The following is a 44,415-nucleotide window of genomic DNA, read 5'->3' on the forward strand; positions in this document are numbered from 1 at the left end:
TCTTGCTCGCGTCCACTATGTGACTCAGAGACAGCAACCAGGGGTTTTCGCCTGTGGTTGTGTGTTTCATGGGGTTACGGCGGTCATGGCGGAAGGGAAACACCCGGTTACATTCCGAACCCGGAAGTTAAGCCTTCCAGCGCCGATGGTACTGCACCGGGGACGGTGTGGGAGAGTAGGACGCCGCCGGACAAAACTTGATATATGTGTTTGTTGTTCGTTGGTAGGGGCCGTCCACGGTGTGGGCGGCCCTTCCTGCGTTCATCGGGCCATCCACGATGTGGGTGGCTTTTTCGCGTTCACGGGGCGATTCGCCGTGGGAGAAGGGGCTCATGGCGAGGGGTCGAGGGGTGTGGGGGGTGCGTAACGTGGGTGATATGCAGGGGGTGGGGCGTGACTGGGATGGGCGGGATGAGCTGTGGGGATGCTGGGTTTGACAACCGAGTCCGGTCCGTTATTCAAGCGCTTGGTTAAATCGCGCGTCGGTACTGGTGTGACGCGCTACTCTTCCCGATACTCAGGGGCAGATCTCCGCTAAGTGTGGCTGACTGGCGCTAAGGGTGTGGTGTCGTTGTCCGGCAGGCATCGTAATCCGGATCCCCTCGGTTATGACGCCTGGGGAGATGACCCCTCCTCCAGACGGGAACGTATCAAGCGTTCCGTCCGGCTGAGGAGCCGCTCGGTCAGGGCCATGGGCGTGGTCGCGAACGCTCGCAGGCGCGCCGTGACGGCCGTCGCGCTGGGCGCGGTCCTGCTGGTCGCGCTCGCCGGCGCGTCGTACGCGCTGATCACCAGGTCGGCCTGCGCCGAACGCCCGGAGCTCCGGGTGATGGCCTCACCGGATCTCGGCCCGGCGCTGGTACGGATCGCCCGCCAGTACACCCAGGACGGTGGTTGCGCCGCGGTCCAGGTGAGCACCAGGAGCTCCGCGGAGGCGGCGGACGAACTCGGCGTGCGCAAGGACGTCGCGGACGTGTGGATCCCCGAAGCGTCGGTTTGGACCGATCTCGCGCGGGTGGAGGGCGCGGACAGGACGTCGCTGCCGCCGGGCACCTCCATCGCCCGCTCCCCCGTCATCATGGCCGTGACCCAGGAGACGGCCACCAAACTCGACGCCCACGAGCCGTCCTGGACACTCCTGGTCCCGACAGCGAAGACCAAGAAGCGGCTGCCCAAGGCGTTCACCACGTTGCTCTCGCCGGGCAGGTTCGCCTCGGGCCTGGCGGCGCTCAACGTGCTGAACACCGTCGTCGCGGACCGCCCGGACATGCTGAAGATCGTGCAGGGCATCACGGTGAACCTGAGACGGTCGGTCGTCCCCACAGAGGACGCGCTGTTCGCCCTGGTCGACAAGGCGAGCGGTGGCGGGGACCCCGTCATCGTGGCCAGCGAGCAGTCCATCTGGCGGTACAACGCCGCGCACGTCGACCGCCGGGCGGTCGGGCTCTACCCCACCGAGGGGACGATCGCCCTCGACTACCCGTACGTGTCGATGTCGAAGGACCCGGCCAAGCGCAGGGCGGCGGAGGCGTTCCGCAGGTCGGTGACCTCCGCGCCGGGCCGCGCGCTCCTCCAGGCCGCGGGCTTCCGCGATCCGTCCGGGGCCGCGGGGCCCGCGATGGACTCCAAGCACGGGGTGCGGATGCAGCCCCCGAAGGACATCCCCTCGCCGGACACCCGGACGACGCTGCGCGGCCTGCTGTCGATGAGGCTGCTCCTCGCCGACACCCGTGCCCTGCTCCTGCTGGACGTCAGCGGGTCCATGGCCGAGAAGGTCCCGGGGTCGAAGGACACCCGCATGCGGGCGACGGCGGAGTTCGCCGAGGAGGGCGTCCGTACGCTGCCCAAGGGAAGCGACGTCGGCCTGTGGGTCTTCTCGACCGAGCTGGACGGGGACAAGGACTACAAGGAGGTCGTGCCGGTCGGCCCGATGGACGAGCGCGGCCCTGAGGTCATCAAGGAGCTCGGCAAGCTGCCCGGTCACACCAAGGGCGACACGGGGCTGTACGACTCGGTGCTGGCGGCGTTCCGGTCGGCGTCGCAGCACCAGGTCAAGGGCATGCTCAGCTCGGTGGTCGTGTTCACCGACGGCGGGAACGACGACCCGCACGGCATATCCCTGAGCAACCTCCTCGCCACGCTGCAGAAGGAGTTCGACCCCGCCCGGCCGGTCACGATCACGCTGATCGGGTACGGGCAGGGCGCCGACGCCAAGGAGCTCCGGCAGATCGCCGGGGTCACCAACGGGGTGGCCATGGTCGCCCAGACGTTCGACCAGGCCCGGCAGATCTTCATGCAGGTCATCGCCAACCGCGTCTGCGTCGTCCGCGAGAGGTGCGCGTCCCAGCAGGGCTGACCTCCCTCGGGACCGGTCGCGAGCGCGGCGGGTCAGGGTGCCGGTCGGGAGGCCGCGCGGATCAGGGGTTCGATGCGGTAGGGGACCTGGGTGGACAGGGCGATGGTCGTGTCGGTCCGCTGGACCGCCGGCGACGCCAGCACCCTGGCGATGATCTCCTGAAGGTCCGCGGTGCTGCGCGCGACGACCCGGCACAGCAGGTCGGCCTGGCCGCTCGTGCCGTACACCTCGATGATCTCCGGGACCGACTCCAGCGCCCGCACGGCCTCGGTCAGCCTGCCCTGGGAGATCTGCAGGGACACGAAGGCGAGGATCGGGTACCCCATCTCGGCCGGGACGATCGTCGGCCCGAAGTCGTCGATCACACCGCGCGCGATGAGCTTGTCGACGCGCGCCTGGACGGTGCCCCGGGCGACGCCGAGCATCCGTGCCAGTTCGGTGAGGCCGATGCGCGGGTGGGCCCGCATGGTGACCAGGAGCCGGCTGTCCAAGGGGTCGACGGGACCGTGGGCCGTAGGCATGGCCGAAGACTACGGGTGCGCCGCCGTCCGGCGCAGGGAACCCCGGCGCCCACAGGGGTCATGGTCACGCGGCATTGCCGGGTGCGGCAGGGGGTCGCCCGGTGGCATAGGGGTGGCGGGACTGTACGGAACGACCAGCGCGTCAACGGAAGGGATGGGGGTATTTGGCAGTTCCGTCCACGAAAACTGGTCGCTCTTGCCAGGAGAGGCCGGTATTGCTGATAGTTCTGTCATGTTCGAGGAAGCTCAGTACTTCGCTCCGGTGGCGACCCGGGGAGACGGTTCCATCGTGGTCGAGCTGGCCGCGAACCACCCCGGGGTGGCCGACCGCGTCTACCGCGAGCGCCGCAACGCGATCGCGGCCCTGGCACTGAACCACACCGCCGGTGAGCCGGTCCCCGAGGCCGCCTACACCGAGCAGGAACACCAGGTGTGGGCTCTGGTGACGCGTGAGCTGACGGCCAAGCACCGCCGGTACGCGGCGAGTGAGTACCTCGCGGGAACCGAGCGACTGGGCCTGCCCGCCGACCGCGTCCCGCAGCTCCAGGAGGTCGGTGACCTGCTGGAGCCGCTGACCAGGTTCCGCTACCTCCCGGCCGCCGGTCTGGTGCCCCTGCGTGAGTTCTACGGCGTTCTGGCGGACGGCCTGTTCCACTCGACGCAGTACATCCGCCACCATTCCGTGCCGTTCTACACGCCGGAGCCCGACGTGATCCACGAGGTCATCGGGCACGCCAACGCGCTGGCGTCCGACCGGTTCGCCCGGCTGTACCGGCTGGCCGGCGCCGCCGCCCGGCGGGTGGAGACCAGCGAGGCGCTGGAGTTCATCTCCAAGGTCTTCTGGTTCACCATGGAGTTCGGCGTGCTCGTGGAGGACGGCGAGGACCGCGCGTACGGCGCGGGCATCCTGTCGTCCTACGGGGAGATCGAGGAGTTCCGCGGGATGCGCATCCTCCCGCTGGACCTGGCCGTGATGGGCACCACCAAGTACGACATCACCCGCTACCAGGACGTGCTCTTCCGCGCGGAGTCGTTCGCCCACCTGGAGGACGTCGTCGGCGGCTTCTGGGCGACCTGCGACGACGAGTCCATCTCCCGGATCGTCACCGGCGGCGCGAGGACGAAGACCGCGGTCTGAACACGCGGCTCCTGCCGGGAGTCCGCAGAGGGCTCGTGGAGTCGACGGCGGCGTCAGCTCGGGGTGACGAGGCGGTAGCCGACGCCGCGTACGGTCTGGATCAGCCGGTCGTCGACGTCGCCGAGCCGGGCGCGCAGGCGTTTGACGTGGACGGCGATGGTGTTGGTCGACATGCCCTGCGCGGCGTGCCACACGTGCCGCATGATCTGCTCGCGCGTCACCGTGCGGTCGGCGTTGCGCATCAGGTAGTGCAGCAGCTCGAACTCGCGGAGCGGCAGGTGGACGGGTGCCCCCGCGACCCGCACCTGGTACGCCCCCGCGTCGAGTTCGACGCCGCCCACGGCGAGCACGCCGCGCGAGCCCGCCGACCCCGGGAACGCCGCCTGGACGAGCGGCAGCAGCTCCGGTACGCGGTACGGCCTGGCCACGCACGCCGTGGCCCCGGCGGCCAGCGCCTGCACGGCCTGCTCGGCGTGTCCGTCGCCGACGCCGAGCAGCACCGGTACGGCGCGCGCCAGGCGGAGCGCGCGGATGAAGTCCACCGGCCCGATGACGGGCAGGGACGCGCTGACGAGGACGACGTCGGGCCGCAGGGCGCCGGCCTGGAGGAGCGCCTGCGCGCCGTCGGAGACGCCCGCGACGAAGACGCCTTCGCGCTCCAGCGCCGCCGACAGCTCCCGGACCATGTCGGCGTCTGGATCGGCGACCAGCAGCATGGGCGCCGGCCGAGTGTCCCCGTCCACTTCAGGTGCCGTCTGCTGCTGGGTCACACCATCTCCTTAGAAACCGGATAGGCCGGGAATCGTCGGCACCGATCAGGAGCCGATCATCCGAAGCGCCCGGTGATGTAGTCCTCGGTCGCCTTCTGCGTGGGGTTGGTGAAGATCTTGGGCGTGTCGTCCATCTCGACGAGCTTGCCCGGCTGGCCCTGCCCGGCCAGGTTGAAGAAGGCCGTACGGTCGCTGACCCGCGCGGCCTGCTGCATGTTGTGGGTCACGATCACGATCGTGTAGTCGTTCTTCAGCTTGGAGATCAGGTCCTCGATGGCCAGCGTCGAGATCGGGTCGAGGGCCGAGCAGGGCTCGTCCATGAGCAGGACCGCGGGGCTGACGGCGATGGCCCTGGCGATGCACAGGCGCTGCTGCTGCCCGCCGGACAGGCCCGCGCCCGGCTTGGTCAGCCGGTCCTTGACCTCGTTCCAGAGGTTGGCGTCCTTGAGCGAGCTCTCGACGACGCCCTCGGCCTCGGACTTGGAGATCCGGCCGTTGAGACGCAGCCCGGCGGCGACGTTGTCGAAGATCGACATCGTCGGGAACGGGTTCGGCCGCTGGAAGACCATGCCGACGGTGCGGCGTACCGACACCGGGTCGACGTCGGACCCGTAGAGGTCCTGGTCCTCCAGCATGATCTTGCCCTCGACGCGGGCGCCGGGGATGACCTCGTGCATGCGGTTCAGCGTGCGCAGGAACGTCGACTTGCCGCATCCGGACGGACCGATGAAGGCGGTGACCGAGCGGGGCTCGATCGTCATCGTGATGCCTTCGATCGCCTTGTGCGATCCGTAGTACGCGTCGAGGTCGGCGATCTCGATCTGCTTGGCCATTGTCGAAAACCCCTTATCGGCCCTTGGCGGGCGAACGCCACCACGAGATGAGGCGTGCCACCAGGTTGAGCAGCATGACGATCAGGATGAGGGTGAGCGCTCCGGCCCACGCCCGGTCGACCGCGGTCACGTTCGGCCGCTGCGCCTGGTCGAAGACGTACAGCGGCAGGCCCATCTGCGGTCCCTTGAACGGGTCCGTGTTGATGGAGTCGGTGATGAACACCGTCAGCAGCAGCGGGGCAGTCTCACCGGCCACGCGGGCGATGGCCAGCATGACGCCGGTGACGATGCCGGTGAGCGCCGTCGGGAGCACGATGCGGGTGATCGTCTTCCACTTCGGCACGCCGAGCGCGTACGAGGCCTCGCGGAGCTCGTTCGGCACCAGGCGGAGCATCTCCTCGGCGGACCGCACCACGGTGGGCATCATCAGGATCGAGAGCGCCAGGGCGCCCGCGATGCCGGAGTAGCCGAGGCCGAGCACGAGCACCCAGAACGCGAGCACGAACAGGCCGGCGACCACCGAGGGGATGCCGGTCATGACGTCCACGAAGAAGCTGATGGAGCGGGAGAGCCGGCGGCCCTGGCCGTACTCGACCAGGTAGATCGCGGTGAGCAGGCCGACGGGCACCGAGATGAGCGTGGCCACCCCGACCTGCTCCAGCGTGCCGAGGATGGCGTGGTACGCGCCGCCGCCGGCGTCGCGGGCGCCGATGTTGCGCATGGAGTGCGTCAGGAACTCGGTGTCGAAGCGGGCGGCGCCGTTCTTCACCACCAGCCACAGCACCGAGATCAGCGGTACGACGGCGACGGCGAAGGCGAGCCAGACCAGGCCCTGGACGACGCGGTTCTTCAGGCGCCGGTTGAAGGAGACCGGCACAATGACGCTGGGGGACAAGGTCATGCGGCGGCCCTCGAGTACTCCTTGCGGCGGGAGATGATCAGCCGGGCCGCCATGTTGACGACCAGCGTGATCACGAACAGCACGAGGCCGGACGCGATCAGCGCGCCCTGCCCGATCGGGGTCGCCTCACCGAACCCGTTGGCGATGTTCGCCGCGATGCTGTTGCCGTTGGCCGACAGCACCTGGAACGTGATCGTGAAGGTCGCGGGGAAGATGAGCGCGACCGCGATCGTCTCGCCCATGGCCCGCCCGAGGCCGAGCATGGCCGCGCTGATGACCCCGGGACGCCCGAACGGGAGCACCGCCATCCGGATCATCTCCCAGCGCGTGGCGCCGAGGGCGAGCGAGGCCTCTTCCAGCATCGTGGGGGCCTGGAGGAACACCTCACGGGAGATCGCCGCGATGATCGGGAGGATCATGATGGCGAGGACGATCGAGCCGGTGAGGATCGACTTCCCGTACACCGCGTCGCCCGCGAACAGCGGGATCCACCCGAAGTAGGTGTTGAGGAACGTCGAGGGGCCCTTCATGAACGGGATGAGGAAGATCACACCCCACAGGCCGTACACGACGCTGGGGACGGCCGCCAGCAGGTCGATGACGTAGCCGAGGACGCCGGCGAGCCGGCGCGGCGCGTAGTGCGAGATGAAGAGCGCGACCCCGATGGCCACCGGCAGCGCCATGATCAGCGCCAGGAAGGAGCTGATCACCGTGCCGAACGCCAGCGCGGCGATGCCGAAGACCGGCTTCGTCGCGTTCGGGGTCCAGATCTTCTCGGTGAGGAAGTGTGAGGTGTTGGCCTGGAGGGCGGGAACGGCCTTCACGATGAGGAAGACCGCGATTGCCGCCATGATCGCGAGCAGCAGGATGCCGGCGCCGGTCGTCGCGAAGCGGAAGGGGCCCTCACCGCGGCTGCGCCGGAAGGCGGACCGGCCCATGGCCGGCCCGCCCTCGCGTGTACGAAGTGGCGTGGCCATTGAGTTAGGCGATCGCCTCGACGGCCGTGCGCACCTTGGCGACCAGCGAGGCCGGCAGGGGCGCGTAGCCGAGCTGGGTCAGCGCCGACTGGCCGGCGTCGCTGGCGGTGTAGGTGAGGAAGGACTTCACGAGCTTGGAGTCCTCGGCGGAGAGCCCCTTCTCACAGGTGATCTCGTAGGTGACCAGGACGATCGGGTACGCGCCCGCCGCCTTGGTGGTGTAATCGATCGACAGCTTCAGGTCGTTGCCGGTGCCCTTGACCTCGGCGGCCTCGACGGTCTTGCCGGCGCTCTCGGGCGTCAGCTCGACGAACTCGCCGGCGCCGTTGGCGACCTTGGCCTTGCTCAGGCCCGAGTTCTCGGCGAAGGAGAGCTCGACGTAGCTGATGCCGCCCTCAGCGCCCTTGACGGCCTGCGCGATGCCGTCGGAGCCCTTGGCGCCCTGGCCCTTGGCCTCGGCGGGGAACGCCTTGGCGGGCTCGTACGGCCAGCCGGCCGTGGCCTTGAGGAACTTGGTGAAGTTGTCACTGGTGCCCGACTCGTCCGAGCGGTGGAACGCCTGGATGGGGGTCGAGGGCAGCTTGGCGTCAGGGTTGTCCTTCTTGATGGCCGCGTCGTCCCACTTGGTGATCTTGCTGCTGAAGATGTCACCGATGGTCTGCGGGGAGAGCTGCAGGTTGTCCACGCCCGCGAGGTTGTAGACGACCGCGACAGGACCGATCACCATGGGGAGGTTGATGGCCTTGCCGGTCTTGCAACGCGCGTCGGCCTTGGCCGGCTCGCCGGCGTCGTCCTTGAGCGCGGAGTCGGATCCGGCGAACGCGATGGTGCCCTGGATGAACGACTGGACACCCGCTCCGGAACCGCTGGGCTGGTAGTTGATGCTCACACCAGGGTTCGACGTCTGGAACGACTTCTTCCACTCGGCGATCGCGTTGGCCTGGGCCGAGGAGCCGGCGGCGTTGATCGTGCCGCTGAGGCCGCCGTCACCCGCGTTGCTCGCGGCGGGAGCCGACGCGGTGTCGGTGCCGCCGTTGTTGTTATCAGTGCCGCACGCTGCGAGCGAAAGCACGCCGGCGATAGCGGCCGCGGCAAGCCGGCCTGCATACTTCACGGTTCTTGTCCTCCCACGTTGGTCTCTCAACGGTTGAGACGCTAGGCAGCCAAGGTGACCGAATCCCCGGTTAAAGGTGAACGAGGAATGAACGGCCTCGGTCGCTCTCGTTTTGAACGGTCCAAGTGACTTTGCGCGCTCATGGGCCGGCGTCCGGGCGGAACGTGACTGTGCCCTCGCGGGGAGTCACGCGGGCCGGGATGTGCCGTAGCGTCGATGCCACCACGGGCGAGGAGGATCGGCGTGCTTCCAGGATGCGGTAACTGCAGTTGCTACCTCGATGACCGGGTCATCTCCCGGCCGCCGGACGAGCGTTGACGTCCGGAGCCGCGAGGCACTGAAGGGCGCCGGGCCGACGGCCCGGCGCCCTTCGCACCGCTCGGGGCTCCGGCACGGCCCCGCGCTTTTCGCATGTCCCGCGGCGGTGGGTCAGTCGCCGAGGCGCTTGAGCACCTCGGGGTGCAGCAGGGGGTTGGCGCAGACGATGCTGCCGCCGTCCACGTCCGGCGTCCCCGACAGGTCGCTCCATACCCCGCCCGCTTCCTCGACGATGACGGTGAGCGCGGCCATGTCCCAGGCGGAGAGCTCGGGTTCCGCGGAGATGTCGACCGCGCCCTCGGCCACCATCACGTGCGACCAGAAGTCGCCGTACGCGCGGGTGCGCCAGACGGTACGGGTCAGGTCGATGAACGCGTCCAGGCGGCCGCGCTCCTCCCAGCCGCCGAAGCTGGAGTAGGAGAACGAGGCGTCCCGCAGCCGGCTGACCGAGGAGACGTTGCAGCGGGTGGCCTTCGTCAGGCTGCGCCCGGTCCACGCGCCGCCGTCGCGGGCCGCCCACCAGCGGCGGCCGAGCGCGGGGGCAGAGACCACGCCGACCACGACCCGGTCGTGCTCCATGAGCGCGATGAGCGTGGCCCACACGGGGACGCCCCGCACGTAGTTCTTGGTGCCGTCGATCGGGTCGACGACCCAGCAGCGCGAGCCGTACCCGCTGGTCCTGCCGGTCTCCTCGCCCACGACCGCGTCGCGGGGCCGGGCGCGCCGCAGCGTGCCGCGGATCGCGTCCTCGACCGCGCGGTCGGCGTCGCTCACCGGCGTGAGGTCAGGTTTGGTGTCGACCCGCAGGTCGACGGCCTTGAACCGGCGCATGGTCAGGTCGTCGGCGCTGTCGGCCATCATGTGCGCCAGGCGCAGGTCGTCGCTATAGCCCGTCACAGGCACAGACGCTACCGTGCCGGCGCCGTTTTCAGCATGCCCTGGATCATGCCCGTTCAGTCGTCGTCGGGGGCGCCGTCGCGGCTGGCGAGCAGGCGGCGCAGGGACGCCAGGCTCAGCGGGTCGGCGTGCCCCTCGGCAACCCATTTGTCGAGCGAGCACTCCTCGCCGCGGTGGCTGCACCCCTTCGGGCAGTGGACGGTGCCCTCGGACAGCGCGGGGAAGGCGGCCAGCACGTTGTCGATCGAGACGTGCCCGAGCCCGAAGCTGCGCACCCCCGGCGTGTCGATGATCCAGCCGCCGCCGGGCAGCTCAAGGGCCACCGCCGAGCTGGAGGTGTGCCGGCCACGGCCGGTCACGGCGTTCACGTGGGAGACCGCGCGCCCGGCGTCCGGCACCAGCGCGTTGACGAGCGTGGACTTGCCGACCCCTGAATGGCCGACGAGCACGCTCAGCCGGTCGGTCAGCCTCGACCGCACCTCGTCCAGCTCGCCGCCCTTGCGCACCACCAGGTAGGGCACGCCGAGCGGTTCGTAGCGGGCGACCAGGTCGTCGGGGGCGGCGAGGTCGGCCTTGGTGAGGCACAGCAGCGGCTCGATGTCGGCGTCGAAGGCGGCGACCAGCATGCGGTCGATCATCCTCGGCCTCGGCGGCGGGTCGGCGAGCGCGGTGACGATCACGAGCTGGTCGGCGTTGGCGACGATGGGGCGCTCCACCTCGTCGGTGTCGTCGGCGCTGCGCCGCAGCATCGAGATGCGCGGTTCCAGGCGCACGATGCGCGACAGCGTGTCGGTGCGGCCCGAGGTGTCGCCGACCAGGCTGACCCGGTCGCCCACCACGATGCCCTTGCGGCCGAGCTCGCGGGCCCGCATCGCCATCACCGGCCGCGCCTCCTCCTGGCGCTGCCTGCGCTCCTTGCGCTCGCGGGCGCTCAGGCCGTCCTCCCCGTCCTCGCCCGGCACCTCGGCGATCGGGTCGCCCACCAGGCAGGTGTACCGGCCGCGGTCGACCGCCACGACGAACGCCGCGACGGCGTCGTCGTGCGCGGGGCGGCGCCGCGTCCTCGGCCGGGAACCCTTCCCCGGCCTGACGCGTACGTCCTCCTCGTCGTACTCGCGCTTTCTCAGCTGCCCTCTCCCAGCATCCGCGCCCACATGCGGGCGAACTCGGGAAGGGTCTTGGCGGTGGTCGAGATGTCCTCCACCTGGATCCCCGGGACGACCAGGCCGATCACCGCGCCGGCCGTGGCCATCCGGTGGTCGGCGTAGCTGTGCCAGGTGCCGGCGCCGAGCGGGCGCGGCCTGATCACCAGGCCGTCGGCGGTCTCGGTCACGTCCCCGCCGAGCCGGTTGATCTCGGTGGCCAGCGCGGCGAGCCGGTCGGTCTCGTGCCCCCGGAGGTGCGCGACGCCGCGCAGCGTGCTCGGCGAGCGCGCGAGGGCCGCGAGCGCGGCGATGGTCGGCGTCAGCTCGCCCACGTCGTGCAGGTCGGCGTCGACGCCCTCGATGTGCCCGCCGCCGGTGACCCGCAGGTCGCCGGAGACGCGCGTGACGCCGGCGCCCATGCGCGGCAGCAGCTCGCGCAGCGCGTCGCCGCCCTGGGTGGTCTCCTCCGGCCAGCCGGGGATCGTGACGGTGCCCCCGGTCACCAGGGCGGCCGCCAGGAACGGGGCGGCGTTGGACAGGTCGGGCTCGACGGTGAGGTCGCCGGCCGCGATCGGGCCGGGCTCGACCCGCCAGACGTCCGGCTCGGAGTCGTCGACGCGGACCCCGGCGGCGCGGAGCATGCGGACGGTCATCTCGATGTGCGGCATGGACGGCACCGACGGCCCGCTGTGGCGCACGGTCACGCCCTTGTCGTAGCGCGGCGCGGCCAGCAGCAGCCCGGAGACGAGCTGGGAGGAGGCGGAGGCGTCCAGGGTGACCTCGCCGCCCGACAGCGGCCCCCGGATCGTGAACGGCAGCGCGTCGCCGGTGACCTCGGCGCCGAGGGCGCGCAGCGCCGCGAGGATCGGACCCATCGGGCGCGTGCGGGCGTGCGGGTCGCCGTCGAAGGCGACCTCGCGGGTGGCGAGCGCGGCCATCGGGGGGACGAACCGCATGACCGTGCCGGCCAGGCCGACGTCGATCGACACGCCCCCGCGCACCGGCCCTGGCACGATGTGCCAGTCGTGGCCGGACACGGTCTCCTCCGAGGAGGTCAGCGTGGCCCCGAGCGACCTCAGGGCGGCGGCCATCAGGTCGGTGTCCCGGCTGCGCAGCGCCAGCCGTACCGTGCCGGGGCCGTCGGCGAGCGCGGCGAGCAGGAGGGCGCGGTTGGTCACCGACTTGGACCCGGGAAGGCGGACGGCCGCCTCGACGGGCGCGGTCGCCTCGGGCGCGGGCCACAGGGGAACGGGCATGGGTCCGAGCCTACCGGGAGCCTCACCCGCGCAGGAGGTGACGCTCGCGCGTGATCCGGAAGGCGGGGAAGGCCGTCCGCCCGGTGGGCCGGGTGCCTTGTCCGGAGCGATGCCGGGCGCTTGTTTCCGGGGCCGGGCCGCGTGCCTTGTCCGGAGCGGTGCCGGGGACTTGTTCCCGGGGCCGGGCCGCATGCTTCGCGGGTGTGGGGCAGGCTATGGGCATGTGCGGGAGATACGCGTCGACGCGGAAGCGCCAGGAGTTGCTGGAGGAGTTCCAGGTCGGGCTGGACGAGACGCCTGAGGAGCTCCCCGCGGACTACAACGTCGCGCCCACGAAGCTCGTCTACGCCGTGCTGACCCGTCCGGGGGAGACGGAGAAGGGCGCGGGCAAGGCGGATCCGGTCAGGCGGCTCAGGGTGCTCAAGTGGGGGCTGGTGCCGAGCTGGGCCAAGGACCCCTCCATCGGCTCCAGGATGATCAACGCCCGGATGGAGACGCTGGGCGAGAAGCCGGCGTTCCGCAGGGCCTTCGCGCACCGCAGGTGCCTGCTTCCCGCCGACGGCTACTACGAGTGGCAGAAGACCGAGGGCAAGAACAAGCAGCCCTATTTCATTCACCCCTCCGACGGCGGGGTGATGGCGATGGCGGGGCTCTACGAATACTGGAAGGACCCCTCGCGCGGGGATGACGACCCGCTCAAGTGGCTGGTCACCTGCACGGTCATCACGACCACGGCCGAGGACGATCTAGGGCGCGTCCATGACCGGATGCCGGTGATCATCGAACGCGACAGGTGGGCCGACTGGCTCGACCCGGGGCGCACTGATCCGGACGCGGTGCGCGAGCTGTTCTCCACCACCAGGCCGGGCGGGCTGGCCCTCTATCCGGTGTCGAGCGAGGTCAACAGCGTACGGAACAACGGGCCCCGGCTCGTCGAGCCGGAGGAGCCGGAGTCGGCCCTCTTCTGAGAATCCGAGGAATGCTCGCCTTTATTGGTTCTTCGCGGGGTTCCCGGACTGGGAGTCGGCGAAATTGGATAAATGCCATGAATCGGTCAGGATTGTCAAAAGGCCGAGCCATGGCGGTGTAAAGTCCCGGCCGAATGGGCATCCGGTGAGGAAAGCGATGCCTCCCCAGGGAGAGCCACCGCCAAAAGGTTTCTGAGAGCCAGGCGGGATTTCCGGGGGATCCCGGCCCAGGCCGTGCCCGATTTCTTCCCGGAGGTGCGGATCCGTGGACGACGCGACCGCTCGGGTCCAACTGGAGAGCATGCTGGCCGAACTCGATCGGTCGATCACGGTGCTGCGGGGTGATCCCGTCGCCGTGGGCGACAGGTCCGCGGCCGACGCGGGATCCGACCTCACCGACGCCGACCGCGCGCAGGCGATGATCGAGGTGGCCACGCGCCAGCGCACGGCCGTCGTGGACGCGCTCAAGCGGCTCGACGCCGGCGAGTACGGCAGGTGCGTGGACTGCGGGAAGCCGGTTCCCGAGGGCCGCCTCGTGGCGCGGCCCGAGGCCTCACGCTGCGTCCACTGCCAGGGCGTGCGCGAGCGCCGCCGCTGAGGGGACGGCGACCCGCCGCCGCTGACGGACGGCGAGCGCCACCGCTGACGGGACGGCCGCCCGCCCCGGTCAGTCCGGCCTGCGGGCGCTGGCGACCAGGTGGATGCCCACGGTGTCGTCGTCGTCAGGGTGCGCGTCCAGCTCGGTGCGGACCAGCCAGTTCAGCGCCCGAGTGTCGGCGGCCAGGACGTGGTCCACGGTCGAGGGGGACAGCACCGTGCGCGGCCGTACCCACTCCACCTCCAGACCGGCGTCGGTCAGCAGCTCGCGGAGCTGCACGCTGGTGAAACAGCGGGTGATGCTGCCGTCAGGCCACGGCACCAGCATCACCTCGCCGGTCCCGGTCTGGCACAGGTGGGCCCAGTAGTTCTGCTCGGCCATGATCGCCATGCCGAGCACCAGAGAGTCGACGCAGGCGAGCACGCGCCCGCCGGGCTTCAGTACGCGGACGACGTCCTCCATCGTCGACTCGGCCATCAGCTCCAGCGACAGCACGCGCTCCTCGGCCACCACGGCGTCGACGGAGGCGTCGGGCAGGAAGCCGAGATCGTCGGCGCGCACCCTGCGGATCCTGTTGGAGGCGTCACGCAGCCAGGGATCGGCCGGGCGCCGGAAGTCGATCACCTCGATGATGTGGTGCCCGGCGCCGGCCGCCTGGACCGGCCAGCGCCCGCGCCCGCCCGACAGATCGAGCAGCAGGCAGGGCCGCTCAGGGAGCCAACGGCGAAGCTGCTCGGCCACGACGGCGTGGTAGAAGGTCCAGTACGGCCCGAGTGCGCCTGAGCCGTTCAGTTCGTTGGCTGGGATGGGCAGCACGAGTGGCTCCTGGACGGTCGGGGCTCCGGGGAATCGCTACCAGCCGGTACGTATCTTTTTCCCCGTACCGGGTCGTTCGTCACCTTCTAGTTACCGGGAACAGATGCTATGCCTCGCGTGTTGCAGACGCGTGTAAACACGCGAGGAGGTTCCGTCCCATGCTCATGACCGAGGTCGGTGATCGGGCGGTCGTACACAAGCCGGTATTCTCGGCGGTGTACGGCGCGTATAAGGGGGTGGGTCCGGTCTCCAAGACAGCAGAGGAGACTCTGGAGCAACGCAGCGAGCGGTTCGAACGGGACGCCATGCCGTACCTCGACCAGCTCTATTCAGCCGCGCTCCGGATGACCAGGAACCCCGCGGACGCGGAGGACCTGCTCCAGGACACCTTCGCCAAGGCCTTCGGCTCGTTCCACCAGTTCCAGGAGGGGACGAACCTTAAGGCCTGGCTCTACCGCATCCTGACCAACACCTTCATCAACAGCTATCGCAAGAAGCAGCGTGAGCCCAAGCAGTCCGGCACCGAGGAGATCGAGGACTGGCAGCTCGCGCGCGCCGAGTCCCACACCTCGGCCGGTCTGAAGTCGGCGGAGGTCGAGGCGCTCGAACATCTGCCCGACAGCGATATCAAGGACGCGCTGGCCGCGCTGCCGGAGGATTTCCGGATGGCGGTCTATCTGGCCGATGTCGAGGGGTTCCCTTACAAGGAGATCGCCGACATCATGGGCACCCCGATAGGGACCGTGATGTCCCGCCTGCACCGGGGGCGCCGCCAACTGCGGACGCAACTGGAGGACTACGCACGCGGACGCGGGCTTGTGCGATCGGAGGACCCGTCGTGATCGAGCGCGACGAGATTGATCGATCATCGATGGTCGCGGGTGAGCGCGGGCTCGGCGCCGGCGCCCTGGTGAGGTGTTGGGCATGAGCTGTGGGAAGCCGCACGACACCGACTGCGGGGAAGTGCTGGACAAGGTCTACACCTTCCTCGACGGCGAGCTGGACGAGCGCTGGCGCTCCGACATCAGGCAGCACCTCGACGAGTGCGGGCCCTGCCTTGAGGAGTACGGCCTGGAGAAGGTCGTCAAGCAGCTCGTCGCCAAGCACTGCGGGTGCGACACCGTGCCCGAGGACCTGCGGTCCAAGGTCCTGCTGCGCATCGAGGCCGTCCGCGCCGAGATCGCGGCCGAACGCCCCACCGGATGATCGTCCTGCGCCGGCCGGATGAGCGGTGTTTCTCGGACTAGGATGCCGGGATGCGGCTACTTGTGACCGGCGGTGCCGGGTTCATCGGATCGACCCTCGTGGACCGGCTGCTCTCCGACGGGCACGAGGTCGCCGTGGTGGACGACATGTCATCGGGCGAGCGCGGCAACCTCGCCGCCGCCCTCGCGAACCCGCTGTTCCGGCTGTGCGAGATGGACATCAGGGATCCCGCGCTGAGCGGCCTGATGGCCGAGTGGCGGCCCGAGGTCGTCTGCCATCTCGCGGCCCAGATCAGCGTGCGCGCCAGCGTGGCCGACCCGGTGTTCGACGCCCGGCTCAACGTCGAGGGCACGGTCAACGTGCTGGAGGCAGCGCGGGTGGCCGGCGCGCGCAAGGTCCTGTACGCCTCGTCCGTCGCGGTGTACGGCCGGCCGGCCACGATCCCGGTCCCCGGCGACGCGGCGACCGACGCCCGCTCGCCGTACGCCGCCTCCAAGCTCAGCGGTGAGACCTACCTGTCGATGTTCCGGGCGCTGCACGGCCTTGACTACACCACCCTGGTCCTGTCGAACGTCTACGGCCCGCGCCAGTCGCCGGTCGGCGAGGCGGGGGTCGTCTCGATCTTCACCGACGCGTTGCTGCGCGGGGCGCCGACCGTCGTCTACGGCGACGGCTCCCAGACCCGCGACTACATCTTCGTGGACGACGTCGTGGACGGGTTCGTCCGCGCCTGCGGGCCGAGGGGCGGCGGCGGCCGGTTCAACCTCGGCACCGGCGTGCAGACCACCGACCGTGAGCTGCACACCCTGATCGCCGGCGCCGCCGGGGCGGCCGACGAGCCGAGGTCGGAACCGGCCCGGCTGGGCGACCTGCCCGCCATGGCGGTCGACCCCGTCCCGGCGCTCGACGGCCTCGGCTGGCACCCCAGGACCGACCTTCTGACCGGTCTCAAGGCCACGGTCGAATGGGCGAGAACGCGTTAGCTGCGGGTAGTGGTTTGATTACGCTTTGGATGCGATTCTTCGACTTCCCTCACGGGTCACCTCGGTTTCTGTAGCCTGAATCCGGATTCGATGGGGAGGCGACGCATGGTGAAGGCAATGGCCACACGCACGGTGGCGGCCATGAGGGCCAATGGTCCGATCTGGGCCGTCGGCCTGCTCGCACTGGCGGCTCTCCTGGGGGCCATGGTCGACGTGCCCTCGGGGATCACCTGGACCTGAGCGTGAGCCCGTGACTGCCCGAGGCGGCGCCAGTGCGTGAACTCCCCTGGCCGGCGAAGGCCTATCTCATTGTGATCATCGGGGTGGCCGCGGCACTGATCGGGAGGGGCCTGATCGCCCCCGAGCACCTCAGCGAGCGCGAGTGGCCGACCCTGCTCGTCCTGGCGCTGCTGTTCCTGGTCTGCGAGTCGGTGCCCACGCTGCTCAACGTGGAGCAGGCGGCGATGTCGGTCAGCTTCTCCGCCGCCCTCGCCGCGGTGGTGCTGGTGGGCGACGTGGGCGCGGCCATGGTCGGCGCGACCGCCGTGCTGAGCGTGCGGCCCGGCCTGGCGCTGCACAAACGGCTGTTCAACGGCGCCCAGTTCGCCATCTGCGGTTACGCGGCCGGGTGGGCGTTCGAGCGGCTCGGCGGCCACCAGGACGTGCCCAGTGTGGAGCGTTTCACCGACCTGATCGGCCCCTTCATGGGCGCCGCCGCGGTGTTCGTGCCGCTCAACTTCGTGCTGTTCGCCGTCATGCTGTCGCTGGCCGGGCAACTGCGCGCCGACGAGGTCCCGCTGCGCGGGCTCGTCCAGTTCTTCGTGTCCTACCTCGGGTACGCCACGTTCGGGCTGCTGATCGCCGGGCTGTGGGCCACGGTGCAGTCGATCTCGGCGGTGCTGGTGCTGCTGCCGCTGTTCATCGCGCGATGGGCGTTCGGGCAGTACCTGGCCCAGCAGCGCTCCTACGACGCGACCATCGCGGCCCTGTGCCAGGCGGTGGAGACCAAGGACTACTACACCCGGGGGCACTGCACCCGTGTCTCCAGCGCCTCGACGATGATCGCCCAGGAGATCGGCATGGGTCCCGAGCGCATGCGCGCCATCGGGTACGCGGGGATGCTCCACGACGTCGGCAAGCTCGGCGTCCCCACCAAGGTCCTGCAGAAGGAGGGCCGGCTGACCGAGGAGGAGCTCGCCGCGATCCAGCTCCACCCGATGCGCGGGCTGGAGATCGTGCGGGGCATCGACTTCCTCGACGAGGCCTTCGCCGGCATCATGCACCACCACGAGCGCCAGGACGGCAAGGGCTACCCCATGGGGCTGGCCGGCGCCGAGATCCCCGAGTTCGCCCGCATCATCGCGGTGGCCGACGCCTTCGACTCCATGACCTCCGACCGCGCCTACCGCAAGGCCAAGTCGATCGAGGAGGCCGTGGCCGAGCTGCGCAAGCAGTCCGGCACGCAGTTCGACCCCGTCATGGTCGGCGCCTTCATCCGTGCCGTCGACCGGCGGGGCTGGGATCCCCCCGGCAAGGTCTCCGCCCCCGAAGCCGACGAGGTCGTAGAGACCATGGCCAAGGACCACGACGACCCCACCACGCCGATCGAAGTGGTGTCCGAGCGGTGACCATCGCCACGCGCCCCCTGCAGGGACTCGACTCCGGCCAGCTCCTGCTCATCTGCGCGGCCGGCATGGTGACCGTCGCCGGGGTCGCCCACACCGCCGCCGTCGGGCTGTCGGACCCCGAGATCGCCATCGCCTTCGGCGTGCTCGTCGCGGCCGGCGAGCTGGCCCGGCTCACCATGCCGGGCAACCGTGAGGTCGCCCCCATCGGCGCCGCCGCCGCGCTCGGGTACACCCTGCTGCTCGACGTCGGAGGCGTGCCGACGCGGCACTCCGCGCTCCAGGTGGTCGCCGTGATGTCGGCCGGCATGACCATCGGCGCGCTGCCGCACCTCGCCGTCGGCAGGCCGCCGCAACTCGACGGCCTCGCGCGGCGGCTGCTGTCCGGAGCCCTGCTCGCCTTCGCCTACCGGCCGCTGGCCCCGGCGCTGTACGCCACCACCAGCCGGCCCGGCGGCACCTGGTGGGTGGTGCTGGGCGTGATGGCCGTGCTCATCCTCGCCATGCTGACCGCCGACGTGATCATCGCCGCCGTGCTCAGGGCCGAACAGATGCGCTCGGCCTTCCGGGTGACCCTCCGCGACGAGCTGCGCATGGCCGCGCCGCTCGGCGCCGCCGTCGCCGCCTCCGGCACCCTGCTGGCCCTGGCCTCCCACAGCATGCACCTCACCGCCCTGGTGGTGTTCGCGGCCCCGCTGCTCGTCACCCAGGTCGCGTTCCGCAAGTACGCGGGGATCCGCGCCACCTACCTCCAGACCGTACGGGCGCTCGCCCGGGTGACCGAGGTCGGCGGGTACGTCGAACCCGGGCACTCCCGCAGGGTTAGCCGCCTGTCCCTGGCGGTCGGCAGGGAGCTCGGCATGGCCGAGCCCGAGCTGCTGGAGCTGGAGTACGCCGCGCTGATGCACGACATCGGCCAGCTGTCCCTGCGCGACCCGATCCCCGGCGGCGCCACCGTGCTCACCGACCCCGAGCAGGCGCGCAGCATCGCCGAGCTCGGGGCGGAGGTCATCAAGAAGACGGGCGTGCTGGACCGGGTGGCCGAGATCGTGCGCAGGCAGGGCGACGGGTTCACCGGGCCCGACATGCCACCGCTGGCCAGCCGCATCATCAAGGCCGCCAACGCCTACGACGACCTGGTGGGCAGCTCGACCGACCGCGACCGGCAGGCGGCGGCCCTGGAGCGGCTGCGGCTCGACGGCGGAGACGAGTACGACCCGGCCGTGGTGGAGTCGATGTCCAAGGTCATCGACCGGACCCCGCCGGCCCACCGTCTCTGAATCGCCTTCCGTCCCGCGTGACCGGCCGTCCCGCGAGCTTGTCGTGCCCGCGCGGGTGCGTGGCGCGGCGACCGGGGAACGCTTTCCCTGTGGCGCCCGGTTGTGGACTTCCTACATACGGGACACAGGCGTTCGGTGGTTTCGCGAGAAGGGTGCGGCCCCGGGCCGGGCCATAAGGTGGTGAACCGTCGAAGGGAGTCTGGCCGGTGTTCGAGAGTGTTCTGGTGGCCAACCGCGGGGAGATAGCGCGGCGGATCGTCCGCACGGTGAGGTCCATGGGCCTGCGTGCGATCGTGGTGCATTCCGAGGCCGACAGCGACCTCCCCTTCGTCCGGGAGGCCGACGAGGCGTTCCTGCTCGGTGGCTCGGCCCCGGCGCACAGCTATCTCGACACCGCGAGGGTGCTCGAGGCGTGCCGCCTCACCGGGGCGCAGGCCGTTCACCCCGGTTACGGGTTCCTCGCGGAGAACGCCGTCTTCGCCCAGGCCGTCATGGACGCGGGCCTGGTGTGGATCGGTCCCTCGCCCAGCGCGATCGAGCGCCTTGGCGACAAGATCAACGCCCGCAACCTCATGGAACGGGCCGGGGTGCCGGTGGCCGCGGGCACGCGTGAGCCGGTCACCGTCCTGGCGCAGGCACTGGAGGCGGCGGCCGGCATCGGGTACCCCGTCATGGTCAAGGCGGCGGCCGGCGGCGGGGGCATCGGCATGGGCGTGGCCCGCGACGAGGCCGGGCTCGCCAAGGCGTTCGAGACGGCGTCACGGGCGGCCGAGCGCTTCGGCGGCGGTGGCGGGCCCGCGATCCTGCTGGAGCGTTACATCGAGCGTGCGCGGCACGTCGAGGTGCAGATCCTCGGGCTGGCGGACGGCACCGTCCTCGCGCTGGGCGAGCGGGACTGCTCGGTCCAGCGGCGCCACCAGAAGGTCGTGGAGGAGACGCCGTCCCCGGGCATCACGCCCGAGCTGCGCGAGCGCATGCTGGCCGCGGCCGTGCGGGCCGGGGAGGCCGTCGGCTACCGCGGCGCCGGCACCGTGGAGTGCCTGGTGGACGCCGCCGCGCAGGACTTCGTGTTCCTCGAGATGAACACGCGGCTCCAGGTGGAGCATCCGGTGACCGAGCTCGTCACGGGCATCGACCTGGTCGAGCAGCAGTTGCTGATCGCGGCGGGGGAGCCGGTGTCGTTCCCGGTGGCCCCGGGCGGTCAGGCGGTCGCGCCGGTCGGGCACGCCATCGAGCTGCGGGTGTACGCCGAGGACCCCAAGCGGTTTTTCCCCGGCCCCGGGAAGATCGACGTCTGGGAGGAACCGGCTGGTCCCGGTATTCGCCTCGATTCCGGATATGTCGTAGGAAACACCGTCACGCCGTTCTACGATCCGCTGATGGCGAAGTTGTGCGTTCACGGTGCCGATCGGGCCGAGGCGCTGTCCAGGGCCCGCGCGGCCGTGGCCGCCTTCCGCGTCGAAGGACCCAAGAACAACCTGCCGTTCTGCGCCGAGCTGCTGGACGACGCCGAGTTCGTCAGCGGCGACTACGACACGGGATTGGTCACCCGCATGCGTTCGTGACGCCGAGGAGGCCGCGCACCCGTCGCCGCCGGGCATCGGCCCTGGTGCGACGATGTGCACAGCCCTCTGACACAGTCGGATCAATGATGAAGGGGAGTTCCGGTGGCAGAAGTACGCGCCGAGATGGTGGCGAACGTGTGGAAGATCGTCGCGGCCGAGGGGGACAGCGTCAACGAGGGCGACACGCTGGTCATCCTTGAGTCCATGAAGATGGAGATCCCGGTACTCGCCGAGGACGCCGGCGTCCTCAGCTCGATCAAGGTCTCCGAAGGCGACGTCATCCAGGAAGGCGACCTGATCGCCATCATCGAGTGACACCCTGACGCCCGGTGGTGTCCTCGTCGTGAGGGGATGACGCCTTGGCCGCCGCGTGCCGGTCAGGATCGGGCGAGAGGCCCGTGGCGGGTCAGCGGGCGAGGCCCGCGAGGAAGCGCTCGCGGTCGACGACGACGCGCTCGATGGTGGCGGTCGCCACGATCCGGTGCCGGTCCCTGGCGATCACCTCGAACACCAGGCGCCGCCCGTCCACCTCGACCAGCTCGGCGACCACCTCGACGTGCGACCCGACCGGGCTCGCGGCGCGGTGTTCCAAGGTGACCTTCGTGCCGACGGACGTCTGCCCGGGCGCCAGGTGGTCGCGGACCGCCTGGACGGTGGCCGCCTCGGCGATGGCCAGGAGGCGGGGCGTGCCGAGCACGGGGACGTCGCCGCTGCCCATCTTGATCGCGGTGTCCGACCGCTCGACCATGATGAGCATCTCGGCACGCAGCCCGGCATCGACCGTCATGCGCCTCACCCTATTGCGCCCCCGGCGCAGCCTTCGGGGGCGGGTTCGGTGGTTGTCGGGAATGGTGGGGAACGATGGATTACGCTCTTGGCGTGAGCCCCAACTTCGACCACCGCGGGCGTCTCGCGGGAGACGTGGACCACTCCGCGTGTCAGGCCGCCGGCTCATGGAACCGCCCCGCCACCGCACGGCTGGTGGTACAGGTGATGCTCCGGAGGTGGTCCTCCGGTGCGTCGAACACGGTGTGACGGATCGCTGACAGCCTGACGCTGATCGTACGACCACAGGGTTTTGTGACGTCGGCGTGACCTTGTCGCGATACAAATCCGCTTTGTTAAAGAGTTCTGGGGCACGTCGGGTTGGATGGATTGGGGTTAGCGGGGGAAAAATGGTGGCCCAAGGGACCACGCTGGCGGGACGTTACCGGTTGGACGTCCGCCTCGGCGCCGGTGGTATGGGCGAGGTGTGGCGAGGTGAGGACACCGTCCTGGCCCGCACCGTCGCCGTGAAAGTGCTGTTACCAGGCCGGATGGACGACCCGGGCTTCGCCGCGCGCTTCCAGGGGGAGGCCCGCGCGATGGCCACGATCAACCACCCGGGTGTCGTCGACGTCTACGACTACGGCGTCAGCGACGTGCCGGGAGACGGCCCGACCGCCTACCTCGTCATGCGCTTCGTCGACGGCGAACCGCTGGACCGGTTGCTCACCCGCCTCACCCGCATCTCGCCCGAGCCCGCCATGGAGCTCATCGCCCAGGCGGCCTCGGCCCTCCAGGCGGTGCACGACCGGGGAATCGTGCACCGCGACGTCAAGCCGGGCAACCTGCTGGTCCGTCCCGACGGCACGCTCGTGCTCACCGACTTCGGCATCGCCCGCGCCGACATGGGCCACCGCCTGACCGACGCGGGGATGGTGCTCGGCACCGCCGCGTACTGCGCGCCCGAGCAGGCCGAGGGCCAGCCGGTGACCCCCGCCGTCGACCTGTACGCCCTCGGCGTGGTCGCCTACGAGTGCCTGGCCGGGTACCGGCCGTTCGACGGCGACACCCCCGTCACCATCGCGCTGAAGCACATCCGCGAGGATCCGCCCCCGCTGCCCCCGGACGTGCCGCCGGCCGTGCGGCACCTTGTGGAGCGTGCCCTGGTGAAGGATCCGGCGCGGCGGTGGCGCAGCGCCGCCGAGATGAGCGCTGCCGCGCGCCAGACGATGCGGGACGACACCGGCGCGTCGCTCGCGGTGTCCGGCATGGCGGGCCTGACCGGTCTGACCGGCATGGTGTCGTCCGCGCGGACGACGTCGGGCGGCGGTCACCACCAGCTCGCCTCCCCCGAGACCGGGACGCACACCGCTCAGCCCTCGTGGTACGAGGGGGACGCCGTACGGCCCTCAACGCCGACGCCCCCGCCGTACATCCTGGCCACCTCCCCTTCCCAGGGGACCGGCCCTCCGCCGCTCACAGGGGCCACTCAGAGCCCGCCAGTGCCCCTCGGGCAGCGCGTGACCATGTCTCCGGGGCAGCACGCCGGGTCAAGGGGAAGCCGCAGGGCCGCCGCCAGGCGCGGCAAGACCGGCCTGATCGTCGGAGTCATCGCCGCGGGAGCCCTGCTGGGCGGTGGCGGGGCGGTGGCCTTCAACCAGATGGCCGGCAGCGGTGCCTCGGCCGAGGTCACCGAGGCGCCCCCGGTCACCCCCTCCGCCAGCCAGCCGACGCGCTCCCGTTCCACGCCGCGCACCCCCCGCTCGACCGCCCCCGCTCCGCACGCCACGACGGGCGGCTCCCGGCAGACCGCCGAGCCGTCCCCCTCGCCGACCCCGACGGACAGGACCCGGTCCCCGAGCCCGTCCCCCACGCCCACCCCGTCGCCCACGCCCACGAAGAAGCCGGCGATCAAGAAGACGGTGCCGGCGGTCATCAACCTGCCGCAGGCCCAGGCGGTGGCGCGGCTCCGGGCCGCGGGCTTCAAGACCGACGTGAACCTCAGCGGGGACCCGAGCGACGAGGGCTGCACCCGCGTGCTCGACCAGGACCCGCAGCCCAGCACGTCGTGGCCGGTCGACCACCACGTGACCATCGTGGTGGAGCAGGGCATCCCCTGCGACGATCCCGGCGACGACCCGGAATCCACCCCGACCCCGACGCAGAGCTGAACCCGGGCCCGGACCCGGCGCCGGTCAGGGCGCCGGGGCGGTGGCGGCCCCGGCGGGCCGAGGCGCCGCCGGGGCGGGCAGGTCAGATGCCCGTGGTGGTGCGGGGGTAGGCGATCTCCGGGTCGGTGGCGATGTTGACCATGTACGGCACGCCCGAGTCGAACGCGCGGCGCAGCGCGGGCCCGATCTCCTTGGGCGAGGTCACCAGCTCGCCGCCGCCGCCGAGCGCGGTCACGACCTGGTCGTACCTGCACTGCGGCTGCAGCTCGGCGGCCACGTCGTACCCGTAGAGCATCTGCATGGGGTGCTTCTCCAGGCCCCACATGCCGTTGTTGCCGCAGATCATCACGACCGGCAGCTTGTGGCGGACCAGGGTGTCCACGTCCATCAGCGAGAAGCCGGCGGCGCCGTCGCCCAGAAGGAGCGCGACCTGCGAGGAGGGCCGGGCGATGCGAGCGGCGATGGCGTACCCGAGGCCGGTGCCGAGGCAGCCGTAGGGCCCGGGGTCGAGCCAGCCGCCGGGCCTGCGCGGCTCGACGTACTTGCCGGCGTACGACACGAAGTCGCCGCCGTCGCCGATGATCACGGCGTCGTCGTCCAGGACGCGGTTGAGCTCGCCGTAGATGCGCATCGGGTGGATCGGGTCGGCGTCGGACTCCAGCAGCTCGGCGTCGTCGGCGACGGCCGCCGCGGACGCCTCCGCCAGCCGGGTGACCCAGGCGTCGTGCCCGGCGGGCGACACCCCGGCCTCGGCGCAGGCGGACCTGAGCCCCCAGAACAGCAGGGAGAGGTCTCCCGCGGTCGCGGCGGCGGTCTCGACGTGGGTGGCGAGCTGGGACGGCGCGTCGGCGAGGTGCACGACCTTGGCCAGCGGGGCGCCGTCCCTGCCGCCGAAGAAGCCGTAGCCGAGGCGGAAGTCGAGCGGGGTGCCGGCGACGATGACCAGGTCGGCCTGGGAGAACGCGATGCCCCGCGCCCGGGTGGCGAGCAGTTCGTGCCCGGCCGGCAGGATGCCGCGCCCCTGCCCGTTCGGGATGACCGGCAGCCGGTAGGCCTCGGCGAAGTCGCGGGCCACCTCCTCGGCGCGGTCCATCCACACGTCCGAGCCCAGCACCAGCACCGGGCGCTCCGCCTCGGAGATCAGCCGGGCGATCGAGGCCAGCGTCTCGGCGTCCGGCTCAAGGGGGGACGGCGTCAGCGTCTCGGCCTGGTGCGCGGGGGAGGGCGAGAAGAGATGGTCCATGTAGAAGTCGAGGAACACCGGGCCGCGGTGCGGGGCGATCGCCGTGCGGAACGCCATCTCGACATCCTGGCCGATCGAGTCGGCGCCGCCGGCGGTGAAGGCCAGCTTGGTGATCGTCTCGAACAGCGGGGGGTGGTCCATCTCCTGGAGCGCGCCCGACCCCCAGCGGGACGCCGGGGCGCGCCCGCCCATCACCACCACGGGCGACCCGTTGAAGTGGGCGGTCGCGACACCGCTGACACCGTTGGTGATGCCGGGGCCGGCGGTGAGCACCGCGAGGCCCGGTTGTCGCGTCAGCCGAGCCGTGGCCTCCGCGGCGAAGACCGCGCTTTGCTCGTGCCGCACATCGACGATGCGCATGCCCTCGTGGACGGCCCCGTCGTAGAGGGGGAAGACGTGCCCGCCCGACAAGGTGAACATGACTTCGGCACCATAGGCTCGTGAGACGGCGACCGCGATGTCACCGGCGTGCTTTGCAGACTCCATGACGTGAACTTACCTTTTCTGTCCCCGGTCAATCCTTGAGCGGGCATATGCGCTGCTCAAAGGGCGACTCTAGGGTCACAGCACCGGCTGGAGAGCCTTGATGGCCATCTTCGGGCCGTCCGGGAGCTCCAATTCGGGCCCGGTCCGGTCGGTTCACAGGCTGAGGGTCGTCCGGAACCGGGCCGGGTCGAACTCGCCGCCGAGCAGGGGCCCCAGCCCGCACCGGGCCACCTCGGCGAAGGCGGTGCGGCCGAGCGCTCCGGCGCCCTCGGGGAGCGCTCCGGCCAGCGGCCGGGCGGCCAGCGTCTCCAGGCCGGTCACCTCGCTCCGCTCGGCGGGACCGGGCCGGGCCGGCCAGGAGCCGAGCACCACGCCCGCGAGCTCAAGGCCCCGCCCGGCGAGCGCCTCCAGCGTGAGCGCGGCGTGGTTCAGCGTGCCGGGCCCGGACCCGGCCACGACCAGGACGGGGGCGCCGAGCGCGCGGGCCAGGCCGGCGATGGTGGCCCCGTCCTCGTCGTAGCGGACCAGCAGCCCTCCTGCGCCCTCGACGAGCACCAGGCGGTGGGTCTCGGCGAGCGCGCCCACGCGCTCGGCCACGGCGGTCATGGACACGGGAGGCAGGCCGCAGGCGCGGGCCGCGGCGGCCGGGGAGAGCGGGCCGGGGAAGCGCGCGCACTCGAAGGTGGTGGTCACCCCCGACAGCCGGATGATCTCGTCGAGGTCGCCGGGATCGGTCGCCGTCACGCCGGTCTGCGCGGGTTTCACCACCGCGACGGGCGCCTCGCGCCCGCGTGCCAGAGCGGCCACGGCGGCCGTGACCACGGTCGTGCCCACACCGGTGTCGGTGCCGGTGACCACCAGGATGCTCACCGGCACCACCCTAGAGGCGGGGATGCCCCTGGTCGCCGGTCTCCGGCGGTCTGCGCAGGCGCGTGACGAACTTGTACCGGTCGCCCCGGTAGAGGGACTGGGCCCACTCCACCGGGTTGCCCTCGGCGTCGAAGGCGTGCCGGGTGAGCAGCAGCATCGGCAGGCCGACGTCCACGCCGAGCACCTGGGCGTCGTACGGCGTGGCCAGCACGGTCTCGATGATCTCTTCGGCGTCGGTGAGCTGGACGTTGTAGGCGTTGTGCAGGGTCTCGTACAGCGAGGAGTGCACCTCCAGCTCCCGCCGCAGCCGTGAGAAGCGGCGGGCGGACAGGTGGGTGGTGTCGATCGACATCGGTTCGCCGTTGGCCAGGCGCAGCCGGTGGATGCGCAGCACGCGCCCGCCCGGGTTGATGCACAGGCGGCGGGCCAGGGTCTCGTCGGCGGTGATGTAGTTGATGTCGAGGATCTTGGTGTCGGGCTCCAGCCCGACGGTGCGCAGATCCCCGGTGTAGGACGTGAGCTGCAGCACCTGGGCGACCTTGGGCTGGGCGACGAACGTGCCCTTGCCCTGGATGCGCAGCAGGCGTCCCTCGACGACCAGCTCGGTGAGCGCCTGCCGCACCGTCGTGCGTGAGGTCTCGAAGCGCACGGCGAGGGCACGCTCGGGCGGCAGGGCCGCTCCGGCGGGCAGAGACTTGGTGAGTTCCAGCAGGTTCCGTTTGACGTCGTAGTACTTGGGAATGCGGGGAGAGTCTTCTGTCACACGTTCACCTTCATCTCGGCCACGGCGGTGAGCGCGCGTCCGATCACCGCGAGATCATCCGAACTCAGATTGACCTGTGCGGTCAATCTCCGACAAGACCGGCCAGATAGTGCGTACGGCGGGCGAAAGTACCCGCAGGCAGGGTTCCGGGCCTGTCCTGGCAGGTCAGGATGGTCGCTCACGATATCAAGAGCGGAAGGCGCCGCCACCCCGGCCGGCGAGGCGCCGACGATCAGGGGGTCCGCCACTTCGGACGCGCCCGGATCGGCCCCGCCTCGCGATCCGCCCTTATGCTCCATTTCAGGAATCTTCCCAGGCCGGGTGCCGTCGATTCGCCTTCGGCGGGGGTTAGCACGCATGATGCACTGGTGCCGACTCTCAGCGACCTGGTAGCCCGTCACACCACGCTCGATCCCGCCGACCTGGAGTGGATGCATTCCCTGGTCACCGACTGGCAGTTGCTCGCCGACCTGTCCTTCGCCGACCTGATCCTGTGGATCCCCCTGCGCGACGAGTCCGGCTGGGTCGCCGTGGCGCAGATGCGCCCGACGACCGGCCCCACGGTCTACCACGACGACGTCGTCGGCTCGATCGTCGCGGCCGGGGAGCGCCCGCTGATCGACACGGCCTGGAACGAGCACCGCATCTGCCGGGAGGGCGACCCCGACTGGTCCAGCGGTGTCCCGGTACGCGAGGAGACCATCCCGGTCAGGCGCGACGACCACTTCGTGGCGGTCATCCAGCGGTCGACGAACCTGTCGTCGGCGCGCACGCCGTCCCGGCTGGAGCTCACCTACCTCCAGAGCGCGTCCGACCTGGCGCAGATGGTCGCCGAGGGCCGCTTCCCCTTCCCGGAGGAGGCGCCGATCCTGGTCCGCTCGCCGAGGGTCGGCGACGGCCTGCTGCGGCTCGACCGCGCGGGACGGGTGACCTACGCCTCGCCCAACGCGCTGTCGGCCTACCGCAGGCTCGGGCTCAACGCCGACCTGGTGGGCTCGGAGCTGGGCAAGACCACCGCCGCGCTCTGCTACTCCGACGAGCCCATCAACGAGGACCTCATGCTGGTGGCGAGCGGGCGCGCGCCGAGGGAGACCGAGGTGGAGGCGGGCGCCAACGTGGTGCAGCTCCGGGCGATCCCCCTGATCGTGGGCGGCGGCCGCATCGGCGCGCTCGTCCTCATCAGGGACGTCACCGAGCTGCGTCGCCGCGAACGCGAGCTGCTGACCAAGGACGCGACCATCCGCGAGATCCACCACCGGGTGAAGAACAACCTGCAGACGGTCGCCGCGCTGCTGCGGCTCCAGGCGCGGCGGCTGCAGGTGCCCGAGGGCCGCGAGGCGCTGGAGGAGGCCGTACGCCGGGTGGGGTCGATAGCGATCGTGCACGAGACGCTGTCCCACACGCCCGAGGAGATCGTCGACTTCGACGACATCGCCGACCGCGTCATCCTGATGACGGGGGAGGTGTCGGCGGCGATGGTGATGCCGCGCCGGGTGGGGAGCTTCGGCATGCTCCCGGCGATGATCGCCACTCCGGTGGCCATGGTGCTGACCGAGCTGCTGCAGAACGCCGTCCAGCACGGGTTCGCGTACGGCAACGGGACGATACTGGTGAACGTGGCGCGCACCGAGGAGCGGCTCGACCTCATCGTGGCCGACGACGGCGGGGGGTTGCCCGAGGGGTTCGACCTGGAGGCGTCGACCAGCCTGGGCCTGCAGATCGTCCGCACGCTCGTCGTGGGGGAGCTGTCCGGCAGGCTGGCCGTCCGGCCACGTCAGGGCGGGGGGACGGAGGTCTCCATCACCATCCCGGTGCAGCCCGCCTAGCGGGCCGGACTAAGGTCGGCGGGCCTGGGAACTGCGACGCCCGGCCATCGCGCGGGGCGATGCCGGGCGTGTTCCGTACGCCGCGACGCTGGGGCGGTGCGGAAAGTGGTGGGGTTTCGGGGCTGCCGCTCGGAAACGTGTTTCCGCGCGGAGACGGGAGGCGGATCGGGGGACGCGTGCGGGGTCAGACACTCGCGCGGGCTCGGGCGCGGGCCGTGCGGCGCTTGAGTGCGCGGCGCTCGTCCTCGCTCAGACCGCCCCACACACCGGCGTCCTGACCGGACTCGATCGCCCATTTCAGGCACGGCTCACTCACGGGGCAGGCGCGGCAGACCTGCCTGGCCTCCTCGATCTGCATGAGTGCCGGTCCGGTGTTGCCGATCGGGAAGAACAGCTCGGGGTCCACGTCACGGCAGGCAGCGCGGTGGCGCCAGTCCATGCGTTCCACTCCTTCGTAGGTGGAGCCTGCGGCTCCGTCCGGTGACGGATGTTTGTGAACACTTTCACTAACCAGGGCGAACTTTTGCCCGGGGCCATTGGTTCGGGGGGCAGGAAAGCTCGCGTGATCGCCGCCGACCTTCGAGGAATCAGGGTGGGATCCTCAAACGTCCTACGTTCCGACGTCGTGTCGAGCTTTTCAGGCATGCCCAGGTCACGCAAGAGGTTTGGGAGAACGTTTTGCCGGATATGGCTGTCGGATGCATCACACTATGACGGGATGTGATGGATTAGACCAGAACTTGTAACGCGGCGGAGACCGACCGGAAAGTCACCCGCTCACGCTCACCAAGATAGTCGCCGTCGAGCTGGAAGGCCGTGGGCCGGCGGGCCCTGAGGGTGAACTCCTCCTCGTCGTGCGCATGGACGAGATGGCCCCCGCGCGGCAGGCCGACGCGCTCTCCCACGATCTGCTTGATCAGCCCGAGCATCGCGGGCAGTCCCATGCGCCGCAGGCCGAGCAGATCGAGACCGGTGTCGAACCCCGCCCACGGCGTGGGGTTGAGCGGCCGGTCGCCCGCGTAGGTCCACGGCGCGGTGTTGGAGATGATCGTCATGAAGATGCCGTCCACGGGCGGGCTGTGCGGCCGTTCGAGGCGCAGCGCCGGGCGGCGGCGGTCGGTCATGAAGTAGTGCCGCACCGCGGTGTGGATGTAGCGGCCCGGCGAGGCCTTGTATCCGGCGCCCCGCAGGCCCTCCACGGCCCGGACCACCTCGGCGTCGTACCCCAGACCCGCGCAGAAGGTGAAATATCTGCTGTTGGAGGGCCCCGACGCGCCGGGCACCCGCTCGGGCCCCTCGCCGCCGGCCATCGGATCGTCCCAGATGGCCTGCCCCAGGTTGACCGGGCGGCTCCGGCCCTCCCGGAGCGCCTCCAGCACCGCGCCGGTCGCCTCCACCGGATCGTTCGGCAGCCCGAGCGACCGGGCGAAGACGTTGGCGCTCCCACCGGGGATCACGATCAGCGCGGGCCTCGGGCCCTCGCCGCCGATCATGCCGTTGACGGCCTCGTTGATGGTGCCGTCACCGCCGAGGACGGCGATGATGTCGAAGCCCGCGTCCCGCGCGGCCCCCGCGAGCACCGTGGCGTGCCCTCGGTACCCGGTCTCCTCCACCGTCAGGTCGACGGCCGCGCCGAGAGCGCGGATCAGGACGTTCCTCGTACGGCGGTTGGTCGACGTCGCCGTGGGATTGATCAGGAGGAGTGCGCGCATGCCGCCCAGCGTATCCACCGGTCAAGCACCCGCGACGGGGGTCAAGTAGGGTGACCCGGTATGTCGAACCGTCCGGCGACCCTGACCGCCGGCGCCGCCGTTCTCACGCTCGAGGGCCTCGTCGCCGTCGTGCTCGGCGGCTACGCAGGGGTGCAGACCGTGGTCGGCTCGCCGGCCGACCTCAGCAGTTCCATCGCCGTCTCGGCGTTCGGCGTCCTGATGGGCGCCGCCCTGGTCGGGGTGGCCTGGGGAGTGCTGCGGGCGGCCCGGTGGAGCCGGGCCCCCGGCGTGGTCACGCAGATCTTCGCGCTGCCGGTCGCCGTCTCGCTGGTCCAGTCGGGCCAGACGGTGCCGGGTGTCCTGCTGGTCGCCGCCGCGCTCGCCGGTCTGGCCGCGCTGCTGGCGCCGCCGACGACGCGCGCCATGATCGAGAAGTAGCCCGGCGAGCCGGGCCCTCCCGTGAGACGTGGTCAGTCCTCCGCGGTGAGGCCCTCGCGGAGCTGGGCCAGGGTGCGGGCGAGCAGGCGCGAGACGTGCATCTGGGAGATGCCCAGCTCGGTGGCGATCTGCGACTGCGTCATGTTGCCGAAGAACCGCAGCAGCAGGATGCGCTTCTCGCGCGGCGGCAGCCGTTCGAGCAGCGGCTTCAGCGACTCGCGGTACTCGACGCCCTCCAGGGACTCGTCCACGATGCCGAGCGAGTCCGACACGGCCGGCGCGTCGTCGTCACCGGAGTCCGGGGCGTCCAGGGAGACCGTGGAATAGGCGTTGGCGGACTCCAGGCCCTCCAGCACCTCCTCCTCGGTCATCTGCAGGTGGGTCGCCAGCTCCGCGACGGTGGGGGCACGGCCCTGCCGCTGCGACAACTCGCTGATCGCCTTGGTCAGCGAGAGCTTGAGCTCCTGCAGGCGGCGCGGCACCCTGACCGCCCAGCCCTTGTCGCGGAAGTGCCGCTTGATCTCGCCCACGATGGTCGGGGTGGCGTACGTGGAGAACTCCACGCCACGCGCCAGGTCGAACCGGTCGATCGACTTGATCAGCCCGATGGTGGCGACCTGGGTGAGGTCGTCGAGCCACTCGCCTCGGTTGCGGAAGCGCCGCGCCAGGTATTCGACCAGGGGCAGGTGGAGCTCGACCAGTTCGTCGCGGATGCGCTGGCGGCGCGGGTCGTCGGCAGGAAGATCGGCCAGTTCACCGAAAAGCCCGCGGGCCCGTACCCTGTCGGGGACGGTGCTGTCACTGCCGGCCACGGCCCGGGTCCTCTCCGTCACGACAGCCTCGCAGCGCCTCGGCGCTTGTGCAGCACGATTGCCATGCGGTCGGGTGTGTCGGTCTCGGCGTCAACCTCGTCGGCCAGCGCGGTGAGCACCATCCAGGCGAAGTCGTCGCGCTTGGGCTCGGCCTGGCCGACCGTGCTGACCTCGACCCGGACGATCATCTCCTGGCCGGTCAGCTCGAACTCGGCGAGCAGGTCGGTGCCCGGCACGGCGTGGCCCAGCAGCATGGCGCACGCCTCGTCGACCGCGATGCGCAGGTCCTCGATCTCGTCCAGCGTGAAGTCCAGGCGGGCGGCCAGCCCGGCGGTGGCGGTACGGAGCACGGACAGGTAGGCACTCGCGGCGGGCAGGCGCACGCTCACCGCGTCACGAATGGCCGCGAGGCCTCCAGGAATGCCCTCAGCACGCGTCGCTGTCTCGTCGGTCACGTTCCTCCTCGCACAGAGCTGCTGATTAGCAACTTACCGCCCCGTGCCCCTTGTTGCAGGACTGGGACGCGCCGATAGTCGTGATCTTGTTGAATTGCGGCTGGTTTCCCTGACGTCCGGCGGGCCCTCCGCCGGGCGCCCCGGCCGCCATGTCACCTCCGTGGCCTGGGACAAGCCTCTGGCCTCGCGCGAGGTGCACCGCACGAGGCCAGAAAGGGGCGTCAAGGCTCAGGCGGCCTTGGTCTCCCAGAAGATCTTCGAGATCTCGTCGATCTTCCCGAGGAGGTCGTCGGCCTTCGCGACATCGACGGTGCCCTTGCCGCCGGCGGCGCCGGCGAGCTTGGTGGCGTCCCAGAAGAGCTGGTGGAGCTGGGGGTACGTCTCAAGGTGCGGGGGCTTGAAGTAGTCGGTCCACAGCACCCAGAGGTGGTGCTTGACCAGCTCGGACCGCTCCTCCTTGATGGAAAGGGCGCGTGCGCGGAACACGGGGTCGTCGTTGTCCGCGTACTTCTGCATGATCGCCTTCACGGACTCGGCCTCGATGCGAGCCTGCGCGGGGTCGTACACCCCGCAAGGGAGGTCACAGTGCGCGGAGGCGACAAGAGCCGGCCGCAACAGTCGTGCGAGCATCGGTTTCCTTCCTTGATGCTGATGACAGACAGACAGCAGTGTCCAGTGCCCAACTTACTCGCCTTGATTCGCGGAAGAGGAAGGGGATGTGGTTCATGAGGGTCCGCGTCGAGGGGGAGTCGATGCTGCCCGTCCTGCGCCCAGGGGACCGGCTCGTCGTACGCCGTGGCGCGGCGGTCCGGCCCGGTCATCTGGTGGTCGCGCGGCTGCCCGGCGAACCGGACCGGATGATCGTCAAGCGGGTGGCGTGGCGGGACGGGGACGGCTGGTGGCTGGAGAGCGAGAACCAGCGGGCGTCCGGGCGCAAGGACAGCTGGGACTTCGGCGCGCTGCCGCCCTCGCTCCTGGTGGGCCGTGTCGTCCTGCGTTACTGGCCGCTCAGGCGCGGCGTGCTGCCCCGCTGAGATCGCGGCGGCGGGCGCGGTAGGCCGCCACGTTGGCCCGGCTGGCGCACCGCTCCGAGCAGTAGCGGCGCGACCGGTTGGAGGAGGTGTCGAGGTAGCCCCGCTCGCACCGGTCCGCCTGGCAGAGCCCGAGGCGGTCGACGCCCAGCTCGGTGACCAGGGCGGTCAGCCCCATGATCGCGCCCGCGGCGTACTCGTCCGAGAGCCGGCCGCCCTCGGTGAGGTGGAGGTGCCAGCGCTGCCCGTCGTGCCGGGAGATCTGCGGGTGGACCGGGTGCCGGATCAGCAGGGCGTTGAGCCGGTCGACGGCGGACTGCTCGTCGTGGCGCGCCGCCGCCGCGAAGACGGCGATCAGCTCGTGGCGCAGGTCGCGCAGCGTCTGGAGGTCGGCGCGGGTGAGGCGCTCCGCCTGGTCCGCGCGCCCCGCCTCGACGAGGAGCCGCCGGGCGCCGTCGGGGGAGTCGAGCGCGTCGCCGCTGTTGACCAGCAGGACCGCTAGCTCGGCGTATGAGGTCAGGTCCACGTTGGGTTCCATCGCTGTAAGAGACGGATCGGGATATCGAGTATTACACGAACGGCCGGTACGGGTCGGGTGTGCACCGTCTCGGGTGGAAGTGGGGGTATCAGGGTCAGACACTTCGGGTAAGAGGTATTAAGGGGGGAGAAGTGCAGATATGTCCGGTTGAACCCTTCTGATACCCGGCCCTGGCCCACGAATCCGTGGCACCGGCGGCATCGGCAGGCGTCTCGACATGTGGCACAATCAAGCAACGGGTGACCCCCGTACCCCCCTCAAGAGACGACCGTCAACGACGACGGCCGCCGGGCGGCTACCGAAGCCTTCGGCCCTCGTTCGGCTGCGGCGTCTACCGAAGGAAGCCGTCCTTAGACACAGGGGTCGCTGTGGCAGTCACGCCGTTCACCACTTCTCTGGAAACCCTCGATCTCGATCCCGTCTTCGCGATGCACCGCGGCGGCAAACTCGAGGTCCGATCCACCGTCCCGGTCCGCGACGCCGATGACCTGTCCCTCGCCTACACGCCGGGCGTCGCCAGGGTCTGCACCGCCATCGCCGACCAGCCCGACCTCGTCAACGAGTACACCTGGGTCGCCAACCTCGTCGCGGTCGTGTCCGACGGCACCGCCGTCCTCGGCCTCGGCGACATCGGCCCGGCCGCCGCGATGCCGGTCATGGAGGGCAAGGCGCTGCTGTTCAAGCAGTTCGCCAACGTCGACGCCGTGCCCGTGTGCCTCGACTGCACCGACGTGGACGCCCTGGTCGAGACCGTCGTGCGGCTCGCGCCGTCCTTCGGCGGCATCAACCTGGAGGACATCAGCGCCCCCCGCTGCTTCGAGGTCGAGGACCGGCTGCGCGGCCTGCTCAGCATCCCGGTCTTCCACGACGACCAGCACGGCACCGCCATCGTCGTCCTCGCCGCCCTGCGGAACGCCGCGCGCCTCACCGGGCGCACCCTCGGCGACCTGCGCGCCGTGGTCGCCGGCGCGGGCGCCTCGGGCGTGGCCGTGACCAGGATCCTGGTCAACGCCGGTATCGGCGACATCGCGGTCTCCGACTCCAAGGGCATGATCTACGAGGGCCGCGAAGGGCTCAACCCCTACAAGGAGGCGCTGGCCAGGGACACCAACCGCGGCGGCTTCACCGGGTCGACCGAGGAGGCGCTGGCCGGGGCCGACGTGTTCATCGGGCTGTCCGGCTCGACCCTGTCGGAGGCGGCGGTCGCCTCCATGGCGCGCGACTCGATCGTGTTCGCCCTGTCCAACCCGACGCCCGAGATCCACCCCGAGATCGCCCGCCGGCACGCCAGGGTCGTGGCCACCGGCCGGTCCGACTTCCCGAACCAGATCAACAACGTGCTGGCCTTCCCCGGGGTGTTCCGGGGCGCCCTGGACGTCCGGGCCTCGACGATCACCGAGAACATGAAGGTCGCCGCCGCCGAGGCGCTCGCCGCCGTCGTGGGCGACGAGATCTCCGAGGACTACGTGATCCCGAGCCCGTTCAACGAGCGGGTCGCCCCCGCCGTGGTGGCCGCCGTGTCCGCCCAGGCCCGCCTGGACGGAGTGGCCCGCAGGTAGCCGGCCGCGAGTCGTGCCCGCGGGCGGGATCCGTCCGGCCCGCGGTTCCTCCCGCCGGTGGGCGCCTTCGCGCCCCGGCGGATCTCGGTGCGCGCCGATCCGCCTGAGGCTTCGGCGCGGGTCGATCCACCGGCCTCCGGCGCGCGTTCAACTGTCGTCAGGGACCGGACCGCCGAAGGGGTACGGCGCGCCCGCGGGGTCGGCCGCGGCCCGGTAACCGTCCAGAAGCTCCGGTGTGACCGGGCGCCTGCGCGGGGCCGGGCGCCGCAGAGCGGTCAGGCACCATCGGGGGAGCGACCAGACGACGCCGCCGTCCCACAGCCGCACCGCCACCCGCCGCCCCTCCGGTAGTCGCTCGCGAGGCGACAGGTGAGCCGGATCGAGGCGCACCCGCGTGATCTCCGCCCACGCGCACGTCCCGTGCGGAATGGCCGCGAACGTCGTCCGCACCCGCTCGACGGCCGACTTCTCCGAGGCCGTCACCCCGCAGGCCGTCCAGCCCGCCGGCTCGTGCCCGGTGTACACATCCCAGTCGAAAAGGCTTGCCTTTGTCATGAGGTACCGCTCCTGGGGTCAAGTCTGGAGGAATTCCCGTCCACAGTTAACTCATCGTGCTATAACAAAAACCCTCCGTTACGTGTCGGGGCAAGGGTGTGCACGAAGGGCGTATGTGTGCACAGGGGGCTTGCGGCGTGCGGACCGCCGATGACCGTCCGCGTAGTCCTCCTGAGGATAGAGCGATGCAACGCGAGCCCAACCTTCTTCTGCGGCACCTCATCGCCGAGGCCGCCTTCTCCCACAAGGGGCTGGCCCGCAGGCTCAACGAGCTCGGCGCCACGCGCGGCCTCACCGCTCTGCGGTACGACCACAGCTCGGTGCTTCGGTGGACGGCCGGGCAGCGCCCGCGCGACCCGGTGCCGGTGCTGCTGGCCGAGATCTTCGCGCTGCGGCTCGGCCGGCCGGTCACCACCGAGGACCTCGGGATGGCGGGGGGAACCACGCCGCTCGACCTCGGACAGGAGTTCACACATTCATGGCAGGAGGGTGTCGAGACCGTGACAGCACTATGGAGGGCGGACATGGAGAGACGCAGGTTCCTGCTCGACTCCGCCTTCGCCGTCGGGGCGGGCTCGGCCGGAGCCCTGCGCTGGCTGACCCTCCCCATGGAGGGCAGGCCCGAGACCAGTGGCCCGCACCGGGTCGGCGGCGCCGACATCGCCGCCATCCGCGAGGTCACCCGCTCATTCGGCGAGCTGGACAATCGATTCGGCGGGGGCCGGGTGCGGTCGGCCGTCGTGAAATATCTCGACTCGGCGGTCGCCCCGCTGCTGAAGGACGGCCTGTACGGCGAGGCCACCGGCCGCGCGCTGGCCTCGGCGGCGGCGGAGGCCACCCGCCTGGCCGGCTGGATGGCCTACGACCTGGAGCAGCACGGCCTGGCGCAACGCCACCTCATCCAGGCGCTCGGCCTGGCCCGGGAGGCGGGCGACCACGGCTTCGGCGGCGAGATCCTGGCCGGCATGGCCCACCAAGCCATATATATAGGACAACCACGGCATGCCCTTGACCTCGCCAGGGCCGCCCAGCTCTCCGCGCGTGGCGCGGAGGTCCCGTCCCTGCTGGCCGAGGCGTACGTGCTGGAGGCCCACGCGCACGCGGCGCTGTCCGACGGCGCGGCGTGCGCCCTCGCGCTCCACGAGGCCGACCTCGCCTTCGACCGCCGCCGCCCGCAGGAGGAGCCGGAGTGGATCCGCTACTTCGACGAGGCCTACCTGGCGGCCAAGTACGCGCAGTGCTTCCGCGACCTCGGCGACGGGGGGCAGGCCGTGCGGTACGCGCGCCGGTCACTCGACATGGACGGGCGCTTCGTGCGCGGCCGGATGTTCAACCTGTCCCTGCTGGCCTCGGCGCACGCGTTGTGCGGGGACGTGGAGGAGGCCTGCGAGGTGGGCACCTCGGCGCTGGACCTGGCGACGGGCCTGCAGTCGGTGCGGACCAGGTCGTACGTCGCCGACCTGCGTAAACGGCTGGAGCCGCTGAGCGGGGAACCGGCGGTGGCCGAGCTGGTGCGGCGCACCAGGGAGCTGGCCCCCGCGGCGTAGGCCTTCCAGGCGTCGGGGTAGAGGGCCGGACATGGCGCGGGGCCCGGCCGAAGCCGGGCCCCGCGATGGTGCTGGTGTGCCGGTCCTCGCGGAACGGCGTGCGATCGACTAGCGGATCGAGCCGGACCACAGGTTGGCGGCCGACTTGTAGACCGCGTAGGTCTCGCTGTCGAAGTACGCGGAGGTGCTGAAGTCGTAGCGGCCGTTGCCGTCGGAGTCGCCGATCAGGCTGGTGACACCGTTGACGTAGCCGAGACGCTTCGTGCTGCTGTACTTCGCGATCCAGGGGCCGCCGGCGGAGCCCGCGGTCATGGAGCACTTCAGGGCGATCTGCGCCTCGGCCTTGTAGGCGGCGGAGACGCCGGCGGGCTTGGTCTTGCCGTAGCACCACTTCGGCGTGACACCCGTGAACGGCTTGTCGCCGTCGGGGTGCGGGCCGGCCGGGTAGCCGAAGGCGTAGACCGGCTCGCCGATCTTCTGGTTCCACGCGAAGCCCTGGCCGCCGACGTTGTCACCGAGGCGACCGGCGTCCTTCCAGGTCCGCACGTTGATGCCGTTGTAGACCGTGACGAACGCGTAGTCGCTGTCGTAGTCCTCGTACACCGAGAAGTCGTAGTGCGTGTACGCCGACTTGCCGACGTAGATGCCCCACGGCGCCTTGCCCTGGTAGTAGCCGGGGACGAAGACCCAGTGGTCGAGGGTCTCGCGGTTGGCGTCGGTGTCGTAGACACAGTGCCCGGCGGTTGCCACCAGGTTGTGGTACTTCGACTGGACCGACGACGCCGAACACCAGTACGGCTTGCCGTGGACGCGGAAGAACACCTTGCCGATGGTCTTGGGCAGGTTGACGTTCTTCACCTTGGTGGGGGTGATCTTCTCCTGCCCGATGGGCGGGACGGTGCCGGTCTTGCCGGTGGGGGCGGCGTCGCTGCCACCGAACTTGACCTTGCCCTTCACCGAGGAGTCGTTGGTGTAGCGGGTGGCGGCCCTGAACTGCTTGCCGCCGCTCGCACTCCAGAACTTCGCGGTGTCGTTCGCCTTCGCCTTGCTGGAGGCGAGGGAGACGTTCGTCGGCTTCGGCTTGGCCGTGGCCGTGGCCGACGAGGTGAGGGCGGCGCCGATCATGCCGGTGGCGGTGATGGCGGCGCCCAGAGGGAGGATGATGCGCTTTGCTCGGGAACTCATATAACTCCTCTTGTTCTGACATGGAAACATCACTTATGTCCCATGCGTCCCAAAGGGGATGTCTTCGAGCCTATGCGATTTCTTTACTATCCCCATATGAACAGGTGGGCAAAACGGATATTTGGGCACTTGTAGGGATTTTTAGCAAGGGGAACCTCACTGTGAGGTGAGGTTGAAAAACGCGAAAAGGGCCCGGCCGAAGCCGGGCCCCTCGTCACAACGCGCTCAGACGGCGGTCATGAGGTGTTCACTTGCCGATCTTGCCGGACCACAGGTTCGAGGCCGACTTGTAGATCGCGTAGGTCTCGCCGTCGAAGTACGGCGAGGTGGCGAAGTCGAAGCGGCCGTTGGCGTCCGTGTCGCCCACCAGGCTGGTCACACCGTTGATGTAACCGAGGCGCTTGGTGCTGCTGTACTGCGCGATCCACGGTCCGCCCGAGGCGCCCGCGGTCATGGAGCACTTCAGCGCGATCTGGGCCTCGGCCTTGAACCCGGAGACCGGGCCGGCGGCCGAGGTCTTGCCGTAGCAGTACTTCGGCGTCTGGCCGGTGAAGGGGTGGTCGCCGTCGGGGTGCGGGCCGGCCGGGTAGCCGAACGCGTAGACCGTCTGGCCGATCTTCTGGTTCCAGGAGAAGCCCTGGCCGCCGACGTTGTCGCCCAGGCGGCCGACGTCCTTCCAGGTCCTGGCCTCGACACCGTTGTAGACGGTGACGAAGGCGTAGTCGCTGTCGAAGTCCTCGTAGTTGGCGAAGTCGAAGTGCGTGTACGCCGACTTGCCGACGTAGATGCCCCACGGAGCCTTGCCCTGGTAGTAGCCAGGGACGAAGACCCAGCGGTCGAGGGTGTCACGGTTGGCGTCGGTGTCGTAGACACAGTGCCCGGCCGTCGCCACCAGGTTGTGGTACTTGCCCTGGATCGAGGACCCGGAGCACCAGTAGGTCTTGCCGTCGAGACGGAAGAAGACCTTGCCGATGGTCCTGGGCAGGTTGACGTTCTTCACCTTGGTGGGGGTGATCTTCTCCTGCCCGATGGGCGGGACGGTGCCGGTCTTGCCGTCGGGGGCGGCGTCGCCGCCGCCGAGCCGGATCCTGCCCTTGACGGCGGCGTCCTCGGTGAACTTGGTGGCGGCCTTGAGGGCCTTGCCGTCACTGGCCGTCCAGAACTTCACGGTCTCCTGGGCGGCGGCCTTGGTCGTGGACAGGCCGTCCGCTGCCGGGGCAGCGGCGGCGGAAGCGGCCGCGGAGGCCGTGAGGGATGCCGCGATCATGCCGGTGGCGACGGCGACGCCACCGAGAGGGAGCATGAGGCGCTTGACTCGGGTGTTCAATGAGACTCCTTGTTCTGCCGCAGGAGGTGACTCCTGCCCCGCTCGTCCCAAAAGGGACGAGGGAAACCTATCGGGCTGATCATGAGAAATGGGCCGCAAAGCTCGACGGTGCGCCGGGCCTGTGGCCCATCTGGACGTCTCGGAGGGCGCCCAAGAAGGGGGCTGCCATCCGGCCAGGCACAGGTGGAATCGGTCCAACGGACCTCTGGCACACCAGGTGGGAGGCGTGCCGGACCTGTGCTGTGTGACGCATATCACTGTCAGCGCGAACGAGGCGGTCCTCAGCAAACAGGACCCGGCACGGATGCCGGGTCCTGCTGAGTGCTTGTGCGACTTCCTAGCGAGCTAGAACGTCAGACCGAGAACGTCAGGCCTTGGAGACCAGGTCGCCATCGGAGGTGACGATCTTGCCGGACCACAGGTTCGAGGCCGACTTGTAGATCGCGTAGGTCTCGCTGTCGAAGTACGGCGAGGTGCTGAAGTCGATACGGCCATTGGCGTCAGCGTCACCGATGAGGCTGGTCACACCGTTGATGTAGCCGAGACGCTTCGTGCTGCTGTACTTCAGGAGCCACGGGGCGCCAGAGGAGCCGGCGGTCATGGAGCACTTCAGGCCGATCTGGGCCTCCGCCTTGAACGCGGCGGCGGGCTTGGCGGCGAAGGTCTTGCCGTAGCACCACTTCGGCGTGACACCGGTGAACGGCTTGTCACCGTCGGGGTGCGGGGCCGCGGGGTAGCCGAAGATGTAGACCGGCTGGCCGACCTTCTGGTTCCAGGTGAAGCCCTGGCCGCCGACGTTGTCGCCCAGGCGACCCGCGTCCTTGTAGTACTCGATGTAGTACACGGTCTTGAAGTACTTGGTGGCCGAGGTCACTTCGACCTTGTAGGCCAGGAAGTACTTGGTGATCGTGAACGCGTGGTCCACGATCTTCTTGTAGCCAGGACCGGTGTACGCGTTGTACTCCTCCTCGCTGACGATGATGGTCTGCGTCAGCTCGGGGGCCTGCTGGAAGTTGACGCCCGAGTCGTTCTTCGGGGCCTTGTCGAACTCGTCCTTGGAGACTTCCTTGGTCGCGAGGGCCGCGTCCTTGGTGTTCCAGGGGACGATCTTCTGGGTGTCGGCCGGCTTGGTGAAGACGGGAGCCTTGGGGCCGAACTCGTCGAGGAGCTTGTTGTACTCCTCCTTGGAGATCTCGACGTCCTTGCCGTACTTGTAGCCCTGCCACTTGTCGAAGGTGTCCTTGGAGACAGCCTTCTCACCGGCGTACGAGATGCCGTTGTAGACCGTGACGAACGCGTAGTCGCTGTCGTAGTCCTCGTACACCGCGAAGTCGTAGTGGGTGTAGGCGGCCTTGCCGACGTAGATGCCCCAGGGAGCCTTGCCCTGGTAGTAGCCCGGGATGAACACCCAGTTGTCGAGCGCACCGTTCTGGATGCCCTCATCGAACACGCAGTGTCCGGCGGTGGCGACCAGGTTGTGGTACTTGCTCTGCACCGAGGACGCGGAGCACCAGTACTCCTTGTCGCCCACCGTGAAGAAGACCTTGCCGATGGTCTTCGGCAGGTTGACGTTCTTCACCTTGGTGGGGGTGATCTTCTCCTGGCCGATCGGCGGGACGGTGCCGGCCTTGCCCGACGGAGCGGCGTCGCCGCCACCGAGCTTGACCTTGCCCGAGACCGAGCTGTCGTCGGTGAGCTGCGCGGCGGCCTTCAGGTTGGCACCCGAGTTGGCCGTCCAATAGTCCGTGATCTTCTGCGCGCTGGTCGCGGAAGCCAGGGAGACGACCTTCTTGGTGGGGGCGGTCGCGGCGGAAGCCGACGAGACCAGAGTCGCACCGATCATGCTGGTGGCGGCGATTGCTCCGCCGAGGGGGAGAACGAGGCGCTTGGCACGGGTGTTCAAGGAAACTCCTTGGGCTGTCGTGGAACGCATCTTGCGGCCCATGCGTCAGTAAAGGGATAACCAGAAGATAGCGAGAAGATCTTGGTCTGTGGGGACGATTCCGGGGGAATTTTGACCTTCGCCCGGGCGTGACCCTTTCGTAACCCCCGCGCTAGGCGGACAGACCCTGTCAGATACGCGCAACCCATGGCCTTACTCGCAGATCAGGCCGGGTGCCAACCTTCTGGGTCCGATGTGGTCGAAGTGAACCGCCACGGTTCCACGAACGGCCCAGTGTGACGCAGATCACATGGAACCAATGGAGCCGATTCGGGGTGTGGCTACGTCTAAGCGCCCCGCATCGCCCGGAATCCGGGTGAACCGGTTGTCGCACCCTCTCCCTCATGATCCAGAGAGTCGCGGTGCCCTCACTCCCAGTGGACGAGCGGCGGCGAAATTTCCGCGCGATGCTCGAATTTTCTGTGCGGTCGGCACCCGAGGCGCGCGGAGAGCGGTGCCTCCTGGAGCCGCCGGCCCGGGTTCCCGTGTCCGCGCTCTCCACGGCCCGTCAGGGGCGGGCGCCTCCCGTACGCCGGGACGGCGGGAGCGTGTCGTCCGGGAGCGTGTCAGTACCCGGGAACGCGAGCAGGGCCCGGCACGAATGCCGGGCCCTGCCTTGATGCTGGGACTGCTGTGCTCTAGCTGGCTAGAACGTCAGGCCTTGGAGACGAGGTCGCCGTCCTTGGTGACGATCGAGCCGGACCAGAGGTTGGCGGCCGACTTGTAGATCGCGTAGGTCTCGGCGTCGAAGTACGGCGAGGTGCTGAAGTCGATACGGCCATTGGCGTCAGCGTCACCGATGAGGCTGGTGACACCGTTGATGTAGCCGAGACGCTTCGTGCTGCTGTACTTGAGGATCCAGGGGCCACCGGAAGAACCGGCGGTCATGGAGCACTTGAGGCCGATCTGGGCCTCCGCCTTGAACTTCGCGGCCGCGGCGGCGGCGAAGGTCTTGCCGTAGCACCACTTCGGCGTGACACCGGTGAACGGCTTGTCACCGTCGGGGTGCGGGGCCGCGGGGTAGCCGAACGCGTAGACCGGCTGGCCGACCTTCTGGTTCCAGGTGAAGCCCTGGCCACCGACGTTGTCGCCCAGGCGACCCGCGTCCTTGTAGTACTCGATGACGTAGACGAGCTTGAAGTACTTGGTCGTCGAGGACTTCTTCACCCAGTACGAAAGGTAGTAGTGGGTGATGGTGTACGCGTGGTCTTCGATCTTCTTGTAGCCGGGGCCGGTGTACGCGTTGTAGTCGGCCTCGCTGACGACGACCTTCTCGACGCGACGCGACTGGTGGAAGTTCGCGTTCCGCGGGACCGAGGCGGCCTTGTCGTACTCGTCCTTGGTGACTTCCTTGCGGGCGCGCTCGCCGTCCTTGGCACCCCAGGGCAGGATGACCTCGGTGCCGGTGGTCTCCGTGGTGACCGGGGCGTTCTCGATGCCGAACTCGTCAACCAGCTTGTCGTAAGCGGGCTTGTCGATTTCCTGCTTGTCGATGAACTTGTAGCCCTGCCACCCGTCGTAGGTCGCCTTGGAGACGGCCTTCTCGCCGGCGAAGGCGATGCCGTTGTAGACGGTGACGAACGCGTAGTCGCTGTCGTAGTCCTCGTACACCGCGAAGTCGTAGTGGGTGTAAGCGGCCTTGCCGACGTAGATGCCCCAGGGAGCCTTGCCCTGGTAGTAGCCCGGGATGAACACCCAGTTGTCGAGCGCACCGTTCTGGACACCCTCATCGAACACGCAGTGTCCGGCGGTGGCGACCAGGTTGTGGTACTTGCTCTGCACCGAGGACGCGGAGCACCAGTACTCCTTGTCGCCCACCGTGAAGAAGACCTTGCCGATGGTCTTCGGCAGGTTGACGTTCTTCACCTTGGTGGGGGTGATCTTCTCCTGGCCGATCGGCGGGACGGTGCCGGCCTTGCCCGA

The 44,415-nt window shown here is 69.9% G+C and carries 43 protein-coding genes and 1 rRNA gene; 19 read left to right on the top strand and 25 right to left on the bottom strand.

Annotated elements, in window-relative coordinates:
• The first annotated feature begins 75 nt into the window (after positions 1-75).
• Positions 76-192 (top strand): 5S ribosomal RNA (gene rrf, locus NYZ98_RS35785).
• A 505-nt stretch (positions 193-697) separates the two neighbouring features.
• Complete coding sequence (locus NYZ98_RS35790; protein ID WP_262848718.1) at positions 698-2,356, top strand: substrate-binding and VWA domain-containing protein; 1,659 nt, start codon at positions 698-700, stop codon at positions 2,354-2,356.
• 32 nt (positions 2,357-2,388) lie between these two features.
• On the opposite strand, the gene NYZ98_RS35795 is transcribed toward NYZ98_RS35790, so the two are convergent.
• A complete protein-coding gene (locus NYZ98_RS35795; protein WP_262848720.1) occupies positions 2,389-2,877 on the bottom strand; it encodes an Lrp/AsnC family transcriptional regulator in 489 nt (162 codons plus the stop codon).
• A 232-nt stretch (positions 2,878-3,109) separates the two neighbouring features.
• Here NYZ98_RS35795 and NYZ98_RS35800 point away from each other — a divergent pair, with 232 nt between their 5' ends.
• On the top strand, positions 3,110-4,015 hold the full coding sequence (locus NYZ98_RS35800; protein ID WP_262848722.1) for a phenylalanine 4-monooxygenase: 906 nt from the start codon (positions 3,110-3,112) through the stop codon (positions 4,013-4,015).
• A gap of 53 nt (positions 4,016-4,068) precedes the next feature.
• Here NYZ98_RS35800 and NYZ98_RS35805 read toward each other — a convergent pair whose 3' ends face one another.
• The 8 genes from NYZ98_RS35805 to aroA all read right to left on the bottom strand — a co-directional run bounded on the left by NYZ98_RS35805 (position 4,069) and on the right by aroA (position 12,226).
• A complete protein-coding gene (locus NYZ98_RS35805; protein ID WP_262848724.1) occupies positions 4,069-4,785 on the bottom strand; it encodes a response regulator transcription factor in 717 nt (238 codons plus the stop codon).
• Between the two features lie 56 nt (positions 4,786-4,841).
• Entirely contained in the window at positions 4,842-5,618 is a 777-nt protein-coding gene (gene pstB / locus NYZ98_RS35810; protein ID WP_262848726.1) for a phosphate ABC transporter ATP-binding protein PstB, read from the bottom strand.
• Positions 5,619-5,631: 13 nt separating this feature from the next.
• The gene (pstA, locus tag NYZ98_RS35815) at positions 5,632-6,519 is read right to left on the bottom strand and encodes a phosphate ABC transporter permease PstA (protein ID WP_262848728.1); all 888 of its coding nucleotides are present in this window, start codon (positions 6,517-6,519) and stop codon (positions 5,632-5,634) included.
• Positions 6,516-7,496 (bottom strand): phosphate ABC transporter permease subunit PstC, encoded by a 981-nt coding sequence (pstC, locus tag NYZ98_RS35820; protein WP_262848730.1) that lies wholly within the window; start codon positions 7,494-7,496, stop codon positions 6,516-6,518. The genes pstA and pstC overlap by 4 nt, the downstream gene beginning before the upstream one ends.
• A gap of 4 nt (positions 7,497-7,500) precedes the next feature.
• Positions 7,501-8,568 (bottom strand): phosphate ABC transporter substrate-binding protein PstS, encoded by a 1,068-nt coding sequence (pstS, locus tag NYZ98_RS35825; protein ID WP_262848732.1) that lies wholly within the window; start codon positions 8,566-8,568, stop codon positions 7,501-7,503.
• A 471-nt stretch (positions 8,569-9,039) separates the two neighbouring features.
• Positions 9,040-9,825, bottom strand: a complete 786-nt coding sequence (hisN, locus tag NYZ98_RS35830; protein ID WP_262848734.1) for a histidinol-phosphatase — start codon at positions 9,823-9,825, stop codon at positions 9,040-9,042.
• Between the two features lie 56 nt (positions 9,826-9,881).
• Complete coding sequence (rsgA, locus tag NYZ98_RS35835) at positions 9,882-10,979, bottom strand: ribosome small subunit-dependent GTPase A (protein ID WP_262848736.1); 1,098 nt, start codon at positions 10,977-10,979, stop codon at positions 9,882-9,884.
• Positions 10,949-12,226 carry a 3-phosphoshikimate 1-carboxyvinyltransferase gene (aroA, locus tag NYZ98_RS35840; protein WP_262848738.1) on the bottom strand — a complete coding sequence of 426 codons (1,278 nt, stop codon included), beginning with the start codon at positions 12,224-12,226 and terminating at the stop codon, positions 10,949-10,951. Before aroA ends, rsgA begins: the two co-directional genes overlap by 31 nt.
• 221 nt (positions 12,227-12,447) lie before the next feature.
• Between aroA and NYZ98_RS35845 the strand changes: the two genes are divergently transcribed.
• Positions 12,448-13,194 carry an SOS response-associated peptidase gene (locus tag NYZ98_RS35845; protein ID WP_262848740.1) on the top strand — a complete coding sequence of 249 codons (747 nt, stop codon included), beginning with the start codon at positions 12,448-12,450 and terminating at the stop codon, positions 13,192-13,194.
• A 265-nt stretch (positions 13,195-13,459) separates the two neighbouring features.
• On the top strand, positions 13,460-13,792 hold the full coding sequence (locus NYZ98_RS35850; RefSeq protein ID WP_262848742.1) for a TraR/DksA family transcriptional regulator: 333 nt from the start codon (positions 13,460-13,462) through the stop codon (positions 13,790-13,792).
• 69 nt (positions 13,793-13,861) lie between these two features.
• Here the strand turns inward: NYZ98_RS35850 and NYZ98_RS35855 are convergent, their stop codons facing one another.
• Complete coding sequence (locus NYZ98_RS35855) at positions 13,862-14,608, bottom strand: class I SAM-dependent methyltransferase (RefSeq protein WP_262848744.1); 747 nt, start codon at positions 14,606-14,608, stop codon at positions 13,862-13,864.
• Positions 14,609-14,844: 236 nt separating this feature from the next.
• On the opposite strand from NYZ98_RS35855, the gene NYZ98_RS35860 reads away from it, so the two are divergent.
• From NYZ98_RS35860 to NYZ98_RS35895, 8 genes are all read left to right on the top strand, one after another.
• Positions 14,845-15,450: a sigma-70 family RNA polymerase sigma factor gene (locus tag NYZ98_RS35860; RefSeq protein ID WP_262848810.1), complete on the top strand. Its 606-nt coding sequence runs from the start codon at positions 14,845-14,847 to the stop codon at positions 15,448-15,450.
• Positions 15,451-15,532: 82 nt separating this feature from the next.
• On the top strand, positions 15,533-15,814 hold the full coding sequence (gene rsrA / locus NYZ98_RS35865; RefSeq protein WP_262848746.1) for a mycothiol system anti-sigma-R factor: 282 nt from the start codon (positions 15,533-15,535) through the stop codon (positions 15,812-15,814).
• A 50-nt stretch (positions 15,815-15,864) separates the two neighbouring features.
• Positions 15,865-16,797 (top strand): NAD-dependent epimerase/dehydratase family protein, encoded by a 933-nt coding sequence (locus NYZ98_RS35870; protein WP_262848748.1) that lies wholly within the window; start codon positions 15,865-15,867, stop codon positions 16,795-16,797.
• Between the two features lie 117 nt (positions 16,798-16,914).
• On the top strand, positions 16,915-17,037 hold the full coding sequence (locus tag NYZ98_RS35875) for a hypothetical protein (protein WP_262848750.1): 123 nt from the start codon (positions 16,915-16,917) through the stop codon (positions 17,035-17,037).
• Between the two features lie 32 nt (positions 17,038-17,069).
• Positions 17,070-18,425 (top strand): HD-GYP domain-containing protein, encoded by a 1,356-nt coding sequence (locus NYZ98_RS35880; RefSeq protein WP_262848752.1) that lies wholly within the window; start codon positions 17,070-17,072, stop codon positions 18,423-18,425.
• Positions 18,422-19,702, top strand: coding sequence for an HD-GYP domain-containing protein (locus NYZ98_RS35885; RefSeq protein ID WP_262848754.1), 1,281 nt, complete (start codon positions 18,422-18,424; stop codon positions 19,700-19,702). Before NYZ98_RS35880 ends, NYZ98_RS35885 begins: the two co-directional genes overlap by 4 nt.
• 206 nt (positions 19,703-19,908) lie before the next feature.
• A complete protein-coding gene (locus NYZ98_RS35890) occupies positions 19,909-21,267 on the top strand; it encodes an acetyl-CoA carboxylase biotin carboxylase subunit (RefSeq protein ID WP_262848756.1) in 1,359 nt (452 codons plus the stop codon).
• 102 nt (positions 21,268-21,369) lie between these two features.
• Positions 21,370-21,582: a biotin/lipoyl-binding carrier protein gene (locus tag NYZ98_RS35895; RefSeq protein WP_262848758.1), complete on the top strand. Its 213-nt coding sequence runs from the start codon at positions 21,370-21,372 to the stop codon at positions 21,580-21,582.
• A gap of 91 nt (positions 21,583-21,673) precedes the next feature.
• On the opposite strand, the gene NYZ98_RS35900 is transcribed toward NYZ98_RS35895, so the two are convergent.
• Positions 21,674-22,054: a thioesterase family protein gene (locus tag NYZ98_RS35900; protein WP_262848760.1), complete on the bottom strand. Its 381-nt coding sequence runs from the start codon at positions 22,052-22,054 to the stop codon at positions 21,674-21,676.
• A 388-nt stretch (positions 22,055-22,442) separates the two neighbouring features.
• On the opposite strand from NYZ98_RS35900, the gene NYZ98_RS35905 reads away from it, so the two are divergent.
• Positions 22,443-24,203, top strand: a complete 1,761-nt coding sequence (locus tag NYZ98_RS35905; RefSeq protein WP_262848762.1) for a serine/threonine-protein kinase — start codon at positions 22,443-22,445, stop codon at positions 24,201-24,203.
• Positions 24,204-24,285: 82 nt separating this feature from the next.
• Here the strand turns inward: NYZ98_RS35905 and NYZ98_RS35910 are convergent, their stop codons facing one another.
• The 3 genes from NYZ98_RS35910 to NYZ98_RS35920 all read right to left on the bottom strand — a co-directional run bounded on the left by NYZ98_RS35910 (position 24,286) and on the right by NYZ98_RS35920 (position 27,565).
• Positions 24,286-25,932 (bottom strand): acetolactate synthase, encoded by a 1,647-nt coding sequence (locus tag NYZ98_RS35910; protein WP_262848764.1) that lies wholly within the window; start codon positions 25,930-25,932, stop codon positions 24,286-24,288.
• Positions 25,933-26,085: 153 nt separating this feature from the next.
• The gene (gene bioD / locus NYZ98_RS35915) at positions 26,086-26,802 is read right to left on the bottom strand and encodes a dethiobiotin synthase (RefSeq protein WP_262848766.1); all 717 of its coding nucleotides are present in this window, start codon (positions 26,800-26,802) and stop codon (positions 26,086-26,088) included.
• A 10-nt stretch (positions 26,803-26,812) separates the two neighbouring features.
• Positions 26,813-27,565: a GntR family transcriptional regulator gene (locus NYZ98_RS35920; protein ID WP_262848768.1), complete on the bottom strand. Its 753-nt coding sequence runs from the start codon at positions 27,563-27,565 to the stop codon at positions 26,813-26,815.
• 368 nt (positions 27,566-27,933) lie between these two features.
• Between NYZ98_RS35920 and NYZ98_RS35925 the strand changes: the two genes are divergently transcribed.
• On the top strand, positions 27,934-29,391 hold the full coding sequence (locus tag NYZ98_RS35925) for a PAS domain-containing sensor histidine kinase (RefSeq protein WP_262848770.1): 1,458 nt from the start codon (positions 27,934-27,936) through the stop codon (positions 29,389-29,391).
• 184 nt (positions 29,392-29,575) lie between these two features.
• Here the strand turns inward: NYZ98_RS35925 and NYZ98_RS35930 are convergent, their stop codons facing one another.
• Positions 29,576-29,830, bottom strand: a complete 255-nt coding sequence (locus NYZ98_RS35930) for a WhiB family transcriptional regulator (protein WP_262848772.1) — start codon at positions 29,828-29,830, stop codon at positions 29,576-29,578.
• Between the two features lie 289 nt (positions 29,831-30,119).
• A complete protein-coding gene (locus tag NYZ98_RS35935; protein WP_262848774.1) occupies positions 30,120-31,103 on the bottom strand; it encodes a diacylglycerol/lipid kinase family protein in 984 nt (327 codons plus the stop codon).
• Between the two features lie 60 nt (positions 31,104-31,163).
• Here NYZ98_RS35935 and NYZ98_RS35940 point away from each other — a divergent pair, with 60 nt between their 5' ends.
• Complete coding sequence (locus NYZ98_RS35940) at positions 31,164-31,541, top strand: hypothetical protein (RefSeq protein ID WP_262848776.1); 378 nt, start codon at positions 31,164-31,166, stop codon at positions 31,539-31,541.
• A 32-nt stretch (positions 31,542-31,573) separates the two neighbouring features.
• Here NYZ98_RS35940 and NYZ98_RS35945 read toward each other — a convergent pair whose 3' ends face one another.
• The 3 genes from NYZ98_RS35945 to sodN all read right to left on the bottom strand — a co-directional run bounded on the left by NYZ98_RS35945 (position 31,574) and on the right by sodN (position 33,438).
• Entirely contained in the window at positions 31,574-32,374 is an 801-nt protein-coding gene (locus tag NYZ98_RS35945) for an RNA polymerase sigma factor SigF (protein WP_262848778.1), read from the bottom strand.
• Positions 32,371-32,808, bottom strand: coding sequence for an ATP-binding protein (locus NYZ98_RS35950; protein ID WP_262848780.1), 438 nt, complete (start codon positions 32,806-32,808; stop codon positions 32,371-32,373). The genes NYZ98_RS35945 and NYZ98_RS35950 overlap by 4 nt, the downstream gene beginning before the upstream one ends.
• A gap of 228 nt (positions 32,809-33,036) precedes the next feature.
• Positions 33,037-33,438: a superoxide dismutase, Ni gene (sodN, locus tag NYZ98_RS35955; RefSeq protein ID WP_262848782.1), complete on the bottom strand. Its 402-nt coding sequence runs from the start codon at positions 33,436-33,438 to the stop codon at positions 33,037-33,039.
• A gap of 95 nt (positions 33,439-33,533) precedes the next feature.
• On the opposite strand from sodN, the gene sodX reads away from it, so the two are divergent.
• Positions 33,534-33,842, top strand: coding sequence for a nickel-type superoxide dismutase maturation protease (gene sodX / locus NYZ98_RS35960; RefSeq protein WP_262848785.1), 309 nt, complete (start codon positions 33,534-33,536; stop codon positions 33,840-33,842).
• Here sodX and NYZ98_RS35965 read toward each other — a convergent pair.
• The gene (locus NYZ98_RS35965) at positions 33,817-34,365 is read right to left on the bottom strand and encodes a CGNR zinc finger domain-containing protein (protein ID WP_262848787.1); all 549 of its coding nucleotides are present in this window, start codon (positions 34,363-34,365) and stop codon (positions 33,817-33,819) included. The genes sodX and NYZ98_RS35965 overlap by 26 nt on opposite strands.
• A gap of 440 nt (positions 34,366-34,805) precedes the next feature.
• On the opposite strand from NYZ98_RS35965, the gene NYZ98_RS35970 reads away from it, so the two are divergent.
• Entirely contained in the window at positions 34,806-35,936 is a 1,131-nt protein-coding gene (locus tag NYZ98_RS35970) for an NAD(P)-dependent malic enzyme (protein ID WP_262848812.1), read from the top strand.
• 147 nt (positions 35,937-36,083) lie between these two features.
• Here the strand turns inward: NYZ98_RS35970 and NYZ98_RS35975 are convergent, their stop codons facing one another.
• Positions 36,084-36,491: a hypothetical protein gene (locus NYZ98_RS35975; protein ID WP_262848790.1), complete on the bottom strand. Its 408-nt coding sequence runs from the start codon at positions 36,489-36,491 to the stop codon at positions 36,084-36,086.
• Positions 36,492-36,676: 185 nt separating this feature from the next.
• On the opposite strand from NYZ98_RS35975, the gene NYZ98_RS35980 reads away from it, so the two are divergent.
• A complete protein-coding gene (locus NYZ98_RS35980) occupies positions 36,677-38,038 on the top strand; it encodes a hypothetical protein (RefSeq protein ID WP_262848795.1) in 1,362 nt (453 codons plus the stop codon).
• A gap of 108 nt (positions 38,039-38,146) precedes the next feature.
• Here the strand turns inward: NYZ98_RS35980 and NYZ98_RS35985 are convergent, their stop codons facing one another.
• From NYZ98_RS35985 to NYZ98_RS36000, 4 genes are all read right to left on the bottom strand, one after another.
• Positions 38,147-39,223, bottom strand: a complete 1,077-nt coding sequence (locus tag NYZ98_RS35985; RefSeq protein WP_262848800.1) for a trypsin-like serine peptidase — start codon at positions 39,221-39,223, stop codon at positions 38,147-38,149.
• 247 nt (positions 39,224-39,470) lie between these two features.
• On the bottom strand, positions 39,471-40,550 hold the full coding sequence (locus tag NYZ98_RS35990; RefSeq protein ID WP_262848806.1) for a trypsin-like serine peptidase: 1,080 nt from the start codon (positions 40,548-40,550) through the stop codon (positions 39,471-39,473).
• Positions 40,551-40,917: 367 nt separating this feature from the next.
• Positions 40,918-42,453, bottom strand: coding sequence for a trypsin-like serine peptidase (locus NYZ98_RS35995; RefSeq protein ID WP_262848808.1), 1,536 nt, complete (start codon positions 42,451-42,453; stop codon positions 40,918-40,920).
• Positions 42,454-43,146: 693 nt separating this feature from the next.
• Positions 43,147-44,415, bottom strand: a 1,269-nt coding sequence (locus NYZ98_RS36000) for a trypsin-like serine peptidase (protein WP_407696441.1), incomplete at its 5' end; no start/stop codon positions are given.

Source organism: Sphaerisporangium corydalis, from assembly GCF_025506355.1.
Classification (GTDB): domain Bacteria; phylum Actinomycetota; class Actinomycetes; order Streptosporangiales; family Streptosporangiaceae; genus Sphaerisporangium; species Sphaerisporangium corydalis.

Excerpts from the sequence above, each read along its gene's own strand:
- NYZ98_RS35795 (WP_262848720.1), bottom strand. The coding sequence starts at position 2,877 with ATGCCTACGGCCCACGGTCCCGTCGACCCCTTGGACAGCCGGCTCCTG.
- NYZ98_RS35800 (WP_262848722.1), top strand. The coding sequence starts at position 3,110 with ATGTTCGAGGAAGCTCAGTACTTCGCTCCGGTGGCGACCCGGGGAGAC.
- pstB (WP_262848726.1), bottom strand. The coding sequence starts at position 5,618 with ATGGCCAAGCAGATCGAGATCGCCGACCTCGACGCGTACTACGGATCG.
- pstA (WP_262848728.1), bottom strand. The coding sequence starts at position 6,519 with ATGACCTTGTCCCCCAGCGTCATTGTGCCGGTCTCCTTCAACCGGCGC.
- pstC (WP_262848730.1), bottom strand. The coding sequence starts at position 7,496 with ATGGCCACGCCACTTCGTACACGCGAGGGCGGGCCGGCCATGGGCCGG.
- aroA (WP_262848738.1), bottom strand. The coding sequence starts at position 12,226 with ATGCCCGTTCCCCTGTGGCCCGCGCCCGAGGCGACCGCGCCCGTCGAG.
- NYZ98_RS35845 (WP_262848740.1), top strand. The coding sequence starts at position 12,448 with ATGTGCGGGAGATACGCGTCGACGCGGAAGCGCCAGGAGTTGCTGGAG.
- rsrA (WP_262848746.1), top strand. The coding sequence starts at position 15,533 with ATGAGCTGTGGGAAGCCGCACGACACCGACTGCGGGGAAGTGCTGGAC.
- NYZ98_RS35870 (WP_262848748.1), top strand. The coding sequence starts at position 15,865 with ATGCGGCTACTTGTGACCGGCGGTGCCGGGTTCATCGGATCGACCCTC.
- NYZ98_RS35875 (WP_262848750.1), top strand. The coding sequence starts at position 16,915 with ATGGCCACACGCACGGTGGCGGCCATGAGGGCCAATGGTCCGATCTGG.
- NYZ98_RS35900 (WP_262848760.1), bottom strand. The coding sequence starts at position 22,054 with ATGACGGTCGATGCCGGGCTGCGTGCCGAGATGCTCATCATGGTCGAG.
- NYZ98_RS35905 (WP_262848762.1), top strand. The coding sequence starts at position 22,443 with ATGGTGGCCCAAGGGACCACGCTGGCGGGACGTTACCGGTTGGACGTC.
- NYZ98_RS35910 (WP_262848764.1), bottom strand. The coding sequence starts at position 25,932 with ATGGAGTCTGCAAAGCACGCCGGTGACATCGCGGTCGCCGTCTCACGA.
- NYZ98_RS35930 (WP_262848772.1), bottom strand. The coding sequence starts at position 29,830 with ATGGACTGGCGCCACCGCGCTGCCTGCCGTGACGTGGACCCCGAGCTG.
- NYZ98_RS35935 (WP_262848774.1), bottom strand. The coding sequence starts at position 31,103 with ATGCGCGCACTCCTCCTGATCAATCCCACGGCGACGTCGACCAACCGC.
- NYZ98_RS35940 (WP_262848776.1), top strand. The coding sequence starts at position 31,164 with ATGTCGAACCGTCCGGCGACCCTGACCGCCGGCGCCGCCGTTCTCACG.
- sodN (WP_262848782.1), bottom strand. The coding sequence starts at position 33,438 with ATGCTCGCACGACTGTTGCGGCCGGCTCTTGTCGCCTCCGCGCACTGT.
- sodX (WP_262848785.1), top strand. The coding sequence starts at position 33,534 with ATGAGGGTCCGCGTCGAGGGGGAGTCGATGCTGCCCGTCCTGCGCCCA.
- NYZ98_RS35970 (WP_262848812.1), top strand. The coding sequence starts at position 34,806 with ATGCACCGCGGCGGCAAACTCGAGGTCCGATCCACCGTCCCGGTCCGC.
- NYZ98_RS35975 (WP_262848790.1), bottom strand. The coding sequence starts at position 36,491 with ATGACAAAGGCAAGCCTTTTCGACTGGGATGTGTACACCGGGCACGAG.
- NYZ98_RS35980 (WP_262848795.1), top strand. The coding sequence starts at position 36,677 with ATGCAACGCGAGCCCAACCTTCTTCTGCGGCACCTCATCGCCGAGGCC.
- NYZ98_RS35985 (WP_262848800.1), bottom strand. The coding sequence starts at position 39,223 with ATGAGTTCCCGAGCAAAGCGCATCATCCTCCCTCTGGGCGCCGCCATC.